Origin of the sequence: Calidifontibacillus erzurumensis (assembly GCF_013303125.1) — a bacterium.
Lineage (GTDB): Bacteria > Bacillota > Bacilli > Bacillales > Bacillaceae_J > Calidifontibacillus > Calidifontibacillus erzurumensis.
Genome location: NZ_JABTTE010000021.1, coordinates 1 through 57,671, shown reverse-complemented (window position 1 = coordinate 57,671; position 57,671 = coordinate 1). Strand labels below are relative to the sequence as shown.

Genomic DNA, 57,671 nt, shown 5'->3' with positions numbered 1-57,671 from the left:
AAATAGTACTTCATTTTCCCAACGAATGCTTTTTCTTACTTTATAGACTGATCGCTTTGTCCATAAGTGCTATCAACTAGCTATCGAGGCAGGCTGTGCCTGGTGATTTGCTTTTGCAGCACTCATTTTCGAGTTTCAACTAAAAACGATATCATTCAAGGAGAGATTACAAATGGCTAGTTTGAAAAAAGAAATAGAATGGTAGAATTTCAATATTATCTGAAAGTCATAACACTTATCGTGTAGTCTAGAGCAAAATTCTTTTGATGGAAGAAAACAATCTACAATTACAAATAATAATCTCAAACAAAAAGTGCCTAACAATCAAGACTAGGCACTTAAAATTGTTCATTGAGAGATTCTTCCTTTTCTTCCTTTTTCCACTTTTTTAGAAACTATTACTAAAATTTCTATATCTGTTTCTGATTATTTAATCAAACAAACTCATTTGTTGTCGTTCTCCAAGTCGTTCTAAGCTTTCTGGTGCATGGTCCTGGAAGTAGGCATATTTCAATTGTTTTTCTTTCGTCAATACTTGTTTTGTTCCACCTTCCAAGTGACGCAATTTACAACTATAAATGATTGGAAAATAGTCGCTTAAAAACTTTCCTTCTGCATGAGCTGTCAATGCAATAATTTGAAAGCCTAATTGCTCTGCGATAAAGAAGACCGGGCTCAAGACGTGATCACTAGATGCTTTGCCAAAAGGGTTGTCCAGGATGACTGTTCGATGACGCTTGGCGTTGGACTGAGGATTGTAACTTTTTTCTGCAATAAAATTCAACAGTCCTAAAAAAAGCGCCATATTTTTACTCCACTTTTCACCGCCAGACCATTGATTGGACTGCTCCCACGTAAAATAGTTGTTCGAAATATGTTGGTCACTTTCAACTTTACGGCATCTCACTTTGATCGTTTGGTTGCCGATCACTTCTCTAAGCAGTGGCACTGTTTGTAATGTTTTTTCTAAAAATTGACGCACTTTGGCTGCATCTTCTTGTCCATGCTCATCTTGAAAAGTATCTCTTTCTATTTGTGATAAAATCCAATCGATATGTTCACGGATTTTTTCTTTTGCTTCATCTTCATCCCAATCTGGAACTTGAATTTGATATATCGTTTTCCAATCATCTTCGACTCGTACACGGGTTTTCTTTTGAATTTCTAGCAAGTCTTCTCGCACTTTCTGTAGATGAGTATGAATGTAAGTAATAAATTGTTGTTGCTCCTTATCATAGTCCTGAATGGTGACTTCAGCAATTTGGATTGTTCTTGCAATCCTTTCTTCCAGTTGTTGCTGATATTTCAGCACCTCTTCATAAGTTTTTTTAGATTCCACACCTTCAATGGCATTTTTTCGCATTTTTGGATCAGCCAGTTCGTTACAAAACCGTTTAAAAATTTCCTTTGCCTGTTCAAGCCTATTTTTCTCAGTTAAGACTGCTCTTTGCTTCAGCTCCAATTCATAGATCAGTTGATCAACAATAGCCTGACGTTTATAAGGAAACTCTTGTTTTTCCTCATCTGTTAAAATGGCTCTTTCCAAATTTGGATCATCTAATTTATGAACGAGTTCATGGCGATCAAATTTTTGTTTTAATGCGTCATAACTTGTCTTTTCCTTTTCAAACAACGTTTTCTGTTGTTTTAAATATTCAAGTTGTCTTTGGAGTGCTGTTTGTTCTTCTTCCAGTTGTTCTTCCACAACCGCTAAGTCTTCAGGGAAAGAAAATATCTCCTCATTCGAATAATGTTGTTGATAAAGAAGAATTCTTTGGTTTACTTGCGATTCTTGCACTCTTACATCAGTAATAGCACTACTTGCATGTTCTGACGCTTTTTCTACCTCTTTTTTTAATTCGTTCATTCGTTTAGCAAGTTGATTAATTTTTTCATCGCCATTGATTGGGAACGGATAATTTTCATCAAGGCTTTCCCATTCATTTTTCCATCTTGTTTGGAGCTTTCTTAAATCATTAATTCGTTGCTTACTATTTTCAATTCGGTTTTGCCATTCTCTTCTTGTTGTATGAATTTGATTGATTTGGTCGTTTAATTGCTTTTGTTGAAGTTTAATTGTTTCCATTGGTGAACTCGTTTGAACAATTCGGTACTCTTTTACCGCTTTATATAATTCATTACGATCTATTTCAAGTTTAAGCTGGAACTCTAAATTTTTAATTTCATTCTCCTTACTATTCAGTTCTTGATTAATATAATCTAATTGAGAAACAAGAGATTTCTCTTGTTCAACTAAATTATTAATTTGTTGGTTAAATTCAGTGATTTGCTTTTGCAGTTCTCGATGCTCTTTCTCAAGGTTTATATACTTAATCGCATTTGGAATAAGGCGGTTTTGTAAATCTTGAATTTCAAGTTCCATCGTGTGTACGGCATTTCGTTTCAACTTTAATTCCTTTTCCAACTCAATCAATTTTTCTTCAAGCTTTTTTTGTTCCTCTTGCAAGTTTTGGATATGATGAGAAAGCGACTGGATTTCATCTGTGATCATCGTATACTTTTCATGAGGATAATCTTGTAAAAATTGCCGGAATTGTTCTGCTGTTCTTTCCCACGTTTGAAGCGTTTGTTCCACTTCCAGCCGATTCAATGTTTTTCTTTCTGCTTCTTGTGCAATATGTTCCTTCCATTCTGAAAAACGCTTCTGATCAATATTCATTTGCCAAATAGCAGGCTCCACAACTTCTTCATAGCTTGATTCACCTTTGACTAGCTGTTCTGCTTCTTTAGTGGATAGTATAAAAATTGGATATTGTAACTGATGTTGGATAGATTTAATTTTTTCTCTTACATCTTTCTTATCTTTTTCAGTTGTAATGATCGTAAGCGCCCAGAATGGATAATTATTTTGATCAATTAAAAATTCATTACCAATGGATTGGAGATATTGAATCCCCGTTTTTAAATATTCAAATTGATTCCATTGCTGAATTTTCTTTTCAACATAAGGATCTGCAAAAAATTGGTCCTGTTCCAAATAATCATCAACGAATCGTTTCGCTTGTCGTTCCTCTTCCATCAATTTTTCTTTTTGTCGTTTTAATTTCGATATTCGTTCTTCCAGTTGGTTTTCAATAGAAGATTGGCGATTATAGACGCTATCAATGAAACTCCGATGAGGCATGATCTCTGTTATAATTGATAAAATTTTTTTATGTTGAAAATCAAACTGATTTTTCTTCTCTTCCAGTCCTTTAAGGTTAGCCTGGTTTTCAAGAAGTTGGTGTTCAAGCTGCTTCCTTCTCACTTTAAGTTCCGCAAGTCTTGGTTCAAATTCCTTGATTTGTTGTACGATAGCAACTTTTTCTTCATCTAATGTCTGTAATTTTTCAGACCATTGAGATAAGAGATAGTTTATCGACTCATCTTCATGCGAAACAAGTTCCGATTTTAGAGATTTCATTTGCTTCACATAAGAGTCTGCTAAAGCTTGAGTTTTAATCAATCGTTCCTTCCATTGTTCCTTGTCTTGTTGGAGTTTTTGATGTTTTTCTTTTAATCCATCTTGTTGATCAGCCAGTTGATTAAACTCATATTTTGCTTCACGAATTTGTTTTTCAATGTTTTCTTTCAATTCAAGAAATAAATAGTGTAGTTGGCCATTGACTTTTTCTAATTGAATAACTACGTCTTCGATATCTGAATCTTGATCAACCTTTTGCAGTTCTCGTTCAAACCATTCAATGTTCTCTTGTTCTTTCAAAATTTCTTCTCTTGCTCCAGCAAATTGTAATGAATAATATTCATGCGTGTTTTTTTGCAAAAGATCTTCTAATTCCACGAGCCTTTGCCAAATGGCATTGGCTTTTTCTTGCAAATCTTTTAACTTTTGTTGTTCTTTTCGAATTGTTAAGGAATCCTTTTTCATTGACAGACTACGATTTTGTTCATGCCACTCTTCAAAAGCGATTTCAATTTTTTCTAAATTGGACGTAATATGTTCTAATTCCTCAACTATATAAGTTTGATATCCTTTAGCCTTACGTCTTGCATACGTATATTCTTTTTCAGTTTCATCAACTTTTTGAAATTGGTTCACATAAGCTTGTAATTCCTTACTAAGCCGTTTGTTTTGATTAATCGTTTCTTTTAACTCTTTATATTTTTTAAATTGGTCACGTCGATTTTCAAACATATCCACAAAAACGTCTTTATGAAAGCCTGCTATTCCCTTTTCTACAGAAGGAATTAATAGACGATCAATTAACTCATTTGTTTTCTTGCAGTTTTCAAAAAATGCCTCAACATCCCCTTCGGCACCATTAATTCGTATAATGCTTTCCCATTCTCCTGCAATAATATGGAATGATTTTTCAATATATTCCCGATATGATTTAATCGATTGAGGAAAAGTTTTCGCATTCCTGCTATATTGATTAGCCATATAGGAATAATAGTCAGCCATTTCTCCACGACTACTTGGCCGTTTTTCTTTCCCTTCTCCTTGTACAAAGGGAATTTTTTCTATCGAATGAGGATCATTTTCGCCGTACTCATACACATAGCGAAGCGAATCAATACCATTTGATTTTTTAAAAAGGGTAACAGCAGTGACAGCATATCTTCTCGGCTTTTCATTTAACAACCATTCTATTGCAATATGAGCAGGACCTTCATCGAGAGTGATCGTATCCTTTGTTTTCCGCTCTCCCACCTCAGCATGGGGAAAAACAGCTTGTAAAACGGTTTGAATAAAAACTGATTTTCCGCCGCCATTTTCTAAAACAATCGCACCGTTATGTCCATCAAACAGAAATATTTCATCATGGTATCGTTTTTGTCCATATTCATAGACGACATTTGTTAAGCGAATTTTACTAATGGCCGGCATAATGTTCCTCCCTTTCTTCAAAGGAATATAAAAATTCCATGATTCCTCGATTAAATTCTTGTTCCATAAAATATCGGCCAACGATGACTTTCGTTTTTTCTGTTAAAGCATATTCTCCATCACCGATTTGTTCGATGAGTTCATAATGTTCTAAAAAGCGGCGAACCGTATCTAAAAAACTTAATCGACTTATTGTATTCCCCGCTTGTCTAGATGCTGTTTCTTTAACATCATCAAGCGCATCCCACTTCTCAATTAATGCTGTCCACCGATAGGAATATTCTTTTTCCTTTTCTTTCAACGTTTCTTCATCATGCTCTTTTAAACTATCCATTCGTTTATTGACTTCTAGAAGCCATCGATCTATCGTTAAAAAGTCTAATGTGGGCTCCTTCGTCGTATAACTATTGTAAAAACAACCGATAAACACAATCGTACAGAAATAAAGAAGATATAAATCTACATTTGTCGCCTTTGACGGCAAGTGCATTTTCTTCAACTGTTCATTACTAATATGAAAAGGTGATAGCTTTGATTTTGGAATTAAATACAATTCTTGTCCAACAACAATGCAGTCTGCATCATTCATAGAAACAAAATGATCTGTTAACGCACGGACAGCCTCTTCCACCTTGTACGATTTGACAAAGTCACCGCCAGCCACACCCTTTTGTGCTAGTTCTGTAAATATCGAAAAAGCTTTAAAAATATCTTCTTGATTATACCTCACGAATCTCCCCGTCCTTTTATTTATAAATAAATAGCATATTTTGTATCTCAAAGCGATCGTTTACTTTAATAAGTTCAGGAAGCTCTTGAACATCCAATGTTTTCCCTTTCAATTGCTCTAACACTTTGTCTAATAAATGCTGTGACCCCTCTTCTTCAACATGATGTCCGGCAGAAAGCGGACTTCTTTGGTGACAAAGAAGAATAAAATCATAAAACTGCCTTTTCTCTAACCAAGGGTGATGTTCTGCATTCAATTGATTTATCCACGTCTGTAATGTCCACTCCTTTTCCCCTTCAAAATCCGTCAGCATCCGTACCATCATTTCACCATATAAAGCTCGAATTTGTTTTGCATACTGTTCTTGTGCCTCTTCATCTAGGATTTCCGCAAATCTTGTACTCGTTCCACTCTGTTCTTCCTCTGACCATGATTGAGGGGCAAATATTGATAACAAGGACCACGTTTGTTTCTTTTCTAATGTAAGAAATGGAGCGACAATCCCCTTCATCGACTCTAAAGGAAGAGGTGTACTAATAATTGTTGATGTAATATCTTGATCAAAATTAAATTGATCCACCCCTACATAATAAAGAGCTTCTTCCGCTGCTTCTAGCGCATGTTTTTTTAGTAGTAATCCTTGATTGAATAAATCACGATGTTGACTATGGACAAGACTTAATTCTTTTTCAATTTGTAGAAGTAAATCATAGGCATCCTTTTCCTGACGTTCCGTTTGATAATACAGCATCTGTTTCGTTTCTTTTACAAATTGTTGTAGCTCTTGAAATTCTTCATTTTCGAGTTGAAGACGGTAGTTCCGATCTTCTATGACTTGTAAAAAGCGATTTTGTGTTTCTAAAGAAATAATATTTCGCTTAATTTCATGCTCCAATTGCAACATCCGATCAGAAATCGTTTCGACATCCATACGCATTTCATTAATTTGGCGTAACGCTCCTGAAAACTCTCCCTTTTCTAGCAACTTTCTCAACATCAACTGATGAATCGATAACTGGAATTCTTGAAAATATTCTTTTGTCGCAAACACTAATTCCAATCCATCATCATCAAGGGCATAAAATTGACGGTTCGTTTTCGCATCAAAATCTGTTGCTTTTATGTAAGAAAAAATGATTTCATCTTCATGCCCCGTTTCCCAATTATAAAAGGTGACAATTCTCTTCTTCCCTGTACCTGGTCGAAAGGTAGTCAAGATTAAACGTGCCATATCCTCCCACTGTTTCTCATCAAGCTTGTATACAGACTCCGTTACATGTTGTAAAAATTGAGCTAATTCTTTAATACCTGTTTTTCTTTCTCGCATCAATTTCATTTCGAAAAAAAACAGTAATGTAAAGAGGCCAAGGCTTTTTATATCGATGACTTTACCATTCCCATCGGTACGGCTTTTCCTTGCTAACTCTTCAAGAGGTTCAAATAGTTGAATCCTTCTAAAACGCTCTTTATAGTCTTTTGTTATGATTGGCTTAAGGGAGTGTTCCAATCGCTGTCCCTCCAAATTTCCCTTAACTCTTTTGAGGAAAGTACCTCTTGTGGTAAGTATTGGTTATTTTTTAATATTTCTAACATTTTCGCTTCTATTTTTTCATTTAAATAAGCAAAGAACGCTTTGTTTGCTTCTTGATTTGGATTTTGTTTCTTTTTCATTGGGATCGCTTGTTTCGTTAAAGCTGCTTCATAAAAAGGGATGGCTGGTATGACTTCAATTTTTTCACTAAGTAAATGCCATATCTTAATCCCTTCCCAATCAATATCGCCAAAATAATAAATTGTGTGATGACCAGATAGTGGCAGCTGTCTTGAAAAATGTTCAATACTTTTCGTAATTTTATACCCTTGACCATAAATTAGAGTAGTAAAGGGGGTATAAATGAGTTCACTTAACAATCCATCAAAAGTTGTTTTATTTTCAACTATAAGGTGGTAATGATGTTGTTTGTTAATCACTGTAGGATTTAATGCAAAACTAAGAGGATCATGAACAGGAATGATTTTTAGTTCATCCCAAATTTGCAAGTGTTCTAACAGCTTATCCCCACCCTTTTCTTGTATCCATTTTTCATCACCTACTAATTCCAAACTCCTTTCTGGTGCTGGTGCTTCCTCTTCCGGAAAACCATTTTGTTGTAGATATTGACTAATTTTCTCAATATACGGTAAATCTTCATTCCATTCTTTTGGTGATAAGTGAAAGTAAGAATCTAATTGAAGCGCTGAATGTAAGTGAAGGCGCGTTCTTTCAATTTCTTGATGAAGCTCTTGACGAAGTTTCCCTTTCTGAATTCTGTATTTATAAAAGAGTGAAGGTTCTTTCCCATTTTGTCCTGCACTAGCCACACGGATTATTATTCCTTCATTTTCAAGCTGCTGAATTTCTTTTGCAAATTCTAGGTAACTTGTCGTTGATGAACGTGATTCTAGTTGGTCCAATGTTATAAAAGTATGAGAATATGTAAAAAGTTGTTCTCTAAGCATAATCATCCCCTCCGATTTTTCCTTCTAATGTCCACAAGAATGGACACAATCTGCTAGTAGATAAAACCTTGGTATCCACCAGCAACCGGGTTATGATCCTTCTCTTTCTCACTATCTATCATATCGTATTATGAAACTCGGTTCAGTAATTAATTGCGCCAAGAGACCGGGTTTTCTAGCTTTTGCAATAGCTACAAAATAAAAAGAAATTGACCCCTTCACCAAAGGTTAGGATCTATTTTTTGATGCACTGTATAATAAACAAAAATTAAGAAAAAGATACGGTTAATCGTAATTTTCTCGGTCACAAACGACTAGAGCCGATAGCGATTAGAATCATTCAGTAGAGCTATACATCATTAAAATTGTAATCTAATTAATCCCTCTTAATTGCAAAATTGTTTCCTTTTAAAAACAAATAGAGATATTTGAAATTTTAAAAAGAGGTTATTATTTTAGTAATATACTTTTTGGAGTGTTTTGTAAATGGAATTAAATAGTATGTTCAGGGAGTAGTTTTAAACACCCCTTTTACGCTCTTCCCCCTTTCCGATGATGTCTAGTCGTCCCTTCTCCAATTATTAATTTCAAATCATCCCACACTCTAGTCTAATATGTTCTTGTTGTTTTACACATTCATTTGGATTAACCCCAGAATTTTGGACAATTACACACTTAATCTCTCATTTTCTCAATTTTTCATTTTTAATCTATCAACAAATATAAAACTTAATAGATATCTAAGAGTGGGGTTCTATTTAACATGCCCGAAAAATGAACATGAAGTACCTGTATATTATGACAAGATAACATCTTCAAAGCGCTTTTAAATTTTAGTCCTGACGATATTAGTTTTAAACTTTCCCCCCAAATTTTTTACCAATAAAATGTGTCGTAAATGTAAACAGAAATCGAAAGAATTGTATATTTTTCTCACTTTATGTAAAAATTTGTATTTTATTTGATATAATGAAAGAGTCAAGCCCAAGCCTCAGACAACTAGCCCAAAAATTTATTACTTCCCCATAGATTTACTTAAAAAAATAGTAGTCATTATATAGATAACGATGGAAAGGAGTAGAACGACTATGAACGCACTAAAAAACAGGTGTATTTTAGCAATTTTAATTTTACTAGTTTTATATAGTGGATTAGGAAATATGAGTGCTAACGTTTACGCTAATGACTCCGATGATTTGAAACATACCTTATACCCTGAACGTAGTGATTGGTATCCTATCAATACAAACGTTGCCAATGTTTCTCATTACATATACAACGATATCAATAAAAATGGCGAATACGATACGGAAGATCAGCCAATTGTAAATATTGCTGTTAAAATGACAAGACCTGATCATTCTTATATTATTCGGAGATCTAATCTCAACGGTTTTGTAAACTTTACAAATTCAATGAACGCCTCACCAGTTGACGTTAGTGAACCTGGTGAGTATACATTCGAAGTCATCCCACCTCCAGGCTGGGAAATAACAAGCAATAACGCTGTACAAAAAATTAAATATAAAGAAGCACCAGGCACTCGTCCTGGTATCATTGCTGACAAAGTTCCAACTCCAACTGGAATAAGTCCAATTCGAAAAATTAACGGCAAAATAGCAACTATAGGAGAAAATGGTTCTATTACAAACGTAGACCCGAAAAATATCAAAGTGACAGCTATTTCTCCTTCAGGGAAGGAACATGTTATTGCCTTAAATGAAGATGGTAGTTTTTCTGTAACTGGAGATGAAGGAATTTGGGAAATAAGAGTCAAATCGTTATCAAATGATGAAGTTTATCAAAGAAAAGTTAAATTAGGCCATGTGCCAGTTCAAATGTCTACAATTGTTTTAGGAAATATCAATGAAAATAAAGCTGCACCAAAAAATACCAAGGTTGTTACTTTTGAGGACATCACAAAATCCGAAATACAAAAAGTCCCAAATGGTGTTGCTGGTTTAAAATGGACGAACTTAATCATTACAGACAATAAACTCTATAGCGGTGAAGGCTATATTAACAATACTATTTCCGGTCGATATGTTGCCTACAACACGTCAGGATATCCAGTAACAATTTCAGATGATAAAGGATTTAATTTCCATGGAGCTTATTTTGGCGTTGCTTGGTTTAATGAGGCAGAAGGAGAAATTTTGAAAATACGAGCTTGGAAAGGTGATAAGCTAATAGCAGAAGATCAATTCAAACTTTCAGCCCTTGGACCAAAATGGTTTGATGCAAATTATTATGGCATCACGAAATTAGAATTAGAAACAGAACATTACTGGCAATTTGTGGTTGATGATATTATGGTTAGCCATTAATCTTTCACTAAATAAAATATACTTTGTTTATCTTCCCCACCTAAATTTAGTGTAAATTGGGTGGGGTATTTTTCTGTCCCATTGATGTTTGCATTTTTTAGAAACATAGCGTTTGTGTTCTGCCCTTAACTTGTGAGTTTTACTATGTTTTTCTCTTTTCCCCAAAGTTTCTCCATAGGTGAAACAATTATTCCACTCTATGAGTAAAGAAAAACCAAAGGCCTAAGGACTTTGATGTAGAGACCATAGGCACTAAAATAACAAAAATGAGGGAATATTATTCCCTCATTTTTATTGGTCACTTCTTCCCAATGTGAATACGAATATTGTATGCAACATTGGATTAGTAAGACCATGTCTTGCGTTTAATTGATCAACATATTGATTTTCCTTTTATTCATGAAAAAGTTCGTCCATAGTATAGTGATGAATCAGCCACTTTTTTGTCCATTTTCAATAAATTTGTTCCTTTATCCATGTTCCACCACGAATGGTTACGTCCCCATTTCATCCATTTAAAACAAACTTGTTTGTCCCCCGTATTTTTTCAACGAACCCACTTTGTTTCGGTTTGGACTTAAATCGTCCATTGATCATGAACAATCCCAACTAGCCGCCATATGTCGCCATCTTGTTCAAAAACAAGGCGCAAGCTCTTCCAATCCATTCCATTATATTGCTTGTCAAACCCGGTAAAATGAAACTCCACAAACACTCCATTGGGATATACTTCATGAATATTTTCCAGCGTATTTCCTTTCCCAATCACAATGTTGTTTCCAATCATATGCGGATTGGCAAAATCCACGTCATAAACAAACTTCTGAAAATAATCGCCAAACGTCATCATGATAGGCTCCCCAGACCCGTCAAACGTACCAAATTGATACATGCGGCTGCTTTCCATAAGTGAAGGGAGCTCGTCTTTTGCAAACACGATATCGCTGGATGGATCGACATGGCCATACGGACTGAAGCGCACCCCTTTGTCCGGATGGGCATACATCGCAAGCCGGTCCATATCCTTCGCCTTCAGCGCCTCAACAATCGCCAATGCAGCGGACAACACCTTTTTATCGTTTATTGTTTGCCACTCTGCCGCTTTTTTGGCCAATTCTTCGTTCTCCTGTTTCAGCCGATCAATAACCTGCGCTTGTTCTTGTATTTGCTTGTTTAGTTTGTCTAGATGCGCTTTGTCGTTCGCCTCGCTCGTGCAACCAGAAACTAGCAATAAAAAAACCAACCCAAATACCGATGTCTTTTTCATCATCTAGTCCCTCCTTTTTTCTTTATATACCACTTTATACATGCCTGATTATTCGGTAACCAAGTAGTGTTTCAAGCGTATCAGCAGCCTTTCTATAGGATGGCCCTGATATAGCCAATTCAAGCGCGGCTTCCTCCACCATTGGACTAAGGCCCCCTACTCCTTCAAATTCCAATGACCGATCAAGAAGATGGACATATTCCCCTTTTTCTTGGTCTTGATAGTAATTTCGTTCCAAGTGAATATCCCCAAAAAGGCTCTTGATGGTAATTGTAAGCTTTTCTTTGAGACGATAGCGCTTTTTATCACGTTCAAGGAGTAACCCTCTTTTTATGGAATTTGCTTTAATCAACTACCGCGCTTGGTGGCCACTTCATTTCGTGATTGATCTATTGCTCTCTCACCAAATGAAGGGGTTCAATTTTGCCCACAATAATTTTACTCATACTACCTAATTGTTTTTAAAGGAGCCTTCCAATCATTTAAATAGCTAACCAATCTGCGTAATTCTTTTGACCTCTGAAAAAAATTCATCTGCTTTATTGATACAATCTTTGCTTTCTAGTTCATCTATTTTTGCAATATTATAATCTGGTATCCATTTTTTTGTTTAACATATCTAAATGTATTTAAATAGCTTTGTGATATTATACCATTATTTACTAAAGTTATTCATTTATTCTCTAAAACACTTGGCTCCCAGTCAGAAAAAGCATTTTTTCTTTTTCAAATAATGCTTTTAATGAATGCATCATTGAATAATAAGACCTATTAACAGACTGATTATACAACTGTTCTTCATGTAAGGTTTGAGCAGCCTTCAAGTCTTCAACAGCTGATTGTATTTCCATTATAATTTACTACTGGTTTAATTAGTTTTTTTCTAATTGTAGTGTTTGTACAACTACGTTTTATTCATGTTAAATATTCAATAAAAAAGACCAAATCCTTTATACTTTGGATAAGGTCGTTAAGTAAGTGTATAAATAAATGATCAAGTATATATTAACCTCGTATGTCATAAAATGACCCGAAATGAGGGAATTGTTCACACAATTCGGGGCAAAATGGGAAGTTTATTATTGGAGTTACACTTTTAATTCAAGCTTAGCCACCGCTTCACAGTGCAACGAGCGGGGTGGATTGATGTCTTTTACATTGTCGGTAGTCGGAAACAAGTCAAAGGCACTTTTTGCACTATCGGTAGGCGGGAACACGTCATCTATATCCACATATTTGAAACAGATTATATTCTATCCCTAGCTCGAATTTGTCAATGAGCCTGCTAACTCAAAATATTACAGTAACTCAACCCCTTAACGGGGATGTTTATCTTTTATTCTTTTTTCTTCTACTACCCATTCTTTTTCGAACAATTCTTTATATTTATACGTGCCACCACTCGCATGTTTTCTCAAATAACCGACTTCAAACAATCCATCCCAACATACATGTATATGTTCATAATTATGATAATTAAACTCATTGGTACATATCGGTAGAGCTACTTTCTCATCATTTACTTTCATTAGATGGTATGGATATTGGTGCTCTAAAACAACATTGTTCTGCTGGATTTTCTTCGAATTTTTACTCCAGCACATCAACAAAAATTGTACGCTATTAAACCTAAATATGTATGAAAGTTGTAAATCAGGGAACTCCTCTTTTTCTACATTTTCATTAAGAAAAATCTGCCCTGTTTCATAATCGATATTTCTTATTGTACTATTTGAATAAAACAAAGGATTTTTGCACCAACGTAATTTCAAATTTCCAAACATGGCTTCATGCATAGGAGAGACATTAATCGCTAATCCACATAGTACTGTCACATTTTCCTTCGGAGCATTATCACATGGATTCATAATGTAATGCAGTATTTCCTTATCAAAAAAAGAGCAATCTTCTTTATGAGACCGGCTATCATTAAATGCATATTTTAATAGCATTTTCTGAATCATCACATAGTCATATTCTATCTCAACCGTATCGTCTTCATTATATCTTCTCGTAAAATATTGGCTAATAAATTCTTTTGCATAGCTATCAATATAGGCAATTTTATTATTATTGCAATCAGCACATACATCTTTAACCATTGGGTCTGCTTCGTGTATTACGCTTCTGGCATCATCAAATGTTAAAAAGCATTCTGGAAATAAATCTAGAACCGCACTTGAAATTATATGTTCTTTAGTTCCTTTCGCTTCTTTCCCACAATATGCACATTTCATATATTACCCCCCTCATATTACACATAGAGATAAAATCTCGTTTGAATCAAAGCTCGATTACGTAATATTTACGACCGTCACTTAAGTCCTGCCAGATAAAATCATATCTACTTGTTAATGCAATGCTATCTTTATTTTTTCCTACACCTGTTGGCTTAAAAATACAACCGTAAACAGAATATTCTTCTCTAAAAAACCTATATATACCTTCATTGTTGCGCCCTTCATAAAAAGGTCTATCCGAAACAAGAGCAACAGCAGCTGTTCTAGTAAATCCTCGGTTCTTAAGCTCCTCCATAAATTTAATATCCTTCACGAATGAATACATCTGTTCTGGATACTGGCCATTTAATGGGCACTTAAGTTCAATTGCATACTTCTCCGATTTATCTTCATTAAATATAGTGATATCTATTTCTTTTTTTATAGTTTTATTGTCTGGTGTGAAGTATGATACATTTCTTTCAAATTGAATACGATAATCCGGAAGCTTTTCACGTAGGAATATCCCCAGCTCATGCTGGAGGCTAAACTCATTATAAATTTCAATACTCTTAGACTGCACAAACAAGAAAAAGTCATCTACTAATTGCCTTAAATTAAGCAAAGCATCCACCCCATCCACCCTTATATAATTTATAATTCTTTATTACTTTTCATAATAGTTTTACTATATCCTCAAACCTTCTGATACCTCTGTTGATTAGATGAAGTCTTTTCAATAGCCTTTATATTACCTTCCATTTTATTTACGTAGTTTAAAAATAAAGTCCCAAGCAGAAGTCGATCCTTTCTGGGTATTCTATTCCATACATAACCCTTGAACAGGTCTTTAACAAGAAAGACTTCACCTGCATTCAAGTTTTCAGTTTCCTTAATAGCTTCTTCTAGTAGCTCATTAACATCACCCATGTTGTCATCTCCTTATCAATAACAATATCAACAACATTGTTAATAAGATTATATACCTTTTACCAATTCCAGTCAATAAGAAGAAAACCACCAAGCAAGAGAATATATCCCCTGAATGGTGGTCATTTATGAAGGCTATGTTTATACATCTACTTCTACACCAGATTTAAATTCAATAGTTAGTTTACCATCATAGACCGTTATTTTCTCTATAAGTCTCCTTACTAGTTGCTCGTCATACTTCTCAAGGAGTGTGGATTGTTCATTTAGGAATTTTTCCATATCTTCTAGCCTTTGCTTGGAGCCTTTTTTGCCAGCTTCTTCTGCTAAAGCCTTATGCCTTTCCTCTCTGAGCCTGTAAATCTCATCAGCAATGTCGTTATAATCCTCTTTGGAATTGGCCAGTCTCAAAAGGTCTTTTTGTAATTCCTCTAGCTTTTTATCTATCTCGGCAACAATATTATTGTCCGTTTCACTTATCACTGTTTCTATATTTTCCTTTAAGATAGTTAAAAAGCCATCCTTTTGCCCTATTAGTTTATTAATTGCCTCCACCGTAGCAAGGCCTATCATATCCTCCAGCACGGTTCGGGAATGACAAGTTAACCCTGTATTCTCAAGTCTACTGACGCATCTCCAAACAATCGATTTTTTACCTCGGTTATTCCAATGAACTCTACGGTATATTTCGCCACACTCTCCACAGAAGATAATTTGTGAAAATACATGATTTGAACTAAAGTTTCTTTTCTTTCCGCTAGTACTTATATGTCCTCTACTTCTACGAACTAACTCTTCTTGTACCTGCATGAAAATTTCACGCGGGATAATGGCTTCATGGTTATTCTCTACATAATACTGAGGTACGATTCCGTTATTCACAACCCTCTTTTTTGTAAGAAAATCTACCGTATAAGTTTTTTGGAGCAATGCATCACCAATGTATTTTTCATTGCTTAATATTTTCCTTATAGTACTGGTATGCCACCTTTTTTTCCCCGCTCCCGTAAGTATGCCATCAGCTTCAAGTCCTTTTTTGATTTTATCCATACTTGAGCCTTCAAGATACTCTCGGTAAATCCTTTTAACTATTTCAGCTTCCTCCGGCACAATTACTAATCGCTTATTTTCATCCTTGGTATATCCTAAAAACCTAGAACAATTGACCATTACCTCTCCCTGTTGGTATCGGTATTGATAGCCAAGCTTTACATTCTGGCTTAATGACTGGCTCTCTTGTTGCGCTAAGGATGCCATAATGGTAAGCATAATTTCACCTTTGGCATCCAATGTATTGATATTTTCTTTCTCAAAATATACCGCAACGTTTTTATCTTTAAGTTTTCTGATGTATTGTAGACAGTCCAAGGTATTTCTAGCAAATCGGCTTATTGATTTGGTAATAATCATATCAATTTTCCCAGCCATGCACTCGTCAATCATTCGATTAAATTCATCGCGATTTTTTGTATTTGTACCGCTGATGCCATCATCAGCAAAGATCCCTGCAAATTCCCACTCTGAATTCTTCTTGATAAACTCTGTATAGTGTTCAATCTGCTCTTCGTAACTACTAGCCTGCTCATCACTATCTGTAGAAACTCTGCAATAAGCAGCGACCCGAAGTTTTGGTGTTTCATCTTCTTTTCGATTGTTGCCTACACGTTTTATTGCAGGTATAATCATTACATTTTTACTAACTGCCATCTTGCTGCACCTCACTTTCTATTAAGCTGTATACAAATTCGGCTTGTGTAAAAGGATTTGTATAATTCTGAATTACTTGTCCTATGGAAAACTTCTTATAAATAGTAGGTTTATTGGATCGGTTACACTTAGTTAGACAAAACTTATAAGGGGTAGTACAATAAACAGACTAAACAAAAAGGAGAGCCAAAATGAAACGCCAACGTCGAACTTATACAGAAGAATTCAAACTTCAAATGGTCAAGCTCTATGAAAATGGTAAATCACGTGCAGATATTGCTCGAGAATATGAACTCACACCTTCAGCATTAGACCGTTGGATAAAAAATCACAAAGAAACGGGCTCATTTAAAGCTGAAGATAATCGCTCTTCAGCAGAAAACGAACTGATTCAGTTGCGTAAAGAAAACCAACGACTACGAATGGAGAACGATATTTTAAAGCAAGCCGCGCTGATCATGGGACGAAAATAGATGTGATTCGTAACAAGCTCACAAATATTCGGTATCAGCAATGTGTGACGTCCTACAAATTCCAAGAAGTACCTATTATCACCACATTAAAAAACGTGAAGATCATGAAAGACAAGCAGAAGAAGCAGATTTACAAGAACGAATTTTTAAGATTTTTAAGCAAAGTCGCAACAACTATGGTACACGTAAAATTAAAAAAGAATTAGAAAACCAAGAAAAGATCGTTTCAAGACGCCGGATTGGTCGAATCATGAAGCAGCTAAATCTTGTCTCCAATTATACAGTTGCTTATTACAAGCCGCATAAAAAACAAAGCAATGAAGCAAAAATCGCCAATGTCCTCAATCGAGAATTTCAACAAGAAAAGAAACTATCTGTCCTTGTTAGTGATTTAACATACGTACGTGTCGGAAAAAAGTGGAACTATGTATGTTTATTTGTCGACCTTTTCAATCGAGAAATTGTAGGGGCAAGCGCAGGTCCAAACAAAGATGCCAACCTAGTTTATCAAGCACTAATTAGAATTTCTGCTTGTGGGTCGGTTGTTATGCAATCATTTATTTGTAGGGATGCCCTTTGTATCACCTTGTTTTCTTTTGTTGTAAGAGAATTACAAAACATATTTTCGAAAGCAGTTGCTGTACATAACTCTTTTGCACTTGAAATCCGTGGAAAAACTCCCGCTGCATTTGTTTGACAGAAATATGTAATATTCAAAGGTGAAAACAAAACATCTTTATCAAGAACTATCACTACCCAGCTCGATCCAGGAAATTTATACTCTCTAAATGTGTAGAATAGCTTATAGTTTGGAAAAGAAATCGAACAACTTGTACAATCAAGTTTTGAATCAAAACGCTGCTCATCATTATGGACCGAAGGTATTTTCATTTTTTGCTGCATACTTACAGGAATTAGTCCGTTTTCAAGTATACTAGTTAAGTTATCTATACGAGTAAAATGCACTAAATACTCAATTTTTCTGCGTGTAACTATTTCCATAATTTTATCTGTTTGTTCCCTTTTTATAGATAGTAGTGTTTCCCTTTTTGGGAAAAAATCTTCCATAATAGAATTTAAGTCAAAAATATTATCCCAAGAATCGGCGTATTCAGTCATATTTTCATTTGTAATATCTTGTTGCTTTAACTTGTTCCGTTTCCTTTTATCAATTTCTAAATGTATAAATTCAGCTATTTTAGTATCATTCACAGAAATAAAGTTTTCAAAAACATCAGGATATACAAACTTCTTATCTCCCTGTGAAAAGCTAACAACTAGATAATTTTCATCACACTGTTTAATTATGCCTTCTCCGAAAACATTATGATAAACCGAAACCCCTCTCAAATTCATCTTAGCACCCCCAGAATACTTATAAAATCATGCGGTTATCCAACCCGACAACACAACCTCAAAAACGTCCAAGAAAACATCTAAATCGACCACTCGCGAAGGCTGACATCTAACCTGACCACTTAACTATCAAATATGGCCTTTATGGACTTGTCCCCGCAAAGCGAAAATTTCTCGTTTTAGCTTAATGGGTTTCATACCCATATGTGCTAAAACCCTTGATATATAAGGCTTTTTCATTCACTTACTCATTTACCCTTGACATCAACACCACGCACTCAACGTGGCTTGAGCCGCTCGGATTAATGTCTTGGGCTGATTTTTTGCACCTTACGTTTACGGGAACATGTCAATGGATCTTTGGCATTTTTCTCGAAAACGGACGTTCATGGAAACATGCAATGCTCATTAATGTCTCAGTGCATTTCATTTCTTTTTTTTCCAGTTAATCAGAAACAGAATACCTATTATAAATAACGGCCCCGCAATAATTAAACTCCATGATATAGCAAGATACCACTGTAATCCCGAATTTACAATATTGAATATCACAATTCCATTATATAAAAGGCCAGCCTCAAAATAACCAACTGCGCCAACGATCTCCTTCTTCCAAGCTATGACTAGCAAGACGGCCATAATAATAGATGGGATATTGTGCATAAGTAATCCTAGCATAATTTTTCCTGCGCTCATTCCCGGCTCAAACACATCAAGCGAAAACAACGCTAGAAAAAAATGAACAAAATCGATATAACTCTCGGTGTCCAGTACAGTATTTTTCCCATTTTGGTCCGCCCCTCTCATATGTCAATTCCAAAACCGCAGGCTCATCTTCAATGTTTTCATTGGGTTAAATCTGCTTGGCAATTTCTAACCCTGTTTCTGAGTTCGCCAATGGGTAACTATTTAAAATTTGCCCCTTTTTGTTCAAATAAAGGGACATTCGCACAAATCATGATCCTGATGATGCAGGATGACATACTTAGTTTTTTCCAGATGTACAATGCTTAAGACATTTTCCCAACACATCTGTAAAATCCAGGACTGAGCCTGGATCAATCAAAACAGCTTCTTCATCAACCAGAAGATAAGGATTACAGTATAAACCATCCTGCTGTCCCTTGCCCCCTACCCAGTAGATATTTTTGGCGATTTCAACAACTCTTGCGTTACTCATTGTCTCACTATACTTCTTCCTATTCACACTCATTCATACACCGTACACAATTCCTTCCGGCAGCCTTAGCCTCATACATCATGTTGTCTGCCTTATTCACCAATACTTTTTATCACAGTATAAAATGTGATCCATCTGTGTTTCCCCCCTGTATTTATTTCAATCATTGTGAATCAGCCTCAACGCTTCTTCCAAAGCGTTATTAGCGGAAATCTGTACATCTGGAAGAAGCGGCAAATTAGACTTAGATTCATCAGGTCGCATAAAATATTTATAGGATACGGTGAAGGCAAGCAATGCATTCGGCGTCTGAAAATGCAGAACATCACCATAGGAAGATGGCATATTGCCAGGAATCTCTCCAACCACCGTACATAGCCCGTTATCTGAAAGCAACGTCGCAAAGTCCATAGCTGCGCTAAAGCTGTCTGTACTAGTCAGCACATATACATCTCCTGAAAACACATGCTCCGCTTGCTGGTTTTTCTGTCGTCCGGGCTGGTTTTCCCATATAACCGGACCAAAGCGGACTGTAGATCTTCCGACCTGATAGCTCTCCACTGGAAGGTAACGAAGAAACTCGTTAGCGACCAGTGAATTTCCGCCGGGATTGCCTCGCAAGTCCACGATAACACTGTGGACGCCCTCATCACGCACAGATGTAAAGAAATCTTTCAGTGCAGTCTTGTATGTCTTGTCATAGATGCATTGACGAAGTATGAAAATCCCTACACCGGACGCTCTATCTACCGAATAGTCGTAGAAGGGCTCCGTTCCTATCGGCATAGCTATCGCATTCTCCTGCAGCGCAAAGGCTTTATTGATGGAGCTTCCGTCATTTTGCCGCTCCAGCGAAATTTCAATCTCCCGCCCAGTATTTATGCCTACAAAAGCCAGATAATCGCTGCGATTGATGCGTGAGGCAAAGACATAACGGCTCCAGATGTCAAGCTCATAGGAAAATTGTTCCTGAAATCGTTCGTAAAGCTGAGCAGCCGAAACACCACCTATCTTATTAACAGTATATCCGTCATATCCGCCGCCTGAACAAACCAAGCGTTGCCCTTCCCATGAAAATAATAACGGTAGAAACTTTGTATCCTCATAGTACGCCCGTACCATGGTATGGGAATCTTCAAGGCATGCAAGAACCCGAGATGCACTTTGCCACAGTGACAGGACCGTAACCTCTGTCGATTCGGAAAGCTTTGCATACTCCCGCTCATATGCCTTCTGAACTGCCGCAGGCAGGTCGGATATACAAGCCGGATGACGCTCCCGCAGACGATTGACAATAAACTTTAAATCCTCCGCAGCTTGCATCCCGGTAAGGACGGTATCAAGCTCTTCGGATTTCTCAAAGGTGCTTACCGTCCCCCGGTAAGGATCAAGCCATATCCGCCACACTCCATATAATGCAATAGCACATATAGCAAAAACGAAAAGAAAAATCCCTATATGCTTGGTCCATTTCTTTTTCATACTCATTCTCCGCCCTTTGAGCCGCTTCCCTTACCGAACAGCATTGACGCAATAAGGCCGATCAGCAAACCCGCAACCGCTCCCCCGATCATACCGGCCGCGATATGGAAGCTGTACAATATCGAAGCCAGCGCTCCAACTCCGGAACCGAATACAATGCCTAGCGCGGGTAATAGTTTTATTACGGAATTCTTATTTTTAGACATATTCTCACCTCCAACCTATTTCATTTTTTCGATTTTCACAATGACATTCTGCTCACGTTCATTGTTAAAGTACTGGATCTTAATAACCTCGCCGATACCAAGTTCCATACCGTCGAATTCTTTCTTGGTATCATCTAAATCGCTCTGGCATGATCTAAATCACGCCTTCGCACTTGTTCCCATGTAGCAATGTTTGTTCGATTTTAGTAGATGGTCTCGTTTGCTATAATTAGTACACAGACAAACTGGAATTTAACAGTTCCGAATAATTAAATCAGCAACTTGCACTGGAGTGATTTTCGATACATCTACTTTATATGTATTCAATTTTTTGTAAAAAGGTATGCGCTCTATGCTTCTACGAATCACATCTTCTGTACGAATACCAGCATCGACATCCTTTCTCAAACGCGCTTGCAATGCTTGTTCGCTGCACACCAAAGATATAGAATGAACCTTACAGTCCGATGTGTCAAGTCGTGAAACAATATAGTCAATAATAGTCTGTTCATGCATAACCCAGCAAAACACGATGTTTTCATAAGCAGAGCACTTAATAAAGCTATTCAAAAGGAAGCAGATATTCTCTAATACCATTTGCTTTGTTTCCTCTGTCACTTGAAAAGGGTGCATATCCCAACACCAATCCCCGTCGAGGAAAACGCAGTTATTTAATTTGTTTTTTATAATCTGGCAAGTAGTTGTTTTCCTACTCCCATTGTTCCGCCAATCAAATAAATGTTTTTCATGCTCAAACTCCTGTAAATTCCGACTTATCGCTTTAATCGCGACACATAGTTATACCAACATCCAACCTGACCACACAACCTCGAAAAAATCCGGAAAAACATCTAACCTGACCACTCACGAACGCTGACATCTAACCCGACCACTCGCGAGGCTATAACATCTAACCTGACCACTTAACTATCAAATACTGCCTTTATGGACTTGTTTCCGCGAAGCGATATTTTCATGTTTTTCGTTCAATGGGTTTTGTGCCCACGTGTGCTACAACCCTTGATATATAAGGGTTTTCAGCGCACTCAATCATTTTTCTTTGTTATCAATACTACCGTCTCAACGTGGCTTGAGTGGTAATCGCAGACATATTGATGTAGTAGTGTTTACCTTACAATTTCAAAGTAAATTGATAAAAGTCATGCACATAAATGTTTTATATAATTAAATCCCCACAAAATGGTGTATATAATTCTTATACGATAAGTTCAAAAAGAGCGGTAATACACAGCTTTTAACAAACAATGTGAAAATAGTCTTAGTAGGGCATAAGAAATTAGTAACACTATTTAAATTCCATTACAGAATGTTTGGGTTTCTTTTTAATTTTATTTTCTAGTTTCACGTCCAAGATTCAAAATTGTAAGTATTTCAACCTTTAATATCAGTTCTATAAATTAATATTTTTCACTAACATAACTTTTGGAATATAAATTCTTAATTACCGAGTTTGTACTTGGAGATGAGAGTATCTCCTGAAGATGATTTAAAAACTCATCTTCACTTTTTGCTATAAAATCAAATGATTCTGGGTCAAGATCCTCAAACTCTTCATTATCTTCAATAGTCCTATCAATCGCGACAGGATAATCAGATTCTGGTTTGGAGTAAAGTGTAAATAATGTATATGTATATCCATCTAACATTGGTGCAACTATTTCAAAACTTGTTGCCAATCCATATTCTATATCACTATTTTTTATCCTTTTGGTGTTTAATTTAATAAATAAAGTATCACCAACTCGCTTTTCAAAAAATTCCGCTTGCCTTTTTAAAATTCCATGCGGTGTACCATTCAAATCATCTTTACTTAATTTTCCAAACGTCCATAGATCCTTCATAGTTAATTCCTCCACTTTTTATTGAATTTCAAATTTTAAAGGTAAATGATCTGAAAATTCTCTAGCATTTGGAATTCCTTGTTTATCTAACAAGGTAGTGTCACCTATTCTATCTATAAGTGTTAGCCCATTGAAGTTAAATCTTTTTATTAAAGAAGGGCGAATTATCACCTGATCAAACATATTCCAGACAAAGCTTACAGGATTCTTATGATAAAAAAATGATCCCATTACATTGTTGTTAATGTTCCCATGTAAAGTCCACATAGGATTAAAAAAATATTTATACTTTTCTCCGTCAACTATTCTATGAATCTTCATTGCAACATCCTTACTCATGGTTGCATTAAAACCTAATGTAGATACCATATGCTCTGAGAATGGGTTTAAGTTAAAGTCTCCTACCACAACAGTATTATTAGTATTATGCTTTTCCTCTAATAACTCAATTTCCCTTTTTATCTCAACACATTTATATCCAATTTCATTATCGTTCCTGTATAACCTGCTAGGGAGGTGTAAAGAGATTAAAATTATCACTAATTCATTAAATTTTAATTTGAATGCTGAGAAATATTTCCCATCCTTAATCTTCTTTATTTGAGTATCCAAAGAATGGAATAGATGCGTTCTATTTCCGGGCATTGATAAATTATTTACAAATTTGACATCTGATTCATTAAACCTTCTAACAACATACTCTGGTTCAATGTTTTTAAGTTCTGAAAGTATTAAAATATCCACATTGTTTTCTTTACATAATTGAGGAAGATATGGAACAAGTTTAATATTGTCCTTCACATTCCAAAATATAATATTCATTATACTGTCTTTGCCTTTCATTTTAATATTTATAGTAAGTAACTATTTCCATTAAAATTAGTATGGCTTAATTTACTTATTAAAGAAATCTCTCAAAAACTTATTCTATATGGTTTTGTCAATTTATTTAATTTTAACATTAACTTATATTATTGTAATTTTATTTTTCCAATTATTTAAGTAACAATTTCAACTGGGGCGGGTTCTACAGATTCTTCTCTTTTCCATAATTGAGATGGTAAATACGTTTTTGATATTTCACTGTACTGTTCACCATCAATCTTTATCTCCATTGGAATTGAAAAAGACTCTCCTACTAACAATGCCACACCTGTTTTCAAATATGACAATCTATTAATTTGTGCATCATTAAGATAAGGTATACTTTTTTTCATTTGTTCTAAATCTATATTATTACGAATTCTATGTAATATAAAGTTGTTACATTGTGATATAACTGTTTTAGACAGTTCACTAGGTCTTTGACTAGACAACATCAAGAAAGTGCCAAACTTTCTTCCTTCTTTAGCAACTACTTCAAACATTTTTGTATAATTAACAATACTGTCTTTCTCTGATTCAGAAATATACTTATGAGCTTCATCAAAAATCAAATTATAAACTTTAGATATTTGTCCAGTAAGCATTTTTTCATCATATTGATTTTGAAATATCCTTCTTAGTATGTGACTTGTAAAGAATAACAAGACATCATCATCAATAAATGAACAGTCTAATATTGTAAAAGTTTTTTCACATTGTAAAGCATCTTCTAATTCCGCTTTCTTTGTAAAATCCTCTGAAAATAAATTATTTGAAAATGTTGCAATTAAGTTATCAAGGCGTGTCATTAAAGTTGAACAAAATGTTCGAATCTGATTGTTTCCTTTTGCCTCTTCAAGTAGTAACACAATATCCAAAGCTAATTTCAAATCATTTAAGCTATTAACCTTACACTCTGCATCTTCTAAGCACGATACTAAATATGCATGACAATCCTCATATTTACATCCCGTAGATTTTTCTATATATGACTTAATTTCTTTTCTAAATTTTTCATCATAATATTCCGGTTTAAAATTTCCATATTGTGGACTATAATGATTTAGGCATTCTTCAATCTCTTGTGAGTCAATGTTTTCTAACAAACCCTTAATTTTCGCTCTTTTAGCAACTGCATCTGTAGATTGGTTATTAAATAACTCTAATGCACAATACGCCTTAATCCACAAAATACTTTCATCATCAGAATCAATAATATTTGCTAATTTTAATCCATTAAGTAATATTGGTCTCTGTGCAGCGGTTGAGGGTTGAAGTAAATTCATCCAATCTTCCGTAACTAGGTCATTTAAATCTATAGAAATATCTTTAACCTTTACTACTGTGGTCATTTCAGAAGGAAGATCTGTATATTCACCATGAACATCAAAAATAATAAAATTTGCTTTTGAAATGTCTAAATTACTGTGATCTTTTAAATTAGCTATTTCATTTAAAAATGTACGTACAGTTGTTGATTTACCTGATCCTGTGTTTCCTAATATACATGAATGATTAGTTAATATACTATCTAAATTTATTTTAGGCATTACATTATGTGTAGTAAGTTTTCCTAATATAATAGATATGTCATCATCGGCTGACATTAATATGGTTTCTATCTCTTCATTATTAGCTAAATATACTTCTTCGCCTATAACTGGAAACGTAGCTAATCCATATTCAAATTTATTAAAGACAATCTCTCCAACTGGTACCGCTTCAAAAAATGCCTTTTCACTAAATTTAGATTGTTCCTCCTCAAATAGTGTTTTTTCCTGTTCATATAAACCAATAATTTGATAGACGTATTTACTAGCGCCATCTTTATTAATAATTACAAAATCATTTAGTCCGTTTAGTATGTATAATTCCCCTTGGAAATTATGCACTATATCACTAGGATTAGGTACCTCTATTACAATTTTATTAAAGAACACTTTAGTAATTATTCCAATTGCATTTTTAGTCATCACCTTCACCAGCTTTCATATAACCTAAAATATTACTAAAGTGATGACCATCTTCTGAGTCACTAGGATTTTCAGCCGGGATCATACGTCCTCCAATAAAATGTATATTGAGTAAATCTTTATGGTTCTCAAAAAATTCTTTGGCCTTATCTTCTAATAGACTACTAAAGATAATCAGCGTGAAATCCTCATTACTTAGAGCCTGTGAAATTAGTTGATTAATATGCTGGTCTGGAAAACCATATCCCATAACTACTAAAGTGCTATTTGGTTTTTGGAGATTTATAGAAAATTCCCTAAAAAGCTCTGAATAAGGTGTTTGCTGCGTTTCAATATGCTTATGAATTGTTGGATATATTAGAACATTTTCTGATTCATCTTCATTAGCTCTCCGTTGTACTACTTTTCCTATTTTACTATCATATAACCAGTCTATCGAACCATGAATTTTATATAACTTTACAAATCTACGTACAATGCTCCATTTATCTTTATAGCGATTTACATCATCAACCAACCTCAAATGAAACTCTGTAGGATCAAATATTCTCTGTATAGTGCCTCTAAATCCATTTGTATATCTTATATTTGCATTTTCCATCGCTAATTCATTAAATAAATCATAATTTGTAGTAAAAACATTCACTGGAGAAAAATCCCTATTATTTCTTATTGAAAATATTTCATTATAAAATTCCTTATAAAAATTCAACACATCTTTATGTTCGTAATAATTAATATCTATACTTTCAATTAGACCCTTTTTAGTTCTTTCGTAGTTTTCTTGAAATTCTCCAATATTCTCATAATCTATATCAGAGTTCTCAAAAAAGTTTAATGAAGTATGTAGCCAATTTAAGTATCCCTCTATATCATCGTTTTCCTCAGACCTATAATTACCTAGTGCTGCATCATGTAAATCTTTTTTCAATGATTTAAATGTTTTTCCCATGAGAGGAACAGCTGGAAATGAACAGCCAGAGCCAATAAAAAAATTTAAATTGGGAGATAATAACTGTTTTCTAATAAATGTTTTAATTGCATCTTTTTGTTTAGAAAAAGATAATCCATCATTCAAATTTTTATCTCCCCTGTAATGATATAAATATTGTGTAGTTGGTATCATCAAATCACCCTTTTCAAAAAATAATTAACGTCTATTATCTATTTGCGTACGCCTTCAAAAATCTTTATAAGTTTCTTTTCTCTTTTGCTTAACCTTTATATTCTCTAAAAATTCTTTCCTGTTCAAATTTCCTTTTATAAATATCGTCTATGTAAACACTAATAATTACTATTTCATTTATTCTACAATAATTAACAAGATTATCCAATATACAACAGTTTTTGAGTGCTTTTGGATTAATTCTAAAAAAATTTGACTAAACTGTTTATTGTTAGTGCAATTTGTAGTTCTGATATGGAAGAAATGCCCGGCTGCATTTCTTCTTTTTTAATTTGACTTGAAATCATGAAATATCAATACATTTGTTTTTTTTATTAACCAAATTATTTTAATTTTTTTAAATAGTTACCACAATAAACAAAGGTGCGCGTTTCTTTTTCGAATGCAGATCATAGCTGGGAGTTACTAGTATTAACTAACTTGAATAGAAATTTTTATGAATCCTTAAATTAACGGGTGTTATTCTAAATAAGGATAAAGAAGAGTAATCCTTATTTAAGGATAGTATGGGATTAATAACCAAAAATTGATTAACACAACATTCATCCTTCAGATTAGGAAAGGAGACTAACGGATTGAAAAAATCAGAAAGAAAACTTTCACAAAATAAAATACCTTTACCTGAACATCTACACTGGAAATTAGCAACAATCGTAGAAGTTATAGAAAGTTGGAGAGTCATCCATAATCTATTAAGTCGCGGACATCAACCAGAAACTATAAAAGCATTATATCCCACAATAGATGATGATTATTTTAAATTAATTACCAATTATTTTAAACAATACGGAGCTATTGATGTCGAAACAGTATTTAATTCCATATTGACAGATTACCATAAAAATGAACTTCGAATTATTTTGGAAAGAATGATTAACCTTAATGATTTTACTTTTGAAGATATAAATTCTATTATTCCTGATAAATTTCAAAAAGATTTGCTTTCTCCTGATAAATAGTTATTGTAAAAAGTCAGAGTCAACTCTTTTAAGGATTTCATAGAGAATAGGGAATTGAATAAGTAATTTTTTAATTCCCTCTTAAAATCCTTAATTCTAAAGCTATAATGATTTCTGATTAACCAATTTGTTCAAAAGTAAATAAAAGTAACCATAATAAGCGAAAACCGCGGTTTCATGATGTTATCTATCAGTGATAGCACCATGTGCCGCGTTTTTTGTTGGAGGGATGATCTATAAGTATACAAGGAAGCCAAAAGCAATTTCTTAACAATATTTTAGATTGCTGTGAAAAGGTTGGAATCTCTAAAACCGTCATTGAACGTTTTATTTTGTTCTACGGAAAGGAGGTTTTCGATAACCATGTCAAACCTACTCGATCTACTGAAAGAGTTAGGGGTTCCTACTAAGACTAAAATTTTCATTGAAACATCGAAACAAGTAAATTACGAATACCAATTGCAAATGGATTTAAATATGGATAACGACACCTATTAGTTTAAAAACTTTTCCTCCCGTCAATCCTTATTAAAAAGGCTACGTTGGGAGGAATGGTTATGTCACGAAAAGATATAGTAAAAGTTTCATTTGATGAAGACTTACAAGAGGAATCTTACTACTTTATGAAGAGGCTAGTTGAAAAGGTCTTAATCGATCAACTCGATTTAAAACCTAAAATGAAGGGGTTCCTACTTGCAGAAAGTAATAAAATTGTTGAAAAGGAGTAGATTCTCGTGTATCCAGCCCAATATTATGAACCCGATAAATACTATGAAGATTTTATTGCGGTTTATAGCAGGGTGAGTACAGCCCAACAGGACATTCAAAAACAAATTCTACTAGCTGAATCTTATATTCATAATAATCGTATTAATTTAGATAAAGTGATTTGGTTAAAAGATGATAATGTGTCAGCCAATAAATTAGCCATTGAGGAGCGGCCAAATTTACAAAAGTTACGATTACTTATTCAGCAGAAAAAAGTAAAAACAGTCATTGTATACAGTCGTGATCGTTTAGCGCGAAATTTTTATGAATACGTAGCAATAGTTAAAGAGTTTTATAAATACGGAATCAAGGTGATTTTCACATCAACAAAACAACCGCCGTTTTCTCCTAAACTTTCAATTGAATCGTTATATGGGATTTTTGCACAAGTCGAGGGCCAGAATATTTCCGGTAGAAGAAAGGATACAATGAAACAATTTCCTTCTTCTATATTTGGATATAAACGGATTGGAAAAAGAAAGGATGTTAAGTATATCCCCAACCCAGAAGTGGTTAATGACTTAAAATCTTTATTCTATGAAGTGGCTGAATCCAAAGAAGCAGATGATTTGTTCAATATTTTAATGAAATACAAAAAGATACTAAAATACAAAAGGTACGAGGATTTATTAAAATATCTAGAAAACCCTTTTTATTCAGCACATATGCAGACTTCGTACGGTTTTGAAGTTCTCCATCATGTAGAACCGATTATCTCACTAGAAGAACATCTAAAAATTCAAGAAGTACTTAAAAAATTGAAAGATGAAGTATTTCAAGCCATAACCAACGCAAAGGACCGTGGATACATTACTCCACAATGTATGCTTTGCAAAAAAGACATGACTTTTAAAATTTCAAAACTGGGAGAAAGCAGTTACTACATCTGTAAAAGAGGACACGAGGAAAACAGAATTACGGTGGAACAATTGAATGAGACTATTCAATCTAAACTTTCAATCATTGTAAAACATATCCCAGTTGACACAATCAAAAGCTTTGTATTTTCCCATTTATCTAGAATCGAAAAGGATTACAGTCTTGAGATCATTAACTTAAATCGAAAGTTAAGCTCAATTCATTCTACTATAGTAGAAAAATATGCGGCAAAGAAGAACATCGATTCACTCATTATTGAGTCAAAGGATATAAAAAATAAAATCAATCATTTCCATATCGAATTAGCCAAAATTGCGGAAGCACGAAATTCGGTAAATGATCTTGTCAAAACCATTAAGCAAAACTTAGAAACGGAAATTCAAAATTACAATTTATACTATTTATGCCATCTATTCCTTGAAAAAGTAGAAATCGGTCCCGATACATTTATTTATCATGTTCCCTTTGGAGAATTTATGAAGGTGGGTGAGCAGTATGCACTTTATGCATAAGCACACTTATTTAATAAATGGGGTTTACTTGCTGACAGAAACTCCTAGACCGAATCTTCAAGAGGTAAAGTTACCTTTTAATATTTTTAAAGAATCTATTCCTTTAGCAACATCGTATATTCGTTGGTCTGATGATGGACAAACATTCGGACATTCTTTGCATATCCAAGAATCTGAAATTGTTGCAAGAGCAAAAAGAGAAGGATTTCAAGTAGTTGTATCTTTTATTGAAGAAGCAAAATCTGCCTACCATATTCCTGCACAAAAAAGGGTTCAAATGCAAAATATGAAGCAATTCATTTTAAACAATGGAAATGTGAAAGCTGTCATTTTCTATGAAGAGTCACGAATTACAAGGCTAATTGAAGACTTTGTATTATATGTACTCGGACCAATTAAAGAAGTTCGCCCAAATTTTAAAGTGTACTCTTCGAAAATCGAAGGGGAGTGGAACGAAAATAATCCTTATGTTCAAGCAAGATTGTCTTTTGCTCATGAAGAATCGGTAGAGAAGTCTCAGAGAGCGTCTGATTACCATACGTCTGTAGTAAATTCATCAAAACCCGAACGTCCCGGATCTAGAAATCCTTATGGTTATTCTCTAACAACAAAGGACAATACGATTGAAACCAATTAAAATAAAAGCATTGTCATTCTTATCTTTTATTTATACAGTTACGGTTATAGCGATCGAAAAATTGCAAATTTATTAAATGAAGCGGATATTCCACCGCCAAGTATTGATGCAAAAGGATGGAATGATTCAACCGTACGATATATTTTAAACAATCGTTGGTATATCGGTGAATTAGCTTGGTTTACCCGCACCAGTTTTGAGAATAGTAAAAAGAAACCGGAAGAAGAAATTTTTCTATTTAAAAATCATCATGAACCTTTAATCGGGGCCAACTTGTGGAATACCACCCAATTTTTTAGAAATTATAAACAAAACAAAGATCACATGGATAGCCCGTATATTTTACGAGATTTAGTTTATTGCCATGAATGTAAAGAGAAACTGATAACAAGAAATTCGACTCCCGCAAAGTCCAAGAAAAAATATATGTATTACTGTTGCCCTTCATGTAAAAAGAAAATATCAATTGATAAAATTCATGAAAGTATTTTTGCTGATTTTTCACTAAGATGGGGCAGGGAATTGAAATATTATGAAAAGCAAACAGAAAAAATCTTAAATCGATGGAAAAAAGGGCTTGAACAAAAAATCAATGACTTGAACGAAAACCTTGAAAAACGTAAGCCCGAATTCAAACAACGCATATCAATCGATCTCACCTCCCTGTAAGATGGAATTAATCCAATTACAGAGGAGGTGTTCTTATTTGGCAACAGAAAAATTAAATATCGTGCCTGTAAAATTGGAATCCGATTCAACTCCAACCCAAAGGAATCGTGGCCCCCTCAGACCTGTTTGCGTTATTCAATCTAAACATTGCAAAATCTCTTTCTTCCCCGGTGTAAAACCCCAATTGCTTCAAGGCGTTATCAGGGAGTTGAATAGAAGTGATTCATGATTTTACAAAATGCAAAAATATCTACATCATTTGCGGACACACTGATATGAGAAAAGGGATTGATGGTTTAGCTACATTGATCCAGGATTCTTTCGAACTAGATCCATACAGTGATGCCATCTTCTTATTTTGTGGTCGTAGAAAAGATCGTTATAAATGTTTATATTTTGATGGAGATGGCTTCGCTATGCTTTACAAACGCTTGGATCATGGTAAACTCCAATGGCCAAGAAATGAAAAGGAAGTTCGGCAGCTTACACAACAAGAGCTTCGTTGGTTACTGGAAGGCCTATCCATTCAACAACCGAAAGCCATCAAAAAATCTCAAAAAGGTGTCTTCTAACCACTTCCGACTAGTGTTATAATCAAGACATTATGAAACTAGGACGGAATAGTGGTGAATGATTTGGATCAAACTTCAATATCTCCAGAAAAAGTGATTCAGTTGTTGGAAGAACAGTTGACATATGTGAAGGAACAAAATAAAGAACTATCAAAACAAATTGAAGTGTTGACGAATCAAGTTCGCCACTTAACAAAATTACTTTATGGCTCTAAATCGGAAAAATCAAAGTATCAAGTGCCAGATGGACAGTGTTCCTTGTTTGATGATGACGATTTTTTTTATGAATCTGAGCACACAGAAGAACAAAGCACAGACACTGTCACGTATACAGTTGTTCGTAACCTACATAAAAAGAAACGAAACAATTCCTTCTTAGAAGGTTTAGAAATTGAAGAAATCCATCATCATCCGGAACACTTACAATGTCGGTGTTGTCACTCTCCTATGACAGAGATTGGTAGCACCGTTGTCCGTGAGGAAGCAAAATTTATACCGGCTGTTGTGAAGCGTGTTCGCCATATTGAACACGCTTATGAGTGCAGGAATTGTAAAAAAGACCTTAGCAAAAACTCACAAATCAAACGTGGAAAAGCACCGCAACCTGCGATTCAACGTAGCATTGCAGGCCCAACGGTCTTGGCAAAACTGATCTACGACAAGTTCGTTCAATATTTGCCTTTATACCGTCAAGTAAAAGAATGGAATCGTTATGGTCTGTTGACAAACGATAAGAATTTATCGAACTGGGTGATTCGAATCGCTGAGGACTGGTTGCTTCCAATTTATCATCGAATGAAAGAATTCCTCATGAAAAAGTCGATTCTTCATATAGATGAAACGTATGTGCAAATACTCAAGCGTTCGGATGGAAAGTCAGCTCAGTCCAATGCTTATAATTGGGTATTCAGAAGCGTTGCTTATCAAGGACCGATCATTGTCATGTTCCATAGTGCTTTATCGCGAAGTCGTGAAGTTTTAAAAGACTTCGTGGAAAAATTTAAGGGAACCATTATTTGTGACGGATATTCTGCATACGCTGGTTTACCTAACGTGACATTCGCAAATTGTTGGGCACATGTACGTAGAAAATGGTTAAAAGCCGACAGCAAAAACGGAGAAAAAGGTGTGGAATATTGTAATCGACTTTACAAATTGGAGCGAAAGTTTAAGCATCTTTCACCAAGCAAACGTCGAAAAGCACGAAAGAAATATTCCAAACCAATCGTGGAAGAATTCTTACGATGGGTAGATGAATCTCCTTTTTACGGCAGAAGTGCCCTTGCGGAAGCAGCAAACTATACTTTGAAACATGCCGAAGGTCTAAAAGCATTCCTAAATGATGGTCGCATTGCGATTGATAATAACCCAGCGGAAAACGCGATCCGTCCAAATGTGATCGGCCGAAAAAACTGGCTTTTCTCAGTGAGCGAATTGGGCGCTGAAGCAAATGCCATTTGTCTGAGTTTAGCTGAAACAGCCAAAGCAAATGGAATCGACTTTTATCAATACTTAGTAAAAGTATTGACTGAGTTGCCGAATCTACCTATCCATCAACAACCAGAAATCATCGATCGCTATTTGCCTTGGAATAAAAATATCCGTGAAACATGTGCAATAGCAACATAGCCCTCAATCCGAAAAAAATCTTGATTGGAGGGCTATTCATCGTGCGTGCCAAAAGGCGTGCTTTTTTTATTTTCATTTTACCATTATTTCGGGCTTACTGAAAAACTAAAATATCTTTTATCCACACTAGATAAAAATAATGAGTACTTTCTGGAGTTAAAAGAAATCTTTGAAATGCAAATATTATCTACTACAAACGAAATACAGGAATACCACACAACAAGAGAACAGATTGATCTTTTGTCAGAAGATGTAATGCAAGCCGAATTAATTGGTCGATTCAAACAAGATATTCATAATTATACAAATGAAGAAAAACGCGCTATATTTCTTTTGGCAATCGAAAAGATAGGAATTAACTTTTCGAAAGATAACCATATAAGAATCGATTACCGGCTCACACCATATGTGGAAATCGAAGACCTAATGAAGCAGATAGACATCGAAATTGCGTAAACTGTTGTTCAAATAATTTGGACAACAGTTTTTTCTTTAATTAAACTAAAAGTTTCAGCAAAAAATTATGTCATTTATATTCTCTTAATCTTTTCAATTAATTCTTTTCGTTCTTCCAAAGGAAGTGTTTTAATTGCGATTAACAGAGCGTCAATTGTTAACCATTTGCTTTCCTTTTTCAAAAATAACCGAATTCTTTCTTTTAAAGAATCTGATACTTCTGTTTCAATCATCCCTGCTTCAATAAATAGTTGCACAATTTCATCTACTACTTCAGGAGTAATTTGCTTTTCTCGCTCTTGCAACTCTTCTTCGATTTCCGACAAATAATCTCTTAAAAATTGTTCCCACTGGTCATCCTCCAAGTAAAATAAATCTATATAATAATTCTGGTAAGTAATCTCTCCATCCTTTTCATAAAAATATCTTTTACCAAAGTTATTATTTTGCTGGGAATATAAAGCTTGTAGATTTTGAACTAACTGATTAAATCGCAAATCCGGTTGCTGCTCCCATATTTTGAACAACAGAGTTAAAATCCTTGGAATCCGCTTCGTGTCTCTCACTTTCATATCCCTCCAATACAAAAAAAATATCTGCTTACTTTACCGAATAATTTATCTTATCACTGCTTACTTTACCGAGTAATTCACCGGTTAGCTTATTGAGTAAAATTCAAGAACTGGTTAAACCCTTTGATATCAAGGGATTCTTGATAATAACATTCGGTAAAGCAAGCATCGAAGGATACTTCGATGAGTACTTTACCGAAAGCCTAATTTACAATCTGCTCATTATCCCGATTAAGGTATACTCCTGCAATCTAATATGTTAATCTTTTTACTTCCGATAAAAAGTTATTTGCCTTTTTCAAACAATCTTTACATTCTATTTCATCAATTTTTGCTATATTATAGTCTGCTATCCACCTCTTTTGCTTAACAAACCTAAATGAGTCCAAATAATCTAGTCCTATTTTACCATTACTAACCAACGAGGATAATTTTCTCTCAAGTTGCTTATGACTTTCCTTAACATTTAAAGCATTTGGCTCCCAATCTGAAAGCATATTTTCACTTTCTAATAATGCTTTTAGTGAATGCATCATCGAATAATAAGATCTATTAACAGACTGGTTATATAAGTTCTGTTCATATAAAGCTTGTGCAGCTTTCAAATCGTCACCTGCGGTTTGTATTTCCATTATATAATTAACAACTGGTTTAACCAATGTTTGTTCTAATTGCATTGTTTGTATATCCATATTTTTATGAAGGCTTTCCGCACCATTTACAATAGAATTTTTAATCATTTCCTTATCTTTCATATCCAACTCATCAGTTTCCAAAACGGCAAGCACTATTTCAATTAGCTCTTGTACCTGCAATCCTTTTAAATTATAGAAACTATCATATATAGGTATGTATTTAACTTTTTCACTAGACTTTTTAGTTTTCCATATTCCATATATAAGTCCAATTCTTTTTGAGAATTCGTTTTCAAAGAAGTCATAAAATGAGCTATATAGATGTCTATTATCTCCATACAGAAATCCGACTAGCGTAAATAAAAAAGCACTTCTAAATGAGTTTAATAACGATTGCTTTTCTTCATTAAATTCAGTTTTCCATGCACCTAAGTCAATTCGGATATCCCCAAAATCATATTTTGTAATTATTTGCTCATAGTTATCCTTTAACATATCCATAGCAATACATTCCCATGTTTCTTTTTTAATATAAGAAGTATACTCTTTAATTATTTGCAACTCTATGCTTCCATTTATTTCTATCATTTCGGCACCAAATATACTCAATAGGTCACTATTCTTACCACTACTATTTATTTTTGGTTTGTCAATTTTGTTAATAAAAAACTTAAACAATGTTTCTAATTCATTATCATTAAGTTTTTCTGCATTTGCATATTTTCTAAGAAGATCTTTTTCACAGTTATCTTTTATATTTTCTAAATATAGTAGATTGATACTTCTTGGTATATGATATACTTTAGAATACTTACCATTGATGTCTTTATCTTGGATACTCATTATCACAGGAAAAATACCAGAATTAATTACAATATCCTTTGACATATATGCCCTCCTAAAAATAAAGACACCTAAGATATTTATCCTAGGTGTCATTTCATGATTGATAATATTTACGCCCCTGTCACTTCTTCCGCATTTCGATTGATCTCATCAATAATGCCAATGATTTTTCTTGCATCATCCATATTGTCCTTGAACAGTTCAACAATACTGCCAACTGATCTGAATGGTTCTTGTTGCAATACCTTCTTATCGAGTGTTCCGTTTTTAATGACATAATCAACAATGTGTTTAACAAAACGAATTTGGTTTAGATTTAACCGCTCCTCTGAAAGGAATTCGGAAAATGCTTCGTTGGCTGCTTTCGGATCCAAGCCAACAATTTGCCGAACTAGTTTTGTAATCGGTGTGTCGCCAAAATCTTTTTCGTAATCTTCTCTCGTACCAAGTTCCTTCCAAAGTATGTCTTCAAGCATTTTTACATCTTGGGCTGTTAGCGGTTTATTATGATTCAGCTTGTAGATCGCCATCTGGTCTTTATGTTCGATTAAATAATGTTCTACTTTCTTCCGGTAATTTTGTAAATCATTCACATGAAACATTGGAGCATTTTCTTTTACTTCAATTACTTCATCTTGGAAGTTTGTATAATAAATCTTTTGTGTTTCTTTTTCGATAAACTTGATTAAATCCCTTAACGCTTCACGCACTTCATCTAATTCAAAGATATCAGCACTATCCCAAAATTCTTCCGTCAACACTTTATCAATGACGTGCTTTTGTTCCATTACTTGCGGAATCGTACCAAGTTTAGAAAGTGCTTCCGCCGTTTGAATGACGCTGCGAATTGGTTTTGTTGCATTGTTGGCTTGTAATTTTGCCAATTCAATCGTATACATTAATAAATCAAAACGTTTAGCAAATTCATCATCTTGAACTGGGACAATGATCGGTGAGATATGCTCTTTAATTTCATTCGTATCAAGAACAGATAACGTAACCCAATTGTCCTTGTTTTTAAATTTCTCCACATATTGCAGATGTTGTCTCACACGGAAATTTTCATTATCAAGCGCAAGAACATCTCTCGTTACTTCATGGACTAATTCATTGCGATGTTTGATATAATCTTCTGTTTGATAATTAGTTCCTTGTAATTCACGGATTATATCCACTTTGGCATTGAATAGTTTTTCTGTGAGGCTTTTACCAACTTGAGTTTCCATGCCCTTTGGATTTTCACGGAAAAACTCAAAGTTTCCGCAATAGTCAAAGATTAGGAAATGCGTTTTGTCTTGTCCAATTCCAAATAAATCTGGACAAAGCCGTGTTCCACGACCAATCATTTGCCAGAACTTTGTTTTCGAGCGAACCTTTTTAAAGAATACAAGATTAACCACTTCTGATATGTCCACACCTGTATCAAGCATGTCCACAGATACAGCAATTTGTGGCATTTTACTTTTATCTGAAAAGTCATCGATTAATGTTTGAACATATTTTATGCTATAATCAATGACTCTAGCAAAATCGCCACCATACTCTGGGAACAATGCGTCAAACCGTTCTACGATTCTTACGGCATGGCGACGATTTTTTGCGAAAATAATGGTTTTGCCTAGCTTGTCGCCACCTTCTACATGAATACCTTTGTTCATTAAATCTTTCAGAACCATATCGATGGTGTTGTCATTAAAGAGCCACTCATTTAAGGCAGAGCTGTCAATATCTTCAGTGAAATCTTCTTCATCAAAGGTTTCTTCATATTTTTCTTTATCTTCTTCCGATAAATCATCGTAATGAATACCTTCTTCTAGAAACTTTGTCTTTGTTTCAATTGTTCGGTAATCAACTAAAAACCCATCTTTTACAGCTTGATCCAGCTCATAAGCATAAGTCGGAACACCATTTTCCATTTCAAACACTTCATACGTATTTTTATCAATCTCATCTTTTGGGGTTGCCGTTAAGCCGAGTAAAATTCCATCAAAATAATCGAAAATGCTGCGGTATTTTTTATAGATACTTCGATGCGACTCATCAATGATGATGAGATCAAAGTGTCCAACGGTAAATAATTTTTTCCCATCTTTTCTTTTTGCCTCATCAATCGCATTCATCATCGTTGGATATGTAGAAAAGACGATTCGGCTTTCCTCTGGGTTATCCTTATTATCTAAAAGGTTGCATAAAGGTATACTTGGCAGTAAGTTATTAAAGTTACGATATGCTTGATTGATTAATGCTTTTCGATCGGCTAAAAAGAGAACATTTTTCACCCAATTATGACGAGTCAATACATCGACAATCGAAATTGCCGTTCTCGTTTTCCCGCTACCTGTAGCCATAACGAGAAGCGCTTTTCTTTGGTTACGACTCAATGCGTCACAAACGGATAAAATCGCTTCTTTTTGATAATAACGATTACTGATATCATCATTAATTTGAATATTTGTTAACGGACGTTTCATTTGCCGACGTTCGATCAACAAACTTAATTCTTCTTTGTTGTAGAAACCAGAAACTTTTCGTGGTGGATACGGATCATGCCAAATATATGTTTCAAAGCCGTTCGTATAGAAAATCACCGGGCGAACACCTGACATTTTTTCGATACAATCAGCATAAAGTTTGGCTTGTTGGCGACCAATTTTCGGATCTTTTGACGTTCTTTTTGCTTCTACTACAGCAAGAGGCTTCCCATTATCTCCAAATAAAACATAATCAGCAAACCCTTTACCTTCCTTATTTGGCATACCAACAACTGGATATTCCCGAATAATATCTTTATTAAACTCCCAACCGGCAAGTTTCAAATCTAAATCGATATATTTTAGTCTTGTTTCAAATTCATTTAATTGATCTACTTGGAAATTATTTTCTTTCGTATTTTGCTCACGCTTTTCTGTAACCTTTTTACGTAGATGTTGATTTTCTTTAATAATTTCTTCAAGTTTCCGGTCCTTTGCACTTAATTGTTCATATAAATCTTGTAATTCTTTCGGACGGACCTTCTTTTCTTCTCCAACCGGAAGCAAGGATTCATCAAATTCCCCGGCCGTAAATTCATCAGAATAACAATAATCAATCCATGCGATAAATTGAAATAGATGATGAAGGGATAACACCGCTTCATCTCGAGTAATTGGTGCATTGGTATGAACCGCTTGATTACCAAGTTTCACTACATACTTCATCATCGGTAATAACTCTTCATCAATAATTCCTAAAAATTCTCGGTCGTGAATCAGGCTGGAAAGATTATCTTGATAAGGAACTTCAAGCGCACTGTCATAACTATAGACCCACTTTACCGCCAGCTCCAGCGCACGTCGAGACTGAATCGCGCTGACAGCTGGGCTGACAACTAAACCTTTTTCCGCTTCAAAACAAGCATTGGCAAAACTGCGATACTGTTTTTTATCTTTTAGAAAGTTGAAATTTGACAAGTAGACACCTCCCTTTGATTAAGGCTTTCAAACTTTTTCTTCGGTAAATAATTCACCTTTGAAGGAAAGTTGCATAAGTGATTGGAAATTTGTATCTAAAATCGCTAGACTCTTTTTTAACATTTCTTTTTGACTATTGATTTTCAAAATAATTTTTTTGAATTCTTCCTGTGATTCTATCGTAGGTTTGTTAACTTTATATTTGTCAAAAAACTGTTTAGGTACACGTTTTTGACCAGCACTTCCGGTCATGTTTTTCTCAGCTTGCTGACGAAAATTGGGTAATGTTGTTAAATAATATAGCCATTCACTTGTAATTCCTTCTTTTGGTCTTAAAACATGGAATTCAGTTGAACCGAACCCGACTTCATTGGTTAAATTTTTCGCAATAGCACCTTTTCCGTTTTCCATGCAAGGTGTAATTTTTGCAAAAAGAACATCGTTTTCCTTAAAATAAGTAAATCCTTTATACACTTCACCAAGATTACGGGTTTCAGACAAATCAATTTCTCCGGTTTCTGAAACATTTGCCATGGGAATAAAAGAAACAATCGTATCCTCTTTTAAGTCAGCTACCTCTCTTTTCGGAGGATTTATTTCACATAACTCACTTAAAGGTAACTTTTCTCCTCGAATTGAACCAAACATCTCCAAAAACACACTTTGCGTTAATTGGTCTAATGCTTCGATTTGGGCATTCCGTTTATCAATTAATTCTTGAGCTTTATCTAAGGTATTTGCGATTTTAATTTGTATATCTATATTAGGTATATCAATTTCTATCTTTTTTAAATCTGTTACTGAAAAACTTGCTTGATTTACAGATTTTTTTATAATCTTGTTTAGTTTCATTTTAAAAAAATGTGTGTTGAAATAGTAGAAAACGTATTTTGGAAATATAATTTTGGGATTAGGTCTCAAACATAAAAGATTCATTCCATGAATTATCTTTTCTTCAGGATCTTTCTTTTGATAGATTGCAGACTTCCCCAAGTGAATTTCACTATTGATATGAGACATTAATATATCCCCATCTTTTAAAAGATAATCTTCATATTTCGATAGATCATATATCCCCGCATACCCCATTTTATTCCTATTTATGTATCTATCTGATATAGTTTCTATTCTTGTAATCGGGTAACCGCCCTCAATTCCCTGTTTAATATTGGCTCCATTTCTAATAAATTCGAACACTTCGTGTAGTTTATATTTCATTTTACTACCTCATTTATTATTTCTTTTAACTCTTTCAATTCTTCTTGTATTTCAGATTCAAGTTTAATAATCTTTTCAATTATGACACTAGGTGCTTCATACTCCACTTCTTCATATTCAATCTCTTTATATTTATTTATCGACAAATCATATTCGTTTTCCCGTATTTCTTCAACCGGAACAAAGAATGATTGTTCTGTCCGTTTCCGTTCTTTTTCTTCCTCTAAATTATTAAATCTTGCAATAATATCCGGTATATCATTTTCTTCAATTGGACTGCGTTTGTCGTCTAGAGAAAAACCGTCTGCTTTCATATCATAGAACCAAACGTTGTCTGTACCACCTGCACCTGTTTTTGTGAAAATCATGATTGCCGTTGAAACTCCTGCATATGGTTTGAAGACCCCACTTGGCATGGAAATAATGGCTTCCAATTTATGGTTATCAATGATTTCCTTTCGTATCGTTTTGTGTGCTTTTGAACTTCCAAATAACACACCGTCTGGAACAATGACCGCAGCTCGTCCACCCGGTTTCAAAATACGAATAAATAAGGATAAGAATAATAATTCTGTTTTCTTTGTTTTGGCTATTTTTAATAAATCATTTGAAACCGCTTCATAATCCAATGATCCTTTGAATGGAGGATTTGCCAGCACTAACGTATATTTTTCTTTATCTTTATTAATTTCAGAAAGAGAATCTCGATAGTCAATATTTGGATTGTCCACACCATGCAGCATCATGTTCATGGCACCAATCCGAAGCATTGTCCGGTCCATATCATTACCGTAGAACATGGTGTTATGGTAATGTTCTTTTAAGCCTTGAACAAGGAACATATCATTATGATGTTTACGTAAGTATTCGCTTGCTGCAACTAAAAATCCAGCCGTCCCCATAGCAGGGTCAATAATAATATCCTCTGGCGTTGGTTTCATAAGTTCAACCATCATTTGAATAATGTGTCTTGGTGTGCGGAATTGCCCGTTTGTACCAGACGTTGATAATTTGGAAAGTAGATACTCATATAAATCCCCTTGTACATCCCGATCATCTAAAGGAAGATTGTCAATTCCTTCGACAATTTTTGCCAACATATTCGCTGTTGGGATTAAAAACATCGCATCGCCCATGTACTTGGAGTATGCTGAATTATCTTTACCATGTAAATTTTTAATGAAAGGAAAAACTTCATCGGAAACAACACGATACATTTCTTCTGGGGATCCGAGCTGTTTAAAACGGTGCCAGCGCAAGTGTTGTTTATCTTCTGGGAAGATTCCTTCAAAAGGAATCCCTAAAATTTCCGCTTCCTTCTCTTTAATCGTTTCCGCTTCATCCAAACTTTTTATAAATAAAAGATAAGTAAATTGTTCAATAACCGTTAATGGATTTGTAATCCCACCTGTCCAAAACGTTTCCCATATTTTATCAACTTTATTTTTTATTTCTCCTGTAATCATATAACTTCCTCCTGCTGCATCTTATATATCTTCATTATACCTATTTATCTCATTTTATTAAAAGGATAATCTTGGAGACCTATAACTATTTACCCAATTGATTAATCCAAAATATCTTAAAAAATTTTAAAATCCTATTAAAATACATTGAATCGATAAGTATAATGTTTCAGAACAAATCGGTTAATCAAAAAATCAACTTAAAATTTTTTTAAAAAATTCCTTATTTCTCTTCAAATATGAAAAATCAAAGATACAATGCTTTATGCAAAACGAAAAATACAAATAACTAAGGAGATGAATTTGTTATGCAATGTGTAGCTTATATTCGAACTACAAACAAAAATCTTGCAGATGAAAATTTAAGAATTCAAAGAGAGATGATTAAAGATTTCGTCTTGAAAAAAAGGTGGGAACTCACATGCGTCTATTCTGATATCAGTTCTGGAATTGATAAAAATAAAAATTTGAAATTAATGATTGAAGATGTTCGTCACGGAAATTTGATATTATCGTTGCTACAGACCCATCAAGACTTTATAGAAATACTGAACTATTGATGGAATTAGAAAATCTTTATAACCAAAACAAAATCCATATCGTAACAGTGGATAATCAAATAAATACTATCCATAGTGACGATGATAAATTACTAAGAAATTTCAGTTCATTTAATAATGTTTTACAACAAAAAAACATCCGATTCCCTGCAGTCTATATTAGAACGAATAAACCAGTAAAAGAAAATAGATATTTACAGTATTTGATATCCTTAATGGAATATAAAAAAAATTGTCGATTCATTGAAAAACTACATTCATCTAAACGTCGTATTGAAGAATATTTATACAAAGTCAAATAAATAGTGTAACCCAATAAAAAGCGAGATCCGCAGAGGTTACGTAACCATTCAAATTGTTGGTTATGTAATTCTGCGGATTTTTTTATATTGAAAAATTATAAAAGGGAGAGCGATAAATCATGAATAGATCAGAAAACACCGTTGAGCGAATTTTTGCAGATACTTCGCTCACCTTCATGGATGTTATAAATTCAATTATTGATCATAAAATTGAAGAACTCGTCAATAATGCTAGTAAGGTAAACACTGCTACATCTCAAAAAGACGAGAAGGAGTATGATTCAAAATGAGATGTGCAGTATATGTTCGTGTTTCTACCGATAAAGAAGAACAAAAAGATTCCTTAAAATATCAGCAAGAACTGTTTTATAATTATATAGCGGAAAAAGGTTGGGATATTTACAAATTTTATATTGACGTTGAGAGCGGGACGACGGCAAAAAGAGAAGAACTTCAAAAACTTATTGAAGATGCTCAGGATAAGAAGTTCGATATCATTCTTGCCAAAGAGTTATCACGCCTTGCCCGAAATGGAGAATTATCCTATAAAATCAAAAACTTATGTGAAAACCAAGGGATTCACATCATTACTTTAGATAATGCGATCAATACATTAACAGGGAACACTCATATGTTTGGCCTTTATGCATGGATGTACGAACAAGAATCTCAAAACACGAGTAATCGTGTGAAAGAGACATTAAAAACTCGAGCAAAAAATGGACTTTTTAAAGGATCAAACCCTCCATATGGGTATGAAGTAAGAGATGGAAAATTGTATATCCGAAATGATGAAACACCAAATATTGTTAGACGAATTTTCAAAGAATATTTGGAAGGAAACGGACGACAAAGTATTGCAAGACGGCTATATAACGAGGGAATTCCTACTCCTGCTCAAATAGCTGGAAAAGCAAACGCAGGAGATAAGTGGCATGATTCTACCATTAGATGCATCTTGACAAATCCCCATTACGTTGGGGATCTTGTTCAAGGAAGAACAACGACAGTAAGTGTAACAAGTAAAAGAAGAAAAAACGTTCCTAAAGAAAAACAGTTTATTATCAAAAATGCACATGAGCCAATTATATCTAGGGAAACGTTTGATGCTGTCCAAAATCAATTAGAGCAGAGAAGAAAATATATTACAGCACCCAAATTACATCTTTTTACCAACATTCTCTATTGTGCTGACTGTGGTACGGGAATGTGGTATAGAAGTAATCGTCGGGGCTACATTTGTGGAAGTTATGCCCGTCATGGCAAAAAGGCTTGTACCGCCCACACGATAAAAGAGGATTTTCTAAAAGAAACGATCCTAGAAGACATCCAAACCTTAATTCAACAAGTTGATAAAGAGAAATATATAAAGAAGATGGAGAGAAAATCGAGAAGTACAAAATCGGATTCTCAAAAGAAAATCAATAAGATTAACAAACAGATGGATGTTTTAAAAAATCGAAAAAGAAAATTCATCAACCTGTTAGCTGACGGAATCATTACCCATGAAGAATATCAGGAGAGTATTGAAGCAACGAACAAGGAATTAACTGAATTAATGGAACAAAAAAATAAACTTCTTACATTGATGGAAAACGATGATGTAATCGAAACGATTGAAAAACTCAAAAAGGAATTACTTCAATTCCTAAATTTCGATGAATTAACGAAGGATATTCTTCACCGACTAATTAATCGAATTGAGGTAAAAAAAGACGGTACACCGATTATTCATTACCGGTTTGCTACACCAAAAATTGCATAGAGGCAAGAGAAAAACCTTATCTTGCCTCATTTTTTTATTTTAAAACTATCTGCGAAACGCACTCCACGTGGCTCGTATGCGGAAACATATCAAAAGGCTGTATATATTTTACTTCATATTCCTTGCTTAAAAACTGAATGTCTTTCGCTAATGTAGACGGATTGCAAGAAACGTAAATCAATCGTTTCGGTTTTACTTTTAATACGGTTTTCAGAAATTGCTCATCACAGCCGGTTCGTGGCGGGTCAACGATGATGACGTCTGGATGCCAACCTTCCTTTTGCCATTTCGGCAGCCAATATTCTGCTTTTCCGACAACATAAGTTGCATGATTAATATTGTGTTTCGCTGCATTTTTCTTTGCATCTTCGATGGATTCAGGGATCGTGTCCATCCCCCGGATTTCAGCGGCATCCCTTGCCAGCCATAATCCAATCGTTCCTACGCCGCAATAAGCATCGACTACTTTTTCGTTGCCAGTTAATTGTGCCGCTTTTTTCACCTCATCATAGAGCTTCACCGTTTGTAAAGGGTTGAGCTGAAAAAATGCCCGCGCTGACAGCTCAAACGATAAATCGCCCAATGTTTCTTGAATCGTTTCCTTGCCAGCAAGATGAATCGTTTCGTCTCCAAAAATAAGCGATGTTTTTGCACCATTGATATTTTGCAAAATGGATTTCACTTCAGGCAATCGTTTTTTCACCTCCGCAACGAAAAGGTCCTTCTTCGGAAACTCTTTTTTCGAAGTAACAATAACAAGTTGAATGTCACCAGTTTGGAAACCGACCCTCACAACAATCGTTCGTATAAGTCCTTCCCGCTTTCTCTCATTATAAATAGGTATATTTAAATCCTCTAATATACTTTTCACGATTAGTGTTGCCCGGTTTGTGCTTGGATGCTGGATCAAACATTCAGAAATGTCAACGAGCTCATGTGAGTTCATACCATATAATCCCGCTAACACTTTTTTGCCATCTCGTCCGACTTGAAGCTGGCTTTTGTTGCGATAGCGCCATGGATCTTCCATGCCGATCGTTTTTCGAATATCGAGCTTTTCAACATTCAATGTTGCATGCCGCTCTAACGCTTGAACGACAATGTCGCGTTTTACATTGAGCTGCTCTTTGTAATCTAAATGTTGCAGTTGACAGCCGCCGCATTCTTCGTAAACCGGGCAAAGCGGCTTAACGCGATACGGTGATTGATTACGGATCTTTTTGATTTTTGCCTCAGCGTAATTGGGATGGACTTTGGTTGCAACAGCGGTAACGACTTCACCAGGCAAAGCACCAGGTATAAAAACCGTTTGTTTTTTAAAAAAGCCAACCCCTTCTCCATTGATGCCAATTCTTTTTATCGTAAGCGGAAATTCTTGTCCGACTTTCAACGGTCCTTCGTTTTGTGTTAGATTCGTTTGTTTCTTTTTTAATTGTTTTTGCTTTGACATATGTATTTCTCCATTTCATTTTTTCTGTTCTTATTATAGTTTTTATCACAAAAGACAAGCAATTAGTTGTTTCCTCAAAAACAAATACTACATGAAAAAAGAGCAGTTCAGAAAGCTGAATTTTCAACTTTGAACGCTCTTTATCTTCTGTAGTTGCATTTGAAAATTGTTTGCGGATGAATAATGCCTTTCTTTTCATTTTGTTTACATTCTTGGACAAAGTTTTTTCACTTAACCGTCCTTCTCTTACCAATGAAATATCCTTTGCTATCACTCTTGGGTGTCTTTTTTCAGATAAAAATATTTCTCATACATAAGCGGTTTCGGCATTGTTTTCTCGAGCATTAAATCATCTAGGCTTTTAAACGTGTAGCCTTGGTCTCGAAGTGTATCAATAACCTTTGCAAGAGCTTTAGCGTTGTCTTCCGATACAGTATGTAACAAAATTACTGCACCGGGATGAATTTGTTCCACAATATTATCATAAGCATACCGCCACCCTTTTTGGTTATTGACATACCAGTCGACAAAAGCAAGCGACCAGAACACATTGACATACCCAAGGTCTCTTGAAAGTTTTAATGTTCTCTCACTAAATATGCCTCTTGGCGGTCTTAAGTACATCATATCATCTTTGCCAGTAATCTTTTTGTATTCTTCCTCAACAAGTTGAAGTTCTTTTTTTAAACGAATATCACTCACTTGGGTTAAATCTGGATGGTGCCATGTATGGTTACCTACAATATGCCCTTCATCAACCATCCTTTTGATAAGATCTCCATTTTTGCTTATATAATGGCCAGTTACAAAAAACGTGGCTGGCACTTTTTTCTTTTTAAGTACATCCAATATTTCCGCAGTATAGCCGTTTTCATAACCATTATCAAATGTTAAATATATATCTTTTTTCGAAGTATCGCCAATATAAAATGAGCCGTATTTCGCTAATGTCTTTTCAAATAATTCCCCAGCTTCTGCAGGCTGGTGATTGCGGCTTCTTTTCATCCCCCAGTGTAGCGGATGGTTCGAAACAGACTCATCAGCTTTTATAGGCAATGAACAGCTTAATAGAAATACAATCGCTGTTGTAATTTGTAAAAAAACTTTAACAGCACCTTTCATCATTGGAATCCTCCTATTTTGCCAATTGTTATTTATAGTTTTTGAAAGGTGCTTGCTTTCATACGAAACATGATTTTCCAATGTAGCCGTACTTTAATGTGTGAACAAATCAAAATAAAAAGGCGTCCTCAAGCCTACATTCGACTTGAAGGACCCCTTTTAAAATACGACCGATCAGCCGTCTTTACTAAATGAGATTGTACGTCAAATATTAAAACACTCTTTCTTTAAATTGAGCAAGTTTTTCAAGGGATGATTTTTCAACATCTTGGTGCAAGCTGTTGCCGTGAGAATCCATTGTAACAACGGCTTTAAAGCCTTTGACACGCAAGTGCCACATTGCTTCTGGAATTCCGAATTGCATGAGGTCAACGCCGTCAACAGCTTCAATACAGTCAGCATAGTATTGCGCTGCACCACCGATGGCATTCAAATAAACGCCGCCATGTTCTTGCAATGCTTTTAATGTTTTTGGACCCATGCCGCCTTTACCGATGACTGCACGGATGCCAAATTTCTTCATAATATCGCCTTGGTAAGGCTCCTCGCGGATACTTGTTGTTGGACCAGCCGCTTTTACATGCCATTTTCCTTCTTCGTCTTTCAACATTACCGGACCGCAATGATAAATGATTTGACCATTTAAATCAACCGGTGCGTCATGTTCCATTAAATAATGGTGGATAGCGTCACGGCCTGTATACATTCTTCCGTTGATTGTTACAACGTCACCAACTTTTAATGAACGGATTTGTTCTTCAGTAATTGGTGCTTCTAGAACTACTTCACGAGGGCTGTCATTACCTTCAACTGCTGCAGGTGCTTGTTCAACTTTCTTGCTGAAATCAACATCGTCTCCCTCTTGATAATGCCATTCTAGAATTGCTCCAGTTGCTGGATCAATTTTCACACCTTGACGGCGGAATGCCCAACAGTTATAGGCAACAGAAACATAGAAGCTAGCTGGAATGCGGTGCATGACACCGATTTTACAGCCTAAAAGCGTAGTCTCACCGCCAAATCCCATTGTACCGATGCCAAGTTTGTTGGCATTTTCCATAATGTATTCTTCTAATTTACGCAAATCTTCATTTGGATTTACATCATCAAGATTTCTAAATAGTTGTTCTTTCGCAAGATCATAACCGGAGCTGCGATCGCCGCCGATGCCAACGCCGATAAAGCCTGCAGAACAGCCTTGGCCTTGTGCTTGATAGACAGAGTGCAAAATACATTTGCGAATACCGTCTAAATCGCGGCCTGCACGTCCCAAGCCTTCCAATTCACATGGCAAGCTATATTGAATATTTTTATTTTCACAGCCGCCTCCTTTTAAAATAAGGCGAACATCGATATAATCTTTATCCCATTGTTCAAATTTAATAACTGGTACACCATCGCCAAGGTTGTCCCCGCTGTTGGCACCAGTTAATGAATCAACAGAGTTCGGACGAAGTTTACCATTTTTTGTAGCTTCTGCTACAGCTTTGCGGATCACTTCTTTAATTTCTAATTGATTCACGCCAACAGGTGTTTTAATTTTAAAAGTAGGCAAACCTGTGTCTTGGCAAATTGGCGAAATATTTTCTTCCGCCATGATGATATTTTGTGAAATTGTATCCAATGACATCGCTGCCCGAGTGCCAGCGTTTTCGCGCAATTTTGCTTGGTAAATAGCACGTCTTGCATCTTTTGGTAATTTTGTAGAAGTTTCAACAACTAATTGGTACATGCTTTCAAATAGTTTTTCCATTCTTTTCCCCGTCCCCCTTTTTGTTTTTTGGAAAAGGCTCTACCATCCATTATTATAATGCTTGTCTTTTTTTTTAGAAACCCAAAATATAAGGAAATAGTGCAAAAAGTGAAAATAATTCAGTTTATCTTGCAAATAGTAAATGTTTAATAAGTTTATTTATTGCACAAAAAAAGACCGTGCAATGTTTATTAAAACAGAACGGTCCTTCATAAAAATAATTTATTCTCATCAAGCCCCAAAGAATCTGAACCGTTTATCGAGGTGTATCCGTCGTTACAAACTTAAATGATAAATGGTCTTGTACCGGGATCCACGCACCTATGCCTTGTTGAGTTATATTTTTTATTTTTAGCCTTACTTTGCTGCCTTTAAATTCTAAATAAACTTCACCAAATGTTACTTTTCCTTTCTCATTTACTGCAGGAGCATAAGCATATAAATACCCTAACTTTTTCGGAGCGACATTATACACTCGATCTTTTTTCGTTCCTTGGCCAATCACTGTTTCAAATGCTAGCGGCAATTCTGTCTTTTTCGCAGCTGTTAACATCATCATTTTTTGCACTTCTTCCGCATTGTTAATTCTTGATGTTAATCCGCCTTTGATCACTGCTTCGTCTTCTTGTATATAATGAATTTTTTGCGGACTATTACCACCGCGATTATCAAATTTATTTACATTGGCCTGTTTATATTCCCAGTTAATATTTGTTTCTGTTGATTCATAGCTTAACGGCCACTGACCTAGATAAATGGTTGCCCGAAATCCGAATTGCGTTGGTGTTGTTTGGATCGTTGATTCATTTAAAATACGAATAAGATCAGGGTTCTGAATTGGAACATCTGCGGTTTCCAACAATTTTTTTGCTAAATCGCTCGGTTGAAGATAAGGCAAATCCTGAGTCGGATTTGGGTACGTATTTTCCTTCGTAATATCTAAAACCGAGTCAGGCACTTTTATTTTGCTTTGGTTATTTACTTTTGTACTTTCAGCTGCGCTCGGATAACTTTGAAAGTTAAACAATGAGATAAAAAATGTCATAACTATTATTATTGTTAATTTTAGCGCCTTCAAAATTTTGACCTCCTTCTTATTGCTTATTTGTATTTTTTTCGAAGATTTGCTTATTTATCCATTGGACACATTGGAAATTTATAGTTGATTAAAAATCACTTCAATAAGCTAATAAAATCCGTTCGGCCGCTTGAGCAAAAATTATTGTTGTGTCCGAATTTTTAATAAGGAGGTGCAATTATCTCTAGATAACACATTTGCTTTGGCGAACATTTTTTGCAAATCATAAAATAAAAAACCCTTTTCCAGATGTATGTCTGAAAAAGGCATCTTGAGCTTACATAATTTTTTTCGCACAGTCATTGAAGTTACAAATAATAGGATGGTGATAATAACTAGAAGTAATACAATGATTCCAGTTCCAAAACGGGTTAAAGAAACATTCAACTTTAACTAAAATGCAACATTAATAACTTTGCTTAGTATAAATTTACAATACTACTAAACTATTATGTTCATGAATCTTGTTGTTTATAAATCACGTAGGTCTTGCATATTTTATCATGCAATCCTTGTTTTTTCTTTGTTAGTCCAACCATGATAAAACCGATCATAAAAAAGCTGGATAAAATATAAGAAAAATACCTTCCAATTGCTCGTGCAAAAGTGATCGCACGCCCATCTTCTCCAATGATTCGCAGCCCGACGATCAGCTTACCTAAAGTTCCTTGGTATTTGGAAGTCATCCAACCAAAATAGATAGCACAAAAAATGGTGGACAACAGCGTGCTCAATGTATCATAAGAAGTCCATGTTGGCGTATTCAAATTAAACTGATAAGCCCAATATCCCATATCCATTGGTTTTGCAATTTGAAAAGATAAATAATCAATAATAATACTTGGAATAAGAAGAATTAAAAAATCAAGAAACCACGCCCCTACGCGTATCCAAAATCCTGCATAACGTTTTTCCATTTTTACACCCCCTTTCTAAAATATAACAGAAATTTAACGATTATTACCATTTACTTTTTTACAATATGAAAAATCAGGATGGGAGCGGATTACTAAAAAAACCCTTTTCCAGCTTATCTGAAAAAGGGCTTCTCTTTTATTTTTATTTTTATAAGCTTTTTACTTCTTTTAATACAGCTTGTGGTTCTTGTGATTTTAATAATTTTTTATTCAGCGCAAAAATTGTAGTTATCGTTTTAAGTTGGACATACCAGAATGGTGCTAATAACAAGAAGTAAACAGTGGAGAACTGTTCAACGATACCAGTTCTAACAAAACCATAATGAACGAAAAACATGCCCATAACTGTAAATGCAACACCTGGACAAATTAACGAATAGCTTCCCGGACTTTTGCCGGAACCTTTTATATCTACAAATTCCCTGAAATAACCAATGCTTTTCAATACTTTATATCCGAATAAGCCAAAAATGATTTGTACTGATAATAATCCAGTTAACACTAAAAAGATTGGTACAACGGAAGGATCTTTCACATGCAGCAAATTATGGTTTACACCCATATACAATCTTACAAACGTAATCCCTAATATAGTTAATATCGGGATGATAATCCAAATACTCGGGCTTGCTGCTTTATCAATGCCTTGTTTAAGAATGGATTGAAATCCTACTACCATCTTTACAACTGCTAAAATTACCGCAATACTTCCAAAGAAAATAGCGCCTACAAGACCGATTGTAGAAGTTACTGTTTCGTGGCTCATGGCTGCAGATGATGAATATCCAACACCAATCATTGAAAATGCAAAGACTGCTAATAATTGGCTTAAATGGTTATTATTTATAGTATTAAGCGATCCATGAATAACAAAGCGTGAAAAATAGTCAGTAAAGATTCGCAACGCATAAATACCTATAATCGTAAATCCAGCCAATGCACCAGGAAATAAGTATTCAACAACATTCCACAATCCAGGAACATAGACGCCGCCTAAAATAAATAATACGTTTACACTCATGCCAATCGTTAATGGAATAGCCATCAATTGTACGGCTGCAGCTGAATTTTTTAATTTTTCATAAGCTCCTGTCTGTTTAAAACCCCGATACTCCCTTATGTTCCAAAGCAATAATCGGAAATGATTAATGGCAAAGAACAGAATGCCGATGGTTGCAAATATGATGAGCGCACTAAGAGCAATATTACCGCTGTTAAATGCTGCTGATACATGTTCAAACGTTGGAATTGGTGTTTCTGGGTGTTTGACCATGAACATCAATAATAGAAAGAACGCTACCGTCATCCCTCCGTTACCTAAGGCAGCAAGAAAATATAATGGGCTATATTGCTCACCTAAGTTTTTTCTCATATAAAAATCTCTCCTTTTATATACCGTATAGGGTATTTGATATTTTGGTTATATTTTATACCCTTTGGGGTATTTTTTCAAGAAAAAAAAATATAAACATTTTTTATTTTTTATTATCAATAATTTCCTTTTTATTATACCCATCTAGGTATATAATAGATAATAAGAATAGAATTTTTATAAATTATGAAATATTGTCTAAAAGGGGGATTTACTATGGCGAAAGTAGTTATTTTAGGAGCTGGTTTTTCAGGGCAAACAGCAGCTTTGTATTTAAGGAAAAAGTTAGATAAAAAGCATGAAGTAATTGTTGTAAATCCATGGCCTCGTTTTACTTATATTCCATCATTAGTTTGGGTTGGAATCGGTCGAATGAAACCTGAGCAAACCATGTTTGAACTTGCACCCGTTTTTCAGAAACAAGGGATCACATTCATTCAAGCTTGGGCTAGAGAAATCCACCCAGATAGACAATATGTTGTGACCGAATCGAAGGATGGAACAAAACAAAAGATTGAGTATGATTATTTAATAAATGCGACAGGACCTTATTTAAACTTTGAAGGAACAGAAGGTTTAGGTCCGGACAATGGCTATTCCCACTCCATCTGCAACATCCATCATGCCAAAATGGCGAGAGATGCTTATCTAAAGTTGGTTTCAAGAATGGAAAAAGGAGAAAAAGTAAAAATTTTAATTGGAACCGGTCACGGTCAAGCAACTTGTCAAGGGGCTGCTTTAGAATACATCACGAACATTCATAACGATCTCGTTAACAGGGGACTAAGGGACAAAGCGCAGCTGATGTGGATCTCTAATGAACCAGCATTAGGCGATTTTGGCGTGGGTGGAATTTATGCTAAAAAATATGGATACATTATGAAATCGGAAGCTTTTCTTAAATCCCTTTTCGCTGAGCAAGGCATTTATTATCAAGTCCAAACAGCGGTCAAAAAAGTCGAAAAAGGAAAAGTCATTTGGGAAAATTACGAAGGTGAAATTGGCGAAACTGAATTTGATTATGCCATGCTTATTCCGCAGTTTAGAGGAATGAATATTAAATATGTAAATAAAGACGGTGAAGACATTACTTCAAAACTTACAAACGCAGGTGGATTTATGTTAGTAGATGGCGGATACGGGAAAAACTGGGAGAATCTTCAACCTTCTGATTGGCCATCAACATACCAGTCTCCTTTCTATCCAAATATGTTTGCAGCAGGAATTGCTTTTGCTCCGCCTGGCTCGATATCAAAACCATTTACAAATAAAAATGGAACCGTTATCACAGCCACTGCACCACGGACTGGCATGGCAGCCGGAATCATTGGAAAAATTGTCGCTTTTAATATCATTGACATGATTGAAGGCCGTTCTCCATCCCATCGTGAGTCGATGGCAGAAATGCCTGGCGCCTGTATTGCATCAATCGGAAAATCAATTTGGAACGGCTCGGCTGCAACGATTTTAATGTATCCTGTCGTACCGGATTTTGATAGGTATCCTGAATACGGACGAGACCTTAAAATATGCGATATGGAAATTGGGCTTGCTGGTGCTTGGATTAAACGGACATTGCACTCAATGTTTATTTATAAGATGAAAGGCAATCTTGGATGGAGCTTAATTCCTGAATAATACATTTCTAACGATCAAGACGTTTCCTAAAAAATGTTGCATGATGATCGATGAAAAAAAGACGTACCATAAAAGATTTTATACCTTTTGACAGCGCTTATATACCCCCTATACTATATTTTGTATTATGCTGTCTTTAAAGGAATTTTTTTATAAAAGATGAAAACATATATTAAGTTGAATAATAAAGTTGCAGTCGGTTTTTATAATTGAGGAAAAATATAAATCAAACTTTATCATACTAGGGGGTTGTTTACTAATGAAAAGAATATGCAACCAATGTCAAACGGAAATGATCAATGATTGCAGAGTGACTGTTGAGGCAGATATTTCTGGAATTAAAATCACCCAAAAAGGAAAAGGACTTTTTAATAATGTATCGGCAAAACTTAAAGCTTCAGTGTGTCCTAATTGTGGCAATGTTGCTTTATATGTTGATGATTTTAATAAATTCAAACAGTAAATGAATTTGAAGTTTCATATTAGACTACTTTTTTCCTTTACCCACAACTATATTCAAAGAAAGGAAAATGCATAATGGAAATTATTAAAGATATGGTCCCAACTCGTAAAACATTATTTATTAGAAAGTGTAAAATATACCAATTTTTCCGCTTTTTAGTTCTTAACGCTAAAATTTTAAAAACGGCTTTATTCCCTCCGCGTCATTAAATAACCATACAAACTTTTTAAAGGCAGTTCGTAGTATGAACTGCCTATTTTATTAAATTTTCAAAAAAATCATTGACCTTTTTGAAATAACTGTTATATAATACATAACAAATAAATATTCTGTATTATCACAGTGTCACTAAATTATTTTTATAAATGGAGGAATGAAAAATGAGCCGCCAAGAACGGAAAAATATGATTGAGTTTATAACAAAAAATCGTGAGTTTAATTCTGAAAAGTTGATGTATATGACAGACGATGAAATTGAACACATTTACAAAAACATTTACTACCATTGTCAAGAATTCGTTGAAGATAACATTATTATTTAATTTCATCTAACAACTTCTTTGCTAAATCTCCCCACATCACTTTTCACTTTACCTCCTCTGTAATAAAACAGAGGTTATTTTTTTGCCTCCATTTTCCCCTTTACATGACTTAAAGCCAATCGATCTTTCCTATATTTTTATTGAATTATGAAATTATTACTTTTCATCAAAGGGGTCCTATGCTATAATCAGTTTAGAATTATTTTAATTTACTACTTAAAATAATTTTAATATTTTTAGACATGCAACAGCACTAAATTCCTTTAAAATAAAGGTATTGATGATGATTATAATTATCAATTAGATAGTTGAGGAGGAATAAAATTGCATTCTCAAACTAAAGTAATAGATAAACATTCTCAATTAGGGGTTGTGGTTCAAGAGAAAAACTTCTTAAATAAAATAAAAGAACATATCGAATTGATCGCTGCATTATTTAGCGGGGTGCTCATTGTTGCCGCTTGGATTTTAGGCAACTTAAACAAGGAATCTGCATCCATTGCGGTTTTTATCCTTGCTTACGTCATTGGCGGCTATGCCAAATCAAAAGAAGGCATCACAAAAACATTTGTTGAAAAAGAACTTAATGTTGAAATGCTGATGATTTTTGCAGCTATCGGTTCTGCCATCATCGGTTATTGGGAAGAAGGAGCTGTTTTAATTTTTATATTTGCTTTAAGTGGAGCACTTGAAACTTATACAATGAATAAAAGCAAAAAAGAAATTTCAAGCTTGATGAGCCTTCAACCAGAAGAAGCGCTGCGCATCACAAATGGATATGAAGAGAAAGTCCATGTTTCACAATTGAATATTGGCGATCAAATTTTAATAAAACCGGGTGAGCGCGTTCCATCGGACGGAATCATTGTCCGCGGTGAAACGACTATAGATGAAGCAGCTATTACAGGTGAATCCATCCCTGTCAACAAAAGCATGAAAGATGAAGTTTTTGCAGGTACAGTCAATTTAAATGGTTCTATTGTCGTAGAAATTACGAAAAAAAGCGACGAAACTTTGTTTCAAAAAATCATTCATCTTGTACAAAACGCTCAAAGCGAAAAAGCACCATCTCAATTGTTTATTGAAAAATTTGAAGGGACTTATGTAAAAGTTGTATTAATAACTGTTCTATTCATGATGTTTTTACCGCATTATCTATTAGGATGGAGCTGGCAGGAAACATTTTACCGGGCGATGATTTTATTAGTTGTTGCTTCACCATGTGCATTAATGGCTTCCATTATGCCAGCAACTTTAGCAGCTATCTCTAATGGCGCAAGACGCGGTATCCTTGTTAAAGGCGGTGTTCATCTCGAAAACTTAACAGTGTTGAGAGCCATTGCATTTGACAAAACTGGCACATTAACTTTGGGAAAACCACAAGTTACCGATTTAGTTATTCGAGAGGATTTAAATGAGGAAAAACTCCTTCAAGCTGTTGCATCGATTGAAAATCATTCAAATCATCCTCTCGCTCAAGCCATTGTTAAATATGTAAAAGAGAAATACGACTTTTCCCTTGTTGAACCAGCGCAATTTAAAGATGTATCCGGCTGGGGTGTTGAAGCAAATGTACTAAATAAACAATGGAAAATCGGCAAAAAAGATTTTGTCGGCCGCGAAGAAGCCGAACAGTTTCATGATGGAATATCGAAGGTACTTGCTAGTGAAGGAAAAACCATTGTTTTTATAAAAGATGAACAAGGCATTGCAGGTCTATTAGCCCTAAAAGACGTCGTACGTGATGTTACAAAAGAAGCCATCCAAACATTACATGAACAAGGAATCCATACTGTCATGTTAACAGGCGACAGCAACTATACAGCTCAAGCCATCGCAAAAGAAAGCGGTGTGACCGAATACATCGCCGAATGTCTGCCTGAAACAAAAGTTGAACATTTAAAAAAGCTTAAAGAACGTTATAAACATGTCGGAATGGTCGGTGACGGAATTAACGATGCCCCTGCCCTAGCAACTGCCACTGTTGGGATTGCAATGGGAGAAGGATCCGATGTGGCACTTGAAACAGCAGACATCGTTCTTATGAAAAATGATCTTACAAAAATCGCAGATGCCATTAAACTTTCAAAACGAATGACGAGAATTATTAAACAAAATATTATCTTTTCAATTACTGTGATCATGCTGTTAATCGCATCCAACTTCCTGCAAATTCTCGATCTCCCATTTGGAGTGATCGGTCATGAAGGAAGCACATTATTAGTCATTTTAAATGGATTGCGCTTGCTTCGATAATTTTAAAATAAATAGCTCAATTTACACCATCAAATCAATTGCACACCAAAAAGAAAAAAGGGGATTCAGGCGT

Annotated in this window: 50 protein-coding genes and 2 pseudogenes; 20 read left to right on the top strand and 32 right to left on the bottom strand. The window is 34.8% G+C overall.

The features are described 5' to 3' along the window. Positions 1-430: 430 nt before the first annotated feature. From HR057_RS13615 to HR057_RS13600, 4 genes are read right to left on the bottom strand one after another with little or no spacing between them, the layout of a single operon-like run. Positions 431-4,852 carry a coiled-coil domain-containing protein gene (locus tag HR057_RS13615; protein WP_173731987.1) on the bottom strand — a complete coding sequence of 1,474 codons (4,422 nt, stop codon included), beginning with the start codon at positions 4,850-4,852 and terminating at the stop codon, positions 431-433. After that, positions 4,839-5,582, bottom strand: a complete 744-nt coding sequence (locus HR057_RS13610) for a DUF6063 family protein (protein ID WP_173731986.1) — start codon at positions 5,580-5,582, stop codon at positions 4,839-4,841. Before HR057_RS13610 ends, HR057_RS13615 begins: the two co-directional genes overlap by 14 nt. Before the next feature lie 16 nt (positions 5,583-5,598). After that, entirely contained in the window at positions 5,599-7,089 is a 1,491-nt protein-coding gene (locus HR057_RS13605) for a replicative DNA helicase (protein WP_173731985.1), read from the bottom strand. After that, entirely contained in the window at positions 7,062-8,081 is a 1,020-nt protein-coding gene (locus tag HR057_RS13600; RefSeq protein WP_173731984.1) for a Wadjet anti-phage system protein JetD domain-containing protein, read from the bottom strand. The genes HR057_RS13605 and HR057_RS13600 overlap by 28 nt, the downstream gene beginning before the upstream one ends. Positions 8,082-9,169: 1,088 nt before the next feature. On the opposite strand from HR057_RS13600, the gene HR057_RS13595 reads away from it, so the two are divergent. Beyond that, positions 9,170-10,408: a hypothetical protein gene (locus HR057_RS13595; RefSeq protein ID WP_173731983.1), complete on the top strand. Its 1,239-nt coding sequence runs from the start codon at positions 9,170-9,172 to the stop codon at positions 10,406-10,408. A 577-nt stretch (positions 10,409-10,985) separates the two neighbouring features. Here HR057_RS13595 and HR057_RS13590 read toward each other — a convergent pair. The 7 genes from HR057_RS13590 to HR057_RS13560 form a co-directional block, all read right to left on the bottom strand. Further along, the gene (locus tag HR057_RS13590) at positions 10,986-11,675 is read right to left on the bottom strand and encodes a SlyX family protein (protein ID WP_230474456.1); all 690 of its coding nucleotides are present in this window, start codon (positions 11,673-11,675) and stop codon (positions 10,986-10,988) included. Between the two features lie 34 nt (positions 11,676-11,709). Then, on the bottom strand, positions 11,710-12,027 hold the full coding sequence (locus tag HR057_RS13585) for a UPF0236 family transposase-like protein (protein ID WP_173731981.1): 318 nt from the start codon (positions 12,025-12,027) through the stop codon (positions 11,710-11,712). A 331-nt stretch (positions 12,028-12,358) separates the two neighbouring features. Then, complete coding sequence (locus tag HR057_RS17415) at positions 12,359-12,526, bottom strand: HEPN domain-containing protein (protein WP_173731980.1); 168 nt, start codon at positions 12,524-12,526, stop codon at positions 12,359-12,361. Between the two features lie 465 nt (positions 12,527-12,991). Next, a complete protein-coding gene (locus HR057_RS13575; protein ID WP_019155095.1) occupies positions 12,992-13,912 on the bottom strand; it encodes a hypothetical protein in 921 nt (306 codons plus the stop codon). 46 nt (positions 13,913-13,958) lie between these two features. Further along, a complete protein-coding gene (locus tag HR057_RS13570; RefSeq protein WP_019155096.1) occupies positions 13,959-14,528 on the bottom strand; it encodes a hypothetical protein in 570 nt (189 codons plus the stop codon). Positions 14,529-14,590: 62 nt separating this feature from the next. Then, the gene (locus tag HR057_RS13565; protein WP_019155097.1) at positions 14,591-14,824 is read right to left on the bottom strand and encodes a single-stranded DNA-binding protein; all 234 of its coding nucleotides are present in this window, start codon (positions 14,822-14,824) and stop codon (positions 14,591-14,593) included. Positions 14,825-14,965: 141 nt separating this feature from the next. After that, complete coding sequence (locus HR057_RS13560) at positions 14,966-16,531, bottom strand: recombinase family protein (protein WP_173731979.1); 1,566 nt, start codon at positions 16,529-16,531, stop codon at positions 14,966-14,968. A gap of 191 nt (positions 16,532-16,722) precedes the next feature. Here HR057_RS13560 and HR057_RS17150 point away from each other — a divergent pair. Next, positions 16,723-17,530 (top strand): annotated as a pseudogene (locus HR057_RS17150) (IS3 family transposase); the annotation flags it as partial. Here the strand turns inward: HR057_RS17150 and HR057_RS17145 are convergent. The 10 genes from HR057_RS17145 to HR057_RS13505 all read right to left on the bottom strand — a co-directional run bounded on the left by HR057_RS17145 (position 17,512) and on the right by HR057_RS13505 (position 27,005). Next, positions 17,512-17,907, bottom strand: coding sequence for a DarT ssDNA thymidine ADP-ribosyltransferase family protein (locus tag HR057_RS17145; RefSeq protein WP_230474457.1), 396 nt, complete (start codon positions 17,905-17,907; stop codon positions 17,512-17,514). The pseudogene HR057_RS17150 and the gene HR057_RS17145 sit on opposite strands and share 19 nt — an antisense overlap. An 879-nt stretch (positions 17,908-18,786) precedes the next feature. Beyond that, positions 18,787-19,167: a DUF7670 domain-containing protein gene (locus HR057_RS13545; RefSeq protein WP_173731976.1), complete on the bottom strand. Its 381-nt coding sequence runs from the start codon at positions 19,165-19,167 to the stop codon at positions 18,787-18,789. A 178-nt stretch (positions 19,168-19,345) separates the two neighbouring features. Continuing rightward, the gene (locus HR057_RS13540) at positions 19,346-19,540 is read right to left on the bottom strand and encodes a hypothetical protein (protein WP_173731975.1); all 195 of its coding nucleotides are present in this window, start codon (positions 19,538-19,540) and stop codon (positions 19,346-19,348) included. Between the two features lie 159 nt (positions 19,541-19,699). Next, positions 19,700-21,022: a S41 family peptidase gene (locus HR057_RS13535; RefSeq protein WP_173731974.1), complete on the bottom strand. Its 1,323-nt coding sequence runs from the start codon at positions 21,020-21,022 to the stop codon at positions 19,700-19,702. Between the two features lie 2 nt (positions 21,023-21,024). After that, on the bottom strand, positions 21,025-21,228 hold the full coding sequence (locus tag HR057_RS13530; protein ID WP_173731973.1) for a hypothetical protein: 204 nt from the start codon (positions 21,226-21,228) through the stop codon (positions 21,025-21,027). Positions 21,229-21,480: 252 nt separating this feature from the next. Continuing rightward, entirely contained in the window at positions 21,481-21,915 is a 435-nt protein-coding gene (locus HR057_RS13525; protein ID WP_329955892.1) for an AAA family ATPase, read from the bottom strand. Positions 21,916-22,646: 731 nt separating this feature from the next. After that, positions 22,647-23,090 (bottom strand): hypothetical protein, encoded by a 444-nt coding sequence (locus HR057_RS13520; RefSeq protein WP_173731972.1) that lies wholly within the window; start codon positions 23,088-23,090, stop codon positions 22,647-22,649. A gap of 18 nt (positions 23,091-23,108) precedes the next feature. Beyond that, a complete protein-coding gene (locus HR057_RS13515) occupies positions 23,109-23,912 on the bottom strand; it encodes an endonuclease/exonuclease/phosphatase family protein (protein ID WP_173731971.1) in 804 nt (267 codons plus the stop codon). Between the two features lie 176 nt (positions 23,913-24,088). After that, complete coding sequence (locus HR057_RS13510; protein WP_173731970.1) at positions 24,089-25,927, bottom strand: ATP-binding protein; 1,839 nt, start codon at positions 25,925-25,927, stop codon at positions 24,089-24,091. Beyond that, on the bottom strand, positions 25,920-27,005 hold the full coding sequence (locus HR057_RS13505) for an SIR2 family protein (protein WP_173731969.1): 1,086 nt from the start codon (positions 27,003-27,005) through the stop codon (positions 25,920-25,922). Before HR057_RS13505 ends, HR057_RS13510 begins: the two co-directional genes overlap by 8 nt. Before the next feature lie 683 nt (positions 27,006-27,688). Between HR057_RS13505 and HR057_RS13500 the strand changes: the two genes are divergently transcribed. The 10 genes and pseudogenes from HR057_RS13500 to HR057_RS13465 all read left to right on the top strand — a co-directional run bounded on the left by HR057_RS13500 (position 27,689) and on the right by HR057_RS13465 (position 34,194). Then, positions 27,689-28,072, top strand: a complete 384-nt coding sequence (locus HR057_RS13500) for a hypothetical protein (RefSeq protein WP_173731968.1) — start codon at positions 27,689-27,691, stop codon at positions 28,070-28,072. A 363-nt stretch (positions 28,073-28,435) separates the two neighbouring features. Beyond that, positions 28,436-28,570 carry a hypothetical protein gene (locus tag HR057_RS17245; RefSeq protein WP_268990209.1) on the top strand — a complete coding sequence of 45 codons (135 nt, stop codon included), beginning with the start codon at positions 28,436-28,438 and terminating at the stop codon, positions 28,568-28,570. A gap of 59 nt (positions 28,571-28,629) precedes the next feature. Then, positions 28,630-28,800, top strand: a complete 171-nt coding sequence (locus HR057_RS13495; protein WP_173731967.1) for a hypothetical protein — start codon at positions 28,630-28,632, stop codon at positions 28,798-28,800. A gap of 6 nt (positions 28,801-28,806) precedes the next feature. Beyond that, a complete protein-coding gene (locus HR057_RS13490) occupies positions 28,807-30,231 on the top strand; it encodes a recombinase family protein (protein ID WP_173731966.1) in 1,425 nt (474 codons plus the stop codon). Next, the gene (locus HR057_RS13485) at positions 30,215-30,868 is read left to right on the top strand and encodes a recombinase family protein (protein ID WP_173731965.1); all 654 of its coding nucleotides are present in this window, start codon (positions 30,215-30,217) and stop codon (positions 30,866-30,868) included. The genes HR057_RS13490 and HR057_RS13485 overlap by 17 nt, the downstream gene beginning before the upstream one ends. A 9-nt stretch (positions 30,869-30,877) precedes the next feature. Then, a pseudogene (locus HR057_RS17410) lies at positions 30,878-31,147 on the top strand (recombinase family protein); the annotation flags it as partial. 243 nt (positions 31,148-31,390) lie between these two features. Next, positions 31,391-31,537 carry a hypothetical protein gene (locus tag HR057_RS17140; RefSeq protein WP_230474455.1) on the top strand — a complete coding sequence of 49 codons (147 nt, stop codon included), beginning with the start codon at positions 31,391-31,393 and terminating at the stop codon, positions 31,535-31,537. 218 nt (positions 31,538-31,755) lie between these two features. Next, a complete protein-coding gene (gene tnpB / locus HR057_RS13475; protein ID WP_329955890.1) occupies positions 31,756-32,109 on the top strand; it encodes an IS66 family insertion sequence element accessory protein TnpB in 354 nt (117 codons plus the stop codon). A gap of 63 nt (positions 32,110-32,172) precedes the next feature. Further along, positions 32,173-33,738, top strand: a complete 1,566-nt coding sequence (gene tnpC / locus HR057_RS13470) for an IS66 family transposase (protein ID WP_173732004.1) — start codon at positions 32,173-32,175, stop codon at positions 33,736-33,738. Positions 33,739-33,783: 45 nt separating this feature from the next. Continuing rightward, positions 33,784-34,194, top strand: coding sequence for a hypothetical protein (locus tag HR057_RS13465; protein WP_173731964.1), 411 nt, complete (start codon positions 33,784-33,786; stop codon positions 34,192-34,194). Between the two features lie 74 nt (positions 34,195-34,268). On the opposite strand, the gene HR057_RS13460 is transcribed toward HR057_RS13465, so the two are convergent. The 5 genes from HR057_RS13460 to HR057_RS13440 all read right to left on the bottom strand — a co-directional run bounded on the left by HR057_RS13460 (position 34,269) and on the right by HR057_RS13440 (position 42,380). Beyond that, on the bottom strand, positions 34,269-34,760 hold the full coding sequence (locus tag HR057_RS13460) for a hypothetical protein (protein ID WP_173731963.1): 492 nt from the start codon (positions 34,758-34,760) through the stop codon (positions 34,269-34,271). Positions 34,761-35,017: 257 nt separating this feature from the next. Then, on the bottom strand, positions 35,018-36,289 hold the full coding sequence (locus HR057_RS13455; protein WP_173731962.1) for a HEPN domain-containing protein: 1,272 nt from the start codon (positions 36,287-36,289) through the stop codon (positions 35,018-35,020). A 68-nt stretch (positions 36,290-36,357) separates the two neighbouring features. After that, positions 36,358-39,696 (bottom strand): DEAD/DEAH box helicase family protein, encoded by a 3,339-nt coding sequence (locus HR057_RS13450; protein ID WP_173731961.1) that lies wholly within the window; start codon positions 39,694-39,696, stop codon positions 36,358-36,360. 27 nt (positions 39,697-39,723) lie between these two features. Further along, the gene (locus tag HR057_RS13445) at positions 39,724-40,914 is read right to left on the bottom strand and encodes a restriction endonuclease subunit S (protein WP_173731960.1); all 1,191 of its coding nucleotides are present in this window, start codon (positions 40,912-40,914) and stop codon (positions 39,724-39,726) included. Next, positions 40,911-42,380, bottom strand: a complete 1,470-nt coding sequence (locus HR057_RS13440) for a type I restriction-modification system subunit M (protein WP_173731959.1) — start codon at positions 42,378-42,380, stop codon at positions 40,911-40,913. The genes HR057_RS13445 and HR057_RS13440 overlap by 4 nt, the downstream gene beginning before the upstream one ends. A gap of 308 nt (positions 42,381-42,688) precedes the next feature. On the opposite strand from HR057_RS13440, the gene HR057_RS13435 reads away from it, so the two are divergent. The 4 genes from HR057_RS13435 to HR057_RS13420 all read left to right on the top strand — a co-directional run bounded on the left by HR057_RS13435 (position 42,689) and on the right by HR057_RS13420 (position 45,007). Beyond that, positions 42,689-42,940 carry a recombinase family protein gene (locus HR057_RS13435; RefSeq protein ID WP_173731958.1) on the top strand — a complete coding sequence of 84 codons (252 nt, stop codon included), beginning with the start codon at positions 42,689-42,691 and terminating at the stop codon, positions 42,938-42,940. Then, positions 42,889-43,242, top strand: coding sequence for a recombinase family protein (locus tag HR057_RS17405; RefSeq protein ID WP_173732003.1), 354 nt, complete (start codon positions 42,889-42,891; stop codon positions 43,240-43,242). Before HR057_RS13435 ends, HR057_RS17405 begins: the two co-directional genes overlap by 52 nt. A gap of 119 nt (positions 43,243-43,361) precedes the next feature. Next, positions 43,362-43,532, top strand: a complete 171-nt coding sequence (locus HR057_RS13425) for a hypothetical protein (RefSeq protein ID WP_162835916.1) — start codon at positions 43,362-43,364, stop codon at positions 43,530-43,532. Then, on the top strand, positions 43,529-45,007 hold the full coding sequence (locus HR057_RS13420; RefSeq protein ID WP_173731957.1) for a recombinase family protein: 1,479 nt from the start codon (positions 43,529-43,531) through the stop codon (positions 45,005-45,007). The genes HR057_RS13425 and HR057_RS13420 overlap by 4 nt, the downstream gene beginning before the upstream one ends. Positions 45,008-45,041: 34 nt before the next feature. Here HR057_RS13420 and rlmD read toward each other — a convergent pair whose 3' ends face one another. The 6 genes from rlmD to HR057_RS13390 all read right to left on the bottom strand — a co-directional run bounded on the left by rlmD (position 45,042) and on the right by HR057_RS13390 (position 52,699). After that, entirely contained in the window at positions 45,042-46,457 is a 1,416-nt protein-coding gene (gene rlmD / locus HR057_RS13415) for a 23S rRNA (uracil(1939)-C(5))-methyltransferase RlmD (RefSeq protein WP_173731956.1), read from the bottom strand. A gap of 270 nt (positions 46,458-46,727) precedes the next feature. After that, positions 46,728-47,579 carry a delta-lactam-biosynthetic de-N-acetylase gene (gene pdaA / locus HR057_RS13410; RefSeq protein WP_173731955.1) on the bottom strand — a complete coding sequence of 284 codons (852 nt, stop codon included), beginning with the start codon at positions 47,577-47,579 and terminating at the stop codon, positions 46,728-46,730. A gap of 211 nt (positions 47,580-47,790) precedes the next feature. Continuing rightward, on the bottom strand, positions 47,791-49,332 hold the full coding sequence (locus HR057_RS13405; RefSeq protein ID WP_173731954.1) for a fumarate hydratase: 1,542 nt from the start codon (positions 49,330-49,332) through the stop codon (positions 47,791-47,793). A 256-nt stretch (positions 49,333-49,588) separates the two neighbouring features. Beyond that, positions 49,589-50,410, bottom strand: coding sequence for a YfkD famly protein (locus tag HR057_RS13400; protein ID WP_230474454.1), 822 nt, complete (start codon positions 50,408-50,410; stop codon positions 49,589-49,591). A 455-nt stretch (positions 50,411-50,865) separates the two neighbouring features. Further along, the gene (locus tag HR057_RS13395) at positions 50,866-51,327 is read right to left on the bottom strand and encodes an RDD family protein (protein ID WP_173731953.1); all 462 of its coding nucleotides are present in this window, start codon (positions 51,325-51,327) and stop codon (positions 50,866-50,868) included. A gap of 148 nt (positions 51,328-51,475) precedes the next feature. Continuing rightward, entirely contained in the window at positions 51,476-52,699 is a 1,224-nt protein-coding gene (locus tag HR057_RS13390; protein ID WP_173731952.1) for a TsoY family (seleno)protein, read from the bottom strand. Positions 52,700-52,915: 216 nt separating this feature from the next. On the opposite strand from HR057_RS13390, the gene HR057_RS13385 reads away from it, so the two are divergent. The 4 genes from HR057_RS13385 (at position 52,916) to HR057_RS13370 (ending at position 57,598) form a co-directional block, all read left to right on the top strand. Further along, complete coding sequence (locus HR057_RS13385) at positions 52,916-54,337, top strand: NAD(P)/FAD-dependent oxidoreductase (RefSeq protein WP_173731951.1); 1,422 nt, start codon at positions 52,916-52,918, stop codon at positions 54,335-54,337. A 259-nt stretch (positions 54,338-54,596) separates the two neighbouring features. After that, entirely contained in the window at positions 54,597-54,800 is a 204-nt protein-coding gene (locus HR057_RS13380) for a nucleic acid-binding protein (protein ID WP_173731950.1), read from the top strand. Positions 54,801-55,180: 380 nt separating this feature from the next. Continuing rightward, a complete protein-coding gene (locus tag HR057_RS13375) occupies positions 55,181-55,342 on the top strand; it encodes a BH0509 family protein (RefSeq protein WP_173731949.1) in 162 nt (53 codons plus the stop codon). 324 nt (positions 55,343-55,666) lie between these two features. Beyond that, positions 55,667-57,598 (top strand): heavy metal translocating P-type ATPase, encoded by a 1,932-nt coding sequence (locus HR057_RS13370; protein WP_173731948.1) that lies wholly within the window; start codon positions 55,667-55,669, stop codon positions 57,596-57,598. Positions 57,599-57,671 lie beyond the last annotated feature (73 nt).

Bases quoted from the DNA above. Each gene is read 5' to 3' on its own strand.
- HR057_RS13590 (WP_230474456.1), bottom strand. From the start codon at position 11,675: ATGAAAAAGACATCGGTATTTGGGTTGGTTTTTTTATTGCTAGTTTCT.
- rlmD (WP_173731956.1), bottom strand. From the start codon at position 46,457: ATGTCAAAGCAAAAACAATTAAAAAAGAAACAAACGAATCTAACACAA.
- HR057_RS13405 (WP_173731954.1), bottom strand. From the start codon at position 49,332: ATGGAAAAACTATTTGAAAGCATGTACCAATTAGTTGTTGAAACTTCT.
- HR057_RS13380 (WP_173731950.1), top strand. From the start codon at position 54,597: ATGAAAAGAATATGCAACCAATGTCAAACGGAAATGATCAATGATTGC.
- HR057_RS17145 (WP_230474457.1), bottom strand. From the start codon at position 17,907: ATGCAGCAAAAAATGAAAATACCTTCGGTCCATAATGATGAGCAGCGT.
- HR057_RS13510 (WP_173731970.1), bottom strand. From the start codon at position 25,927: ATGACTAAAAATGCAATTGGAATAATTACTAAAGTGTTCTTTAATAAA.
- HR057_RS13540 (WP_173731975.1), bottom strand. From the start codon at position 19,540: ATGAGTAACGCAAGAGTTGTTGAAATCGCCAAAAATATCTACTGGGTA.
- HR057_RS13595 (WP_173731983.1), top strand. From the start codon at position 9,170: ATGAACGCACTAAAAAACAGGTGTATTTTAGCAATTTTAATTTTACTA.
- HR057_RS13560 (WP_173731979.1), bottom strand. From the start codon at position 16,531: ATGGCAGTTAGTAAAAATGTAATGATTATACCTGCAATAAAACGTGTA.
- HR057_RS13575 (WP_019155095.1), bottom strand. From the start codon at position 13,912: ATGAAATGTGCATATTGTGGGAAAGAAGCGAAAGGAACTAAAGAACAT.
- HR057_RS13455 (WP_173731962.1), bottom strand. From the start codon at position 36,289: ATGTCAAAGGATATTGTAATTAATTCTGGTATTTTTCCTGTGATAATG.
- HR057_RS13615 (WP_173731987.1), bottom strand. From the start codon at position 4,852: ATGCCGGCCATTAGTAAAATTCGCTTAACAAATGTCGTCTATGAATAT.
- HR057_RS17245 (WP_268990209.1), top strand. From the start codon at position 28,436: ATGTCAAACCTACTCGATCTACTGAAAGAGTTAGGGGTTCCTACTAAG.
- pdaA (WP_173731955.1), bottom strand. From the start codon at position 47,579: ATGAAAGGTGCTGTTAAAGTTTTTTTACAAATTACAACAGCGATTGTA.
- HR057_RS13445 (WP_173731960.1), bottom strand. From the start codon at position 40,914: ATGAAATATAAACTACACGAAGTGTTCGAATTTATTAGAAATGGAGCC.
- HR057_RS13375 (WP_173731949.1), top strand. From the start codon at position 55,181: ATGAGCCGCCAAGAACGGAAAAATATGATTGAGTTTATAACAAAAAAT.
- HR057_RS13495 (WP_173731967.1), top strand. From the start codon at position 28,630: ATGTCACGAAAAGATATAGTAAAAGTTTCATTTGATGAAGACTTACAA.
- HR057_RS13390 (WP_173731952.1), bottom strand. From the start codon at position 52,699: ATGAGAAAAAACTTAGGTGAGCAATATAGCCCATTATATTTTCTTGCT.
- HR057_RS13435 (WP_173731958.1), top strand. From the start codon at position 42,689: ATGCAATGTGTAGCTTATATTCGAACTACAAACAAAAATCTTGCAGAT.
- HR057_RS13545 (WP_173731976.1), bottom strand. From the start codon at position 19,167: ATGAGAGGGGCGGACCAAAATGGGAAAAATACTGTACTGGACACCGAG.
- HR057_RS13515 (WP_173731971.1), bottom strand. From the start codon at position 23,912: ATGAATATTATATTTTGGAATGTGAAGGACAATATTAAACTTGTTCCA.
- HR057_RS13530 (WP_173731973.1), bottom strand. From the start codon at position 21,228: ATGTCTAAAAATAAGAATTCCGTAATAAAACTATTACCCGCGCTAGGC.
- HR057_RS13600 (WP_173731984.1), bottom strand. From the start codon at position 8,081: ATGCTTAGAGAACAACTTTTTACATATTCTCATACTTTTATAACATTG.
- HR057_RS13520 (WP_173731972.1), bottom strand. From the start codon at position 23,090: ATGAAGGATCTATGGACGTTTGGAAAATTAAGTAAAGATGATTTGAAT.
- HR057_RS13485 (WP_173731965.1), top strand. From the start codon at position 30,215: ATGCACTTTATGCATAAGCACACTTATTTAATAAATGGGGTTTACTTG.
- HR057_RS13440 (WP_173731959.1), bottom strand. From the start codon at position 42,380: ATGATTACAGGAGAAATAAAAAATAAAGTTGATAAAATATGGGAAACG.
- HR057_RS13385 (WP_173731951.1), top strand. From the start codon at position 52,916: ATGGCGAAAGTAGTTATTTTAGGAGCTGGTTTTTCAGGGCAAACAGCA.
- HR057_RS13535 (WP_173731974.1), bottom strand. From the start codon at position 21,022: ATGAAAAAGAAATGGACCAAGCATATAGGGATTTTTCTTTTCGTTTTT.
- HR057_RS13395 (WP_173731953.1), bottom strand. From the start codon at position 51,327: ATGGAAAAACGTTATGCAGGATTTTGGATACGCGTAGGGGCGTGGTTT.
- HR057_RS17415 (WP_173731980.1), bottom strand. From the start codon at position 12,526: ATGGAAATACAATCAGCTGTTGAAGACTTGAAGGCTGCTCAAACCTTA.
- HR057_RS13425 (WP_162835916.1), top strand. From the start codon at position 43,362: ATGAATAGATCAGAAAACACCGTTGAGCGAATTTTTGCAGATACTTCG.
- HR057_RS13420 (WP_173731957.1), top strand. From the start codon at position 43,529: ATGAGATGTGCAGTATATGTTCGTGTTTCTACCGATAAAGAAGAACAA.
- HR057_RS13565 (WP_019155097.1), bottom strand. From the start codon at position 14,824: ATGGGTGATGTTAATGAGCTACTAGAAGAAGCTATTAAGGAAACTGAA.